Consider the following 42,999-nt stretch of genomic DNA (forward strand, 5'->3'; position numbering starts at 1 on the left):
AATAACATCAGGCACTATCCTGCAAACTGCGGGCATACATCCGCCCTTCGGCGGCCAGCGCCCGCAGGCTTGGATCCTGCTCGCGGTTGCGGGCAAAGACGATGGCGATCAGCTGTTGCATCTGGTACGGCTCGGCAAGCTTCAGGAGCTGCACGGAATTCTCATAGACCTTTTTCATCCTGCCCGGCATCAGCGTAAAGCCCACTCCCGCCTGCACCAGACTGAGCATGGAGAAAATGTCATTCACCCGGGTAACAATCTCCGGCTCGAACCCGGCGATATGAAACGCCTCCTGGAAGCCTGCATAGGTGGCGAACCCTTCCGCAAGAGAGACAAATTTCCGATCTTTATAGTCGCGCAGATCGGCCGGGCCGCGGGTATTGAGCGTCGCGGAGGCCGGTGCGGCAAGGAAGATGTCGTCATGGAACAGCGGGAGCACTTCCAGGCTGTTACGGTCGATATCGCTCTCGGAAATGGAGATAAGAATGGCGTCCAGAGAGCCTTCATCCAGCATGTGCAGCAGGGTTTCGTTGGAGCCCATCGTCAGATCCATTTCCAGATCCGGACGACGTAGCTTCATGCCCATGATCAGACGCGGCACGGTTTCCAGGGTGAGCGAGTAGAGCGTTCCGACTCGCAGCCGCCCCTGGCCGATCCCGGCAATTTTGCGCGACGCTTCCAGCCCGCGCTCCATCACCTGCATCACTTCCTGACAATATTCCAGTAAGGTCCAGGCGGAAGGGAGAGCAATCAGGTTGCGCCCCTTATGGGTAAAGAGCGGACAGCGCACGTTCTCTTCCAGCGTGTGCAGCGCACGGTGAACGCTGACGCCGCTCAGGCCCAGAGTTTCGGCGGTACGCGCGATATTCCCCTTCTCCATAAACGTCATGAAGATGCTGAGCTTGCGGAATGTAATCTCGCTCGTGTTATCGAAACTCATAGCCCTCCCGGTATCAGTCAGCCTGCAGCATCGCTTCCAGCTGTTCCTGCGCGTCCAGCCACGCCATCTCACACTCTTCAAGGCTGGATTTGGTCTTCGCCTGGGTTTGCAGGCAGTCCGTCAGTTCGGCTTTACGGCTCTGGTCATACAGACCGCTGTCGCCCAGCTTCTCTTCAACGGTAGCAAGCGTGGCGTTGAGCTTTTCCATCTCTTTTTCGAGACGGGCAATCTCTTTACGCAGCGGCTGCGTCTGGGTGCGCAGCTCCGCTTCACGGCGCTTCTGGTCTTTACGTGCCTGCGCGCTGTTGGCGTTCTCTTTCGCTGACTCTTCCGGCTGGTTTTCCTGCTTCTGCACGTCCGTCAGCCACTGCTGGTAGTCTTCCAGATCGCCGTCGAACGGTTCGACTTTGCCGTCGTGCACTAAGTAGAGATCGTCCGTGGTGGAGCGGATCAGGTGACGATCGTGCGAAACGACAACCAGCGCCCCTTCGAATTCAATCAGCGCTTCGGTCAGCGCCTGACGCATGTCGAGATCCAGGTGGTTGGTCGGTTCATCGAGCAGCAGCAGGTTCGGGCGCTGCCAGACGATCAGCGCCAGCACCAGACGGGCCTTTTCGCCGCCGGAGAAGCGCTCGGTGTTTTCGGTGACCTTATCGCCCTGGAAGCCGAAGCCGCCGAGGTAGTCGCGCAGCTTCTGCTCCATCTCCTGCGGCGCCAGACGCGCAAGGTGCTGAATCGGGGATTCATCCGCGCGTAAAAATTCCAGCTGATGCTGGGCGAAGTAACCCAGCTTGATGCCCTTCGCCAGGCCGATTTCACCCTTGACCGGATTAAGCTCGCCCGCCAGCAGTTTGATCAGCGTGGATTTACCGGCACCGTTGCGCCCGAGCAGACCAATACGTGAACCCGGCACCAGGTTGAGCTTGATGGAGTCGAGAATAATGCGGTCGGCATAACCCGCGCTGACCTTTTCCATTTTCAGCAGGGGATTTGGCAGGCTTTCCGGGGCCCGGAAGCTGAAGTGGAACGGGTTGTCGACGTGCGCCGGGGCGATCATCTCCATGCGCTCCAGCATCTTGATGCGGCTCTGGGCCTGCTTCGCCTTTGACGCCTTGGCCTTGAAGCGATCCACAAAGCTTTGCAGGTGCGCTACGCGCTGCTGCTGGCTTTCGTACATGGACTGCTGCTGGGCAAGACGCGTCGCGCGCTGGCGCTCGAAGGAGCTGTAGTTGCCCGTGTACTCGAACATCGTTTGCTGTTCGATATGAATGATTTTATCCACCACCGGGTCGAGGAAGTCGCGGTCGTGGGAGATCAGAATCAGAGTGCCCTGATAGCTCTTGAGCCACTTCTCCAGCCAAATAACCGCATCGAGATCGAGGTGGTTAGTCGGTTCATCGAGCAGCAGCAGGTCAGAGCGGCAAATCAGCGCCTGCGCCAGGTTGAGGCGCATACGCCAGCCGCCGGAGAAGTCGCTGACCGGGCGTTCCAGCTGCTCATTGCTGAAGCCCAGGCCGTGCAGCAGGCTGGAGGCGCGGGAGCGAATGGTCCACGCGTCGATGGCGTCCAGCTTGCCGTGAACGGTGGCGATGGCGTGGCCGTCGTTGCGCTCGTTTGCGGCATTGAGTTCCGCTTCGAGTTTTCGGTACTCACGATCGCCGTCGATAACATAGTCGAGTGCCGGTTCGCTCAGCGCGGGCGTCTCCTGGTTTACCCAGGCGAGCTGCCAGTTCCCCGGGAAGGTGAAGTTACCGCCATCCGCGCTAATCTCGTTTTTCAGCAGCGCCAGCAGCGTGGATTTACCACAGCCGTTTTTGCCGACCAGACCCACTTTCTGGCCCGGGTTGATGGTAGCAGTGGCGTTATCCAGCAGGACGCGCACGCCGCGACGAATTTGTAACGAGGAGAAAACAATCATAGAAGCGCCGTATGTTCCGACTATGTTAATTTGTCATTATGATAATGTAAGGTGTGGGCCATTTTCCGCACCGGGCCGCCATGGTAGCCCAAAACAGCGACGATACACAAAAACAGAAACAAGACCGGGAGGGGAATGATGTCTCAGACAGCAAAAGTGCTGCTGCTGTATGCCCATCCGGAATCTCAGGACTCGGTGGCAAACCGGGTGCTGCTTAAGCCGGCTACTCAGCTCAGCAACGTGACGGTGCACGATCTCTACGCGCACTATCCTGATTTCTTTATTGATATTCCTTACGAGCAGGAACTGCTGCGTCAGCATGACGTGATTGTGTTCCAGCATCCGCTTTATACCTACAGCTGTCCGGCGCTGCTCAAAGAGTGGCTGGACCGCGTGCTTAGCCGGGGCTTCTCCAGCGGGGTGGGGGGCAACCAGCTGGCGGGAAAGTACTGGCGTAGTGTGATTACGACCGGTGAACCCGAAAGCGCCTACCGCCACGACGGGCTGAACCGCTATCCGATGAGCGACATTCTGCGGCCTTTTGAGCTGACGGCGGCCATGTGCCGTATGCACTGGATGAGCCCGATTATTGTCTACTGGGCCCGTCGTCAGGATCCGAAAGAGCTGGCCAGCCACGCCAGAGCCTACGGTGAATGGCTGGCGTCACCGATTCCGGCAGGAGGGCGTTAATGGAAGGATCGAATTTGCTCCTCGCCGGGGTGCTGTTTTTATTTGCGGCCGTCGTCGCGGTGCCGCTTGCCGCCCGTATCGGCATCGGGGCGGTGCTGGGGTATCTGCTGGCGGGGATCGCGATTGGCCCCTGGGGACTGGGATTCATCAGCGATGTGGATGAAATTCTCCATTTCTCCGAACTGGGCGTGGTGTTCCTGATGTTCATCATTGGCCTTGAGCTCAACCCTTCTAAATTGTGGCAGCTCCGACGCTCAATCTTTGGCGTAGGTGCCGCTCAGGTGTTGCTCAGCGCCGCGATTCTGGGTGGCCTGTTAATGCTGACGAATTTCTCCTGGCAGGCGGCGGTGATCGGCGGAATAGGCCTTGCGATGTCGTCGACGGCGATGGCCCTGCAGCTGATGCGCGACAAGGGGATGAACCGTAACGAAGCCGGTCAGCTGGGTTTTTCGGTGCTGCTGTTCCAGGATTTGGCGGTCATCCCGGCGCTGGCGCTGGTGCCGCTGCTGGCGGGCTCCGGCGACGACCACTTTGACTGGGCGAAAATCGCCATGAAGGTGCTGGCCTTCGCGGGGATGCTGATTGGCGGACGTTTCCTGTTACGTCCCGTATTCCGCTTTATTGCCGCGTCCGGCGTGCGCGAGGTGTTTACCGCCGCGACGCTGCTGCTGGTGCTGGGGTCGGCATTGTTTATGGACGCGCTGGGGCTGTCGATGGCGCTCGGGACCTTTATCGCCGGGGTACTGCTGGCGGAAAGTGAATACCGCCACGAGCTGGAAATTGCCATCGATCCCTTCAAAGGGTTGCTGTTGGGGTTGTTCTTTATTTCGGTGGGGATGGCGCTCAACCTTGGCGTGCTCTATACCCATCTCCTGTGGGTTGTGGTGAGCGTCGCTATCCTGGTGGCGGTGAAAACGCTGGTACTGTACGTCATGGCGCGCATTTACGGCCTGCGCAGCTCGGAGCGCATGCAGTTTGCGAGCGTGTTGAGCCAGGGAGGCGAGTTCGCGTTTGTGCTGTTCTCTACCGCCTCGTCCCAGAAGCTGTTTAAAGACGATCAGATGGCGCTTTTGCTGGTAACGGTCACGCTGTCCATGATGACCACGCCGCTGCTGATGAAGATGGTGGATAGACTGCTGTCGCGCCGCCTGAACCCGGCAGACGACGAAGACGAAGCGCCGTGGGTGGAAGACGATAAGCCCCAGGTGATCGTGGTGGGCTTTGGCCGCTTTGGACAGGTAATCGGCCGTTTGCTGATGGCGAACAAAATGCGCATTACGGTGCTGGAGCGGGATATCAGCGCGGTCAACCTGATGCGCAAATATGGCTACAAGGTTTACTACGGCGACGCGACCCAGCTTGAGCTACTGCGCTCGGCGGGGGCAGAGGCGGCAGAGTCCATCGTCATTACCTGTAACGACCCGGAAGACACGATGAAGCTGGTGGATCTCTGCCAGCAGCATTTCCCCCATCTGCATATTCTGGCGCGTGCGCGGGGACGTGTTGAAGCTCACGAATTATTGCAGGCGGGTGTGAAACACTTTTCCCGTGAGACGTTCTCCAGCGCGCTGGAGCTGGGGCGCAAGGCGCTGATCTCGCTTGGCATGCATCCGCATCAGGCGCAGCGCGCCCAGATGCACTTCCGCCGGCTGGATATGCGGATGCTGCGCGAGCTGATGCCGGTCCATACCGATACGGCGCAGATCTCCCGCGTCCGGGAAGCGCGTCGCGAGCTGGAGGAGATCTTCCAGCGCGAGATGCAGCAGGAACGACGCCAGCTCGATGGCTGGGATGAATTTGAATAAAGGGTAACGAAAGATGGCTGTACGTAAACGCTTTATCGCGGGTGCAAAATGCCCGACCTGCCAGGCGCAAGATACCCTGGCGATGTGGCGGGAAAATAATATTGATGTTGTTGAGTGTGTTAAGTGCGGTCACCAGATGCGTGAGGCCGACAAAGAGGCCCGCGATCACGTTCGCAAAGAAGAGCAAGTTATCGGGATTTTTCATCCGGACTAGCGATATGCCCTGAGTTTTTTTAAGCTAAAGGGTACACAGGTGCAGATTTCCGCTACAATCTGCGCCAGCAATTTTCCCACGCTCAGGAGATATCATGAAAGTAGCAAAAGACCTGGTGGTCAGCCTGGCCTATCAGGTACGTACAGAAGACGGTGTGTTGGTTGATGAGTCTCCGGTGAGTGCGCCGCTTGACTACCTGCATGGTCACGGTTCCCTGATTTCCGGCCTGGAAAACGCGCTGGAAGGTCATGAAGTTGGCGACAAATTTGACGTTGCTGTAGGCGCGAACGACGCTTACGGTCAGTATGACGACAACCTGGTTCAGCGCGTTCCTAAAGACGTATTCATGGGCGTTGACGAACTGCAGGTTGGCATGCGCTTCCTGGCGGAAACCGACCAGGGCCCGGTTCCAGTTGAAATCACCGAAGTGGAAGATGACCACGTCGTGGTTGACGGCAACCACATGCTGGCTGGCCAGAACCTGAAGTTCAACGTAGAAGTTGTTGCGATCCGCGAAGCGACCGAAGAAGAGCTGGCTCATGGCCACGTTCACGGTGCGCACGGTCACGACCATGACCACGATCACGGCCACGACGGCTGCTGCGGTGGTCACGGCCACGACCATGGTCATGACCACGGCCACGGTAAAGGTGGTTGCGGTAACGGCGGCTGCGGCTGCCACTAATTCCGTCATGCGGAAAATAAAAAAGCGGGATTATCCCGCTTTTTTTACGCCTCAATAATGAGGAGGTGGCGTCTCTTCTGACTGAGAGGCGATGTTCGACGGCTGCGTAGCCTTCAGCTTTTCCGTCAGCAGGCGCATATGATCCCGCAGTTTCGCCATTTCGAGCTCATGTGCGGTCACGGTCTGGTTTAGCTCTTCGATGGTGATGTCCTGAAAAGCCAGGCGGCTTTCCAGCTCAGCCATTCTCGCTTCTATCGTTGTATCCTTCATCATTCACCTCGTTTATTTCAGATTCGCCATAATGGCCCAGCGGCGGCGCAGTTTAACTGAGTTTATCCTTAAGTACAGTTCGCATCCCTCTGGCAAGAAACTTATTTAAACAAAAATAGTCTGAAAAGTGGCGAGAATTGGACGTGTCTGTCTGTAGATTTCTTCTGCAACGTTTTATAGTACGTCACTCATTTACGTTTAACGCTGGGGTGAGAGTCCCCAGGCCCTGGAGATATGGATGAAATCACTGTTTAAAGTAACGCTGCTGGCGACGACGATGGCTGTTGCGCTGAACGCGCCGCTGTCATTCGCTGCTGATACTGCTGCGAAGCCTGCTGCCACTGCAGACAGCAAAGCAGCGTTCAAAAATGACGACCAGAAATCCGCCTACGCACTGGGCGCATCTCTGGGTCGTTACATGGAAAACTCTCTGAAAGAACAAGAGAAACTGGGCATCAAACTGGATAAAGCTCAGCTGATCGCAGGCGTTCAGGACGCATTTGCCGATAAGAGCAAGCTGTCTGACCAGGAAATTGAACAGACTCTGCAGGCGTTCGAAGCGCGTGTGAAGGGCGCCGCGCAGACTAAGATGGACGCGGACGCAAAAGACAACGAAGCGAAAGGCAAAGCCTACCGCGATGCTTTCGCTAAAGAGAAGGGTGTGAAAACCTCTTCGACTGGCCTGGTGTACAAAGTTGAGAAAGAAGGCACCGGCGATGCGCCTAAAGACAGCGACACGGTTGTCGTGAACTACAAAGGTACGCTGATCGACGGTAAAGAGTTCGATAACTCTTACACCCGTGGTGAGCCGCTCTCCTTCCGTCTGGATGGTGTGATCCCTGGCTGGACTGAAGGCCTGAAAAACATCAAGAAAGGCGGCAAGATCAAGATGGTCATCCCACCGGATCTGGCCTATGGCAAAACCGGCGTTCCGGGGATCCCTGCCAACTCTACGCTGGTCTTTGACGTAGAGCTGCTGGACATCAAACCGGCACCGAAAGCGGATGCCAAGGCAGACGCACCGGCTGACGATAAAGCCGCTGCTGCTAAGAAGTAATGCTGAAAAAAACCGCCGCCTTTAAGGCGGCGGTTTTTTATTGTGGGGCAGATATAATTAACACTGGAAAGCGTTAGGCACGCTGTATTAATTTAGTTGTCCGTGTAGATAATGAGCCTGCCCTGAAAACCTAACGACAGGCTCCTGAAAAGGAGTGTTTTTTTCATGTCCAGGTCGCTTTTAACCAACGAAACCAGTGAACTTGATTTGCTGGATCAACGTCCTTTTGACCAGACCGACTTCGATATTCTGAAATCCTATGAAGCGGTAGTGGACGGGTTAGCGATGCTCATTGGCTCCCACTGCGAAATCGTATTGCACTCCCTGCAAGATCTGAAGTGTTCCGCCATCCGCATTGCGAATGGTGAGCATACTGGCCGTAAAATTGGCTCGCCAATTACCGACCTTGCATTGCGTATGTTGCATGACATGACCGGCGCGGACAGCAGCGTCTCCAAATGCTATTTCACCCGCGCCAAAAGCGGCGTGCTGATGAAATCAGAAACCATCGCGATTCGAAACCGCGAGCATCGTGTAATTGGGCTGCTGTGCATCAACATGAACCTTGATGTGCCTTTCTCGCAGATCATGAGCACCTTTATTCCACCCGAAACGCCGGATGTTGGCTCTTCTGTTAACTTTGCCTCTTCCGTCGAAGATCTCGTCACGCAGACGCTTGAGTTCACCATTGAAGAGGTGAATGCCGACCGCAACGTCTCGAACAACGCCAAGAATCGCCAGATCGTGCTCAATCTCTATGAAAAAGGGATTTTTGATATTAAAGACGCCATCAACCAGGTGGCCGATCGTCTCAACATCTCCAAGCACACGGTCTATCTCTATATTCGCCAGTTCAAAAGCGGTGATTTCCTGGGACAAGACAAGTAATGCGTTTTGCGTTAATGGTGACAGGCCCGGCGTACGGGACTCAGCAGGCAAGCAGCGCGCTGCAGTTTGCGCATGCGCTGCTGGCAGCCGGACATGAGCTGGCGAGCGTCTTCTTCTATCGGGAAGGGGTGTATAACGCGAACCAGTTTACGTCGCCGGCGAGCGATGAGTTTGATGTGGTGCGCGGCTGGCAGGCATTAAACGAAAAGCAGGGCGTAGAACTGCACATCTGCGTGGCGGCGGCACTGCGCCGCGGCGTGACCGATGCAACCGAAGCCGCCCGTCTTGGTTTGTCGGGTTCTAACCTGCAGCCCGGTTTTTCGTTAAGCGGTTTGGGCGCGCTGGCACAGGCGGCGCTCACCTGCGACAGAGTGGTGCAATTCTGATGAAGCGCGTGGCATTTGTTTTTGCGTCTGCGCCGCACGGGAGCGCTTCTGGCCGCGAAGGGCTGGATGCGTTACTTGCGACGTCCGCGCTGACCGAAGATATCGGCGTCTTCTTTTTAGGGGACGGTGTGTTTCAGCTTCTGGCGGGTCAGCAGCCACAGGCCATTCTGGCGCGGGATTACATCGCTACGTTTAAAGTGCTGCCGCTGTATGACATTGAAACCCTTTATGTCTGCGCCGACTCGCTGACCGCTCGCGGTTTGGATGAGAAGACGCCTTTCGTGCTGGATGTGACCGTCGTGTCTTCTGCGGCATTGCGCGAACACCTTTCCCACTACGACACCGTTCTGACTTTCTGAGGCTGCCATGCTCCATACTCTGAGCCATTCACCATGGCAATGTGATATCGACGCGTTACTGAGTATGCTGCGCGACGGTGATGACCTGCTTCTGATTCAGGACGGCGTGCTTGCCGCACTTGAAGGCAGCCGCTTCGTTGAAATGCTCACGAATGCCCCCATAACAGTTTCTGCGCTGAAAGACGATCTGGATGCGCGGGGTCTTTCTGGTCAAATTTCAGCCAAAATTGACGTGGTTGGCTATACTGATTTCGTCAATCTTACTGTGACGCACGCCAGTCAAATGAACTGGTGATTTGAGATCGCTGTATATTTCTTGACACCTTTTCGACGTAGCCCTAAAATTTCGCGTCCTCATATTGTATGAGGTCGTTTTATTACGTGTTTACGAAGCAAAAGCTAAAACCAGGAGCTATTTAATGGCAACAGTTAACCAGCTGGTACGCAAACCACGTGCACGCAAAGTTGCGAAAAGCAACGTGCCTGCGCTGGAAGCCTGCCCGCAGAAACGTGGTGTATGTACTCGTGTATATACCACCACTCCTAAAAAACCAAACTCCGCACTGCGTAAAGTATGCCGTGTGCGTTTGACTAACGGTTTCGAAGTGACTTCCTACATCGGTGGTGAAGGTCACAACCTGCAGGAGCACTCCGTGATCCTGATCCGTGGCGGTCGTGTTAAAGACCTTCCGGGTGTTCGTTACCACACCGTTCGTGGTGCGCTGGACTGCTCAGGTGTTAAAGACCGTAAGCAGGCTCGCTCCAAGTACGGCGTGAAGCGTCCTAAGGCTTAATGGTTCTCCGTTAAGTAAGGCCAAACTGATTTATCTTAATGTCATACTAAACTCTTTGAGTTTTGGACAATCCTGAATTAACAACGGAGTATTCCCATGCCACGTCGTCGCGTCATTGGTCAGCGTAAAATTCTTCCAGATCCGAAATTCGGATCAGAACTGCTGGCAAAATTTGTAAATATCCTGATGGTAGATGGTAAAAAATCTACTGCAGAAGCAATCGTATACAGCGCGCTGGAGACCCTGGCTCAGCGTTCTGGTAAAAATGAACTGGAAGCTTTCGAAGTCGCTCTCGACAACGTTCGCCCAACTGTAGAAGTTAAGTCCCGCCGCGTTGGTGGTTCTACTTATCAGGTTCCAGTTGAAGTTCGTCCGGTTCGTCGTAATGCCCTGGCAATGCGTTGGATCGTTGAAGCTGCTCGTAAACGCGGTGATAAATCCATGGCTCTGCGTCTGGCGAACGAACTTTCTGATGCTGCAGACAACAAAGGTACTGCAGTTAAGAAACGTGAAGACGTTCACCGTATGGCAGAAGCCAACAAGGCGTTCGCACACTACCGTTGGTAATCCCTTCGGAGTCTTAGTCACCAGGCGGGCGCTTCAGAGAAGCCGCCCGCTCTGGGTAACTTAACTGAACGCCTAAAGATATAAACGAGGAATCAAATGGCTCGTACAACACCCATCGCACGCTACCGTAACATCGGTATCAGTGCGCACATCGACGCCGGTAAAACCACTACTACCGAACGTATTCTGTTCTACACCGGTGTAAACCACAAAATCGGTGAAGTTCATGACGGCGCAGCCACCATGGACTGGATGGAACAGGAGCAGGAGCGTGGTATCACTATCACCTCCGCAGCGACTACTGCATTCTGGTCAGGTATGGCTAAGCAGTACGAACCGCATCGCGTAAACATCATCGACACCCCAGGGCACGTTGACTTCACAATCGAAGTAGAACGTTCCATGCGTGTTCTTGACGGCGCGGTAATGGTTTATTGCGCAGTTGGTGGTGTTCAGCCACAGTCTGAAACCGTATGGCGTCAGGCGAACAAATATAAAGTTCCACGCATCGCGTTCGTTAACAAAATGGACCGTATGGGTGCTAACTTCCTGAAAGTTGTTGGTCAGATCAAAACCCGTCTGGGCGCGAACCCTGTTCCGCTGCAGCTGGCAATTGGTGCTGAAGAAGGCTTCACCGGCGTTATCGACCTGGTGAAAATGAAAGCCATCAACTGGAACGATGCAGACCAGGGCGTTACCTTCGAATACGAAGATATCCCAGCTGCAATGCAGGACCTGGCTGACGAATGGCACCAGAACCTGATCGAATCCGCTGCTGAAGCTTCTGAAGAGCTGATGGAGAAATACCTGGGTGGTGAAGAACTGACTGAAGAAGAGATCAAAAAAGCTCTGCGTCAGCGCGTTCTGAACAACGAAATCATCCTGGTAACCTGTGGTTCTGCGTTCAAGAACAAAGGTGTTCAGGCGATGCTGGATGCGGTAGTTGACTACCTGCCATCCCCAGTTGACGTTCCTGCGATCAACGGCATCCTGGACGACGGTAAAGATACCCCGGCTGAGCGTCACGCAAGCGACGAAGAGCCATTCTCTGCACTGGCGTTCAAAATTGCTACCGACCCATTCGTGGGTAACCTGACCTTCTTCCGCGTTTACTCTGGTGTGGTTAACTCCGGTGACACCATCCTGAACTCCGTGAAAGCGGCGCGTGAGCGTTTTGGCCGTATCGTACAGATGCACGCTAACAAACGTGAAGAAATCAAAGAAGTTCGTGCGGGCGACATCGCTGCAGCTATCGGTCTGAAAGACGTGACCACTGGTGACACCCTGTGTGACCCGGATCACCCGATCATTCTGGAGCGTATGGAATTCCCAGAGCCGGTAATCTCCATCGCAGTTGAACCAAAAACCAAAGCTGACCAGGAAAAAATGGGTCTGGCTCTGGGCCGTCTGGCGAAAGAAGACCCATCATTCCGCGTATGGACTGATGAAGAATCTAACCAGACCATCATCGCTGGTATGGGTGAACTGCACCTGGACATCATCGTTGACCGTATGAAGCGTGAATTCAACGTTGAAGCGAACGTGGGTAAACCTCAGGTTGCTTACCGCGAAGCGATTCGCGCGAAAGTTACCGATATTGAAGGTAAACACGCTAAGCAGTCTGGTGGTCGCGGTCAGTACGGTCACGTTGTGATCGACATGTACCCACTGGAGCCGGGCTCTAACCCGAAAGGTTACGAGTTCATCAACGACATCAAAGGTGGTGTAATTCCTGGCGAATACATCCCAGCCGTTGATAAAGGCATCCAGGAACAGCTGAAAGCGGGCCCTCTGGCTGGCTATCCGGTTGTTGACATGGGTATCCGTCTGCACTTCGGTTCTTACCACGACGTTGACTCCTCTGAACTGGCGTTTAAACTGGCTGCGTCTATTGCCTTTAAAGAAGGCTTTAAGAAAGCAAAACCAGTTCTGCTTGAGCCAATCATGAAGGTTGAAGTAGAAACTCCTGAAGAGAACACCGGTGACGTTATCGGTGACTTGAGCCGTCGTCGCGGTATGCTGCGTGGTCAGGAATCCGAAGTGACTGGCGTTAAGATCCACGCTGAAGTTCCGCTGTCTGAAATGTTCGGATATGCAACTCAGCTGCGTTCTCTGACCAAAGGTCGTGCATCATACACCATGGAATTCCTGAAGTATGATGATGCGCCTAACAACGTTGCTCAGGCCGTTATTGAAGCCCGTGGTAAGTAATCCACAGGATTAAAACCTAAGTCCCGTGCTCTCTCCAAAGGGGAGAGCACTATAGTAAGGAATATAGCCGTGTCTAAAGAAAAATTTGAACGTACAAAACCGCACGTCAACGTTGGTACTATCGGCCACGTTGACCATGGTAAAACTACCCTGACTGCTGCAATCACTACCGTTCTGGCTAAAACCTACGGTGGTTCTGCTCGTGCATTCGACCAGATCGATAACGCACCAGAAGAAAAAGCTCGTGGTATCACCATCAACACTTCCCACGTTGAATACGACACCCCGACTCGCCACTACGCACACGTAGACTGCCCAGGCCACGCCGACTATGTTAAAAACATGATCACCGGTGCTGCGCAGATGGACGGCGCGATCCTGGTTGTTGCTGCGACTGACGGCCCAATGCCTCAGACTCGTGAGCACATCCTGCTGGGTCGTCAGGTAGGCGTTCCTTACATCATCGTGTTCCTGAACAAATGCGACATGGTTGATGACGAAGAGCTGCTGGAACTGGTAGAGATGGAAGTTCGTGAACTGCTGTCTCAGTACGATTTCCCAGGCGACGATACCCCAATCGTTCGTGGTTCTGCTCTGAAAGCGCTGGAAGGCGACGCAGAGTGGGAAGCGAAAATCATCGAACTGGCTGGCTTCCTGGATTCTTACATCCCAGAACCAGAGCGTGCGATTGACAAGCCATTCCTGCTGCCAATCGAAGACGTATTCTCCATCTCCGGTCGTGGTACCGTTGTTACCGGTCGTGTAGAGCGCGGTATCATCAAAGTTGGTGAAGAAGTTGAAATCGTTGGTATCAAAGAGACTGCGAAGTCTACCTGTACTGGCGTTGAAATGTTCCGCAAACTGCTGGACGAAGGCCGTGCTGGTGAGAACGTTGGTGTTCTGCTGCGTGGTATCAAACGTGAAGAAATCGAACGTGGTCAGGTTCTGGCGAAGCCAGGCTCAATCAAGCCACACACCAAGTTCGAATCTGAAGTGTACATCCTGTCCAAAGACGAAGGCGGCCGTCATACTCCGTTCTTCAAAGGCTACCGTCCACAGTTCTACTTCCGTACTACTGACGTGACCGGTACCATCGAACTGCCAGAAGGCGTTGAGATGGTAATGCCAGGCGACAACATCAAGATGGTTGTGACGCTGATCCACCCAATCGCGATGGACGACGGTCTGCGTTTCGCAATCCGTGAAGGTGGCCGTACCGTTGGCGCGGGCGTGGTTGCTAAAGTTCTCGGCTAATTGCTGATAACATTTGACGCAATGCGCAATAAAAGGGCATCATTTGATGCCCTTTTTGCACGCTTTCACGTCAGAACCTGGCTCATCAGTGATTATTTTTGTCATAATCATTGCTGAGACAGGCTCTGCAGAGAGCGTATAATTCGAAAAGCGAATTAGCATTTCGATTTGGTTTGCCTCGCAATCGCGGGGTGAAAATGTTTGTAGAATACTTCTGACAGGTTGGTTTATGAGTGCGAATACCGAAGCTCAAGGGAGCGGGCGCGGCCTGGAAGCGATGAAATGGGTAGTAGTAGCCGTTCTGCTGATCGTAGCGATTGTCGGCAACTACCTTTATCGTGACATGATGCTGCCGCTACGCGCGCTTGCAGTGGTAATTCTGATTGCTGCAGCGGGTGGTGTCGCGCTGTTGACGACGAAAGGCAAAGCGACCGTCGCTTTTGCTCGCGAAGCGCGTACCGAAGTCCGTAAGGTAATTTGGCCGACTCGCCAGGAAACATTGCACACCACGCTGATCGTAGCGGCGGTTACCGCTGTAATGTCACTGATCCTGTGGGGACTGGATGGTATTCTGGTTCGCCTGGTATCCTTTATCACTGGCCTGAGGTTCTGAGATGTCTGAAGCCCCTAAAAAGCGCTGGTACGTCGTTCAGGCGTTTTCCGGTTTTGAAGGCCGCGTAGCAACGTCGCTGCGTGAGCATATCAAATTACACAACATGGAAGAGTTATTTGGCGAAGTTATGGTTCCGACCGAAGAAGTGGTCGAGATCCGTGGCGGCCAGCGTCGCAAAAGCGAGCGCAAATTCTTCCCGGGTTACGTGCTGGTTCAGATGGTGATGAACGACGCGAGCTGGCACCTGGTGCGCAGCGTACCGCGCGTGATGGGCTTTATCGGCGGCACGTCTGACCGTCCGGCGCCAATCAGCGACAAAGAAGTGGATGCGATTATGAACCGCCTGCAGCAGGTTGGTGATAAGCCGCGTCCGAAAACGCTGTTTGAACCGGGTGAAATGGTTCGTGTTAATGACGGTCCGTTTGCTGACTTTAACGGCGTCGTTGAAGAAGTGGACTACGAAAAGTCCCGCCTGAAAGTTTCTGTATCTATCTTCGGTCGTGCGACCCCGGTAGAACTGGACTTTGCGCAGGTCGAAAAAGCCTAAGCAGCGATCAAAAAAGCGACGATTTAATCGTTGCACAGGGCGCGAGATTGGAATACAATTTCGCGCCTTTTGTTTTTATGGGCCCGGCCCGTAAAACGAATTTTATTCACGGGGAGCCTCACTGAGGCGCTATTACCCAATCAGAGGATTTTAGAATGGCTAAGAAAGTACAAGCCTACGTCAAGCTGCAGGTTGCAGCTGGTATGGCGAACCCAAGTCCACCAGTTGGTCCAGCTCTGGGTCAGCAGGGTGTGAACATCATGGAATTCTGTAAAGCGTTCAACGCAAAAACGGAATCCCTGGAAAAAGGTCTGCCAATCCCAGTCGTAATCACTGTTTACGCTGACCGTTCTTTCACTTTCGTTACCAAAACCCCTCCTGCAGCAGTTCTGCTGAAGAAAGCGGCTGGTATCAAGTCTGGTTCCGGTAAACCGAACAAAGACAAAGTGGGTAAAATTTCCCGCGCTCAGCTGCAGGAAATCGCGCAGACCAAAGCTGCCGACATGACTGGTGCCGACATTGAAGCGATGACTCGCTCAATCGAAGGTACTGCACGTTCCATGGGCCTGGTAGTGGAGGACTAAGAAATGGCTAAACTGACCAAGCGCATGTCCGTGATCCGTGACAAAGTTGATGCGACCAAACAGTACGACATCAACGAAGCTATCGCTCTGCTGAAAGAACTGGCAACTGCTAAGTTCGTTGAAAGCGTTGACGTTGCCGTTAACCTGGGCATCGACGCGCGTAAATCCGATCAGAACGTTCGTGGCGCAACTGTACTGCCACACGGTACTGGCCGTTCCGTACGTGTAGCTGTATTTGCTCAGGGTGCAAACGCTGAAGCTGCTAAAGCTGCCGGCGCTGAACTGGTAGGTATGGAAGATCTGGCTGATCAGATCAAGAAAGGCGAAATGAACTTTGACGTTGTTATTGCTTCTCCAGATGCAATGCGCGTTGTTGGCCAGCTGGGCCAGGTTCTGGGTCCACGCGGCCTGATGCCAAACCCGAAAGTGGGTACTGTAACCCCTAACGTTGCTGAAGCGGTTAAGAACGCTAAAGCAGGTCAGGTTCGTTATCGTAACGACAAAAACGGCATCATCCACACCACCATCGGTAAAGTGGACTTTGACGCTGACAAACTGAAAGAAAACCTGGAAGCTCTGCTGGTTGCGCTGAAAAAAGCAAAACCAACTCAGGCGAAAGGCGTGTACATCAAGAAAGTTAGCATCTCCACCACCATGGGTGCAGGTGTTGCAGTTGACCAGGCTGGCCTGAGCGCTGCTGCAAACTAATGCCTTTACGTGGGCGGTGATTTTGTCTACAATCTTACCCCCACGTTTGCTAACGAAAGTTAGCGGCTAAAAGAATTGTTCGTTGGAGCCTGGCCTAATCCAGGCCTCCGTCGAAGACCGCAGGTGTTTCGCAAGAGACTTAATCCCCTGCGTAGACGGTGACAGAACGCTAAGATTATTTTTGGATACTCTGGCTTGTTTCTGCTCACCGTATTAAGACGCTCTTTCCGTTGGGGAGAGTGAAGTGAGTTCCGGAACATGAGTTCCGGCAAACATCCAGGAGCAAAGCTAATGGCTTTAAATCTTCAAGACAAACAAGCGATTGTTGCTGAAGTCAGCGAAGTAGCCAAAGGCGCGCTGTCTGCAGTAGTTGCGGATTCCCGTGGCGTTACTGTAGACAAAATGACTGAACTGCGTAAAGCAGGTCGTGAAGCTGGCGTATACATGCGTGTTGTTCGTAACACCCTGCTGCGCCGCGTAGTTGAAGGTACTCAGTTCGAGTGCCTGAAAGACACGTTTGTTGGTCCGACCCTGATTGCATACTCTATGGAACACCCGGGCGCTGCTGCTCGTCTGTTCAAAGAGTTCGCGAAAGCGAATGCAAAATTTGAGGTCAAAGCTGCAGCCTTTGAAGGTGAGTTGATCCCGGCATCGCAAATCGATCGCCTGGCAACCCTGCCGACCTACGAAGAAGCAATTGCACGCCTGATGGCAACCATGAAAGAAGCTGCGGCTGGCAAACTGGTTCGCACTCTGGCTGCTGTACGCGATGCGAAAGAAGCTGCTTAATCGCAGTTATCTTTATAAAGCATTTGCTTACGTATAAACTTATTCTGATTTTCAGGAACAATTTAAATGTCTATCACTAAAGATCAAATCATTGAAGCAGTAGCAGCTATGTCCGTAATGGACGTTGTAGAGCTGGTTTCTGCAATGGAAGAAAAATTCGGTGTTTCTGCTGCTGCTGCTGTAGCTGTAGCTGCGGGCCCGGCTGAAGCTGCTGAAGAAAAAACTGAATTCGACGTAATTCTGAAAGCTGCTGGCGCGAACAAAGTTGCTGTTATCAAAGCAGTACGTGGCGCAACTGGCCTGGGTTTGAAAGAAGCTAAAGACCTGGTAGAATCTGCTCCAGCTGCGCTGAAAGAAGGCGTGAGCAAAGACGACGCAGAAGCACTGAAAAAATCTCTGGAAGAAGCTGGCGCTGAAGTTGAAGTTAAATAAGCCAACTTTTCTGGTTGCAGCCTAAGTCATTAGGCTGATGGCTGGTGACTTTTTAGTCACCAGCCTTTTTGCGCTGTAAGGCATCAGTAGCATTTCACACTGTTTGACTGCTGATTGTCCTGACAATGCTTGTTTCTATCGACGACTTAATATACTGCGACAGGGTGCTCGCTCTGTGTAAATCGCAATGAAATGGTTTAAGCGTGATAGCAACAGGTATTGCGGAAAGTATTCAATTTTCCGGTCCACAAAATGGTGTTGCACAAACTGTCCCTTCGTCGGACAGATGGGTCGACTTGTCAGCGAGCTGAGGAACCCTATGGTTTACTCCTATACCGAGAAAAAACGTATTCGTAAGGATTTTGGTAAACGTCCACAAGTTCTGGACATTCCATATCTCCTTTCTATCCAGCTTGACTCGTTCCAGAAGTTTATCGAGCAAGATCCTGAAGGGCAGTACGGTCTGGAAGCAGCCTTCCGCTCCGTGTTCCCGATTCAGAGCTACAGCGGTAACTCCGAGCTGCAGTACGTCAGCTACCGCCTTGGCGAACCGGTGTTTGACGTTCAGGAATGTCAGATCCGTGGCGTGACCTATTCCGCACCGCTGCGCGTGAAACTGCGTCTGGTGATCTACGAGCGCGAAGCGCCGGAAGGCACCGTAAAAGACATTAAAGAACAAGAAGTCTACATGGGTGAAATTCCACTCATGACGGACAACGGTACTTTCGTTATTAACGGTACTGAGCGTGTTATCGTTTCCCAGCTGCATCGTAGCCCGGGCGTCTTCTTCGACAGCGATAAAGGTAAAACGCACTCTTCCGGTAAAGTACTGTATAACGCACGCATCATTCCTTACCGTGGTTCCTGGCTGGACTTCGAGTTCGATCCAAAAGACAACCTGTTTGTCCGTATCGACCGTCGTCGTAAACTGCCTGCAACCATCATTCTGCGTGCACTGAACTATACCACTGAGCAGATCCTGGACCTGTTCTTTGAGAAAGTGATCTTTGAAATCCGCGACAACAAGCTGCAGATGGAGCTGGTGCCGGAACGTCTGCGTGGTGAGACCGCGTCGTTCGACATCGAAGCCGACGGCAAAGTGTATGTGGAAAAAGGTCGCCGTATCACCGCGCGCCACATCCGCCAGCTGGAAAAAGATGATATCAAACACATCGAAGTTCCGGTTGAATACATTGCAGGAAAAGTAGCCGCGAAAGATTACGTTGATGAATCAACTGGCGAGCTGATCTGCCCGGCTAACATGGAGCTGAGCCTGGATCTGCTGGCTAAGCTGAGTCAGGCTGGCCACAAACGTATCGAAACGCTGTTCACCAACGATCTGGACCACGGTCCGTACATCTCTGAGACTGTACGCGTCGACCCAACCAACGATCGTCTGAGCGCGCTGGTTGAAATCTACCGCATGATGCGTCCTGGTGAGCCACCAACTCGCGAAGCGGCTGAAAGCCTGTTCGAGAACCTGTTCTTCTCCGAAGACCGCTACGATCTGTCCGCGGTTGGTCGTATGAAGTTCAACCGTTCTCTGCTGCGCGACGAAATCGAAGGTTCCGGTATCCTGAGCAAAGACGACATCATCGAAGTGATGAAGAAGCTCATCGATATCCGTAACGGCAAAGGCGAAGTGGACGACATCGACCACCTCGGCAACCGTCGTATCCGTTCCGTAGGCGAAATGGCGGAAAACCAGTTCCGCGTTGGCCTGGTACGTGTAGAGCGTGCGGTGAAAGAGCGTCTGTCTCTGGGCGATCTGGATACCCTGATGCCTCAGGATATGATCAACGCCAAGCCGATTTCTGCAGCAGTGAAAGAGTTCTTCGGTTCCAGCCAGCTGTCTCAGTTCATGGACCAGAACAACCCGCTGTCTGAGATTACGCACAAGCGTCGTATCTCTGCACTCGGCCCTGGCGGTCTGACCCGTGAGCGTGCAGGCTTCGAAGTTCGAGACGTACACCCGACGCACTACGGTCGCGTATGTCCAATCGAAACGCCTGAAGGTCCAAACATCGGTCTGATCAACTCCCTGTCCGTGTATGCACAGACAAACGAATACGGTTTCCTCGAGACCCCGTACCGTAAAGTGACCGACGGTGTTGTTACCGACGAAATTCATTACCTGTCTGCTATCGAAGAAGGCAACTACGTTATCGCTCAGGCGAACTCCAACCTGGATGACGAAGGCCACTTTGTAGAAGATCTGGTTACCTGCCGTAGCAAAGGCGAATCCAGCTTGTTCAGCCGCGACCAGGTTGACTACATGGACGTATCCACCCAGCAGGTGGTATCCGTCGGTGCGTCCCTGATCCCGTTCCTGGAACACGATGACGCCAACCGTGCATTGATGGGTGCGAACATGCAACGTCAGGCCGTTCCAACTCTGCGTGCTGATAAGCCGCTGGTTGGTACCGGTATGGAACGTGCTGTTGCCGTTGACTCCGGTGTTACTGCAGTTGCTAAGCGTGGCGGTACTGTTCAGTACGTGGATGCCTCCCGTATCGTTATCAAAGTTAACGAAGACGAGATGTACCCGGGCGAAGCAGGTATCGACATTTATAACCTGACCAAATACACCCGTTCTAACCAGAACACCTGTATCAACCAGATGCCTTGCGTATCTCTGGGTGAGCCAGTTGAGCGCGGCGACGTGCTGGCAGACGGTCCGTCCACCGACCTCGGTGAACTGGCGCTCGGTCAAAACATGCGCGTAGCGTTCATGCCGTGGAACGGTTACAACTTCGAAGACTCCATCCTCGTCTCCGAGCGTGTGGTTCAGGAAGATCGTTTCACCACCATCCACATTCAGGAACTGGCGTGCGTGTCCCGTGACACCAAGCTGGGGCCAGAAGAGATCACTGCTGACATCCCTAACGTGGGTGAAGCTGCGCTCTCCAAACTGGATGAATCCGGTATTGTTTACATCGGTGCGGAAGTGACCGGCGGCGACATTCTGGTGGGTAAGGTTACGCCGAAAGGTGAAACCCAGCTGACGCCAGAAGAGAAACTGCTGCGTGCCATCTTCGGTGAGAAAGCGTCTGACGTTAAAGACTCTTCTCTGCGCGTACCAAACGGTGTTTCCGGTACGGTTATCGACGTTCAGGTCTTCACTCGTGATGGCGTTGAGAAAGATAAGCGTGCGCTGGAAATCGAAGAGATGCAGCTCAAACAGGCTAAGAAAGACCTGTCTGAAGAACTGCAGATCCTCGAAGCGGGTCTGTTCAGCCGTATCTATGCGGTGCTGGTTGCCGGTGGCGTTGAAGCTGAGAAGCTCGACAAACTGCCACGCGATCGCTGGCTGGAACTGGGCCTGACCGACGAAGAGAAACAAAATCAGCTGGAACAGCTGGCTGAGCAGTATGACGAACTGAAACACGAGTTCGAGAAAAAACTCGAAGCGAAACGCCGCAAAATCACTCAGGGCGACGATCTGGCACCAGGCGTGCTGAAGATTGTTAAGGTCTATCTGGCTGTTAAACGTCAGATCCAGCCTGGTGATAAGATGGCAGGTCGTCACGGTAACAAGGGTGTTATCTCTAAGATCAACCCGATCGAAGATATGCCGCACGATGCTAACGGTACGCCGGTAGATATCGTACTGAACCCACTGGGCGTACCGTCTCGTATGAACATTGGTCAGATCCTGGAAACTCACCTGGGTATGGCTGCGAAAGGCATCGGCGACAAGATTAACGCCATGCTGAAACAGCAGCAGGAAGTCGCGAAACTGCGCGAATTCATCCAGCGTGCCTACGATCTGGGTACCGACGTGCGTCAGAAAGTCGACCTGAACACCTTCAGCGATGAAGAAGTGCTGCGTCTGGCAGAGAACCTGCGCAAAGGTATGCCAATTGCAACGCCGGTATTCGACGGTGCAAAAGAAGCTGAAATTAAAGAGCTGCTGCAACTGGGTGGTCTGCCAACGTCTGGTCAGATTACGCTGTTTGACGGCCGTACCGGTGAACAGTTCGAACGTCCGGTAACCGTAGGTTACATGTACATGCTGAAACTGAACCACCTGGTCGACGACAAGATGCACGCTCGTTCTACCGGTTCTTACAGCCTGGTTACTCAGCAGCCGCTGGGTGGTAAGGCACAGTTCGGTGGTCAGCGCTTCGGGGAGATGGAAGTGTGGGCGCTGGAAGCATACGGCGCGGCATACACCCTGCAGGAAATGCTCACCGTTAAGTCTGATGACGTGAACGGTCGTACTAAGATGTATAAAAACATCGTGGACGGCAACCATCAGATGGAACCAGGCATGCCAGAATCCTTCAACGTACTGTTGAAAGAGATTCGTTCGCTGGGTATCAACATCGAACTGGAAGACGAGTAATTCTCGCTCAAACAGGTCACTGGTGCCGGGTTAACCCCTGGCACCGGATTGTGCTAACTCCGACGGGAGCAAATCCGTGAAAGATTTATTAAAGTTTCTGAAAGCGCAGACTAAAACCGAAGAGTTTGATGCGATCAAAATTGCTCTGGCTTCGCCAGACATGATCCGTTCATGGTCTTTCGGTGAAGTTAAAAAGCCGGAAACCATCAACTACCGTACGTTCAAGCCTGAGCGTGACGGCCTTTTCTGTGCGCGTATTTTCGGGCCAGTAAAAGATTACGAGTGCCTGTGCGGTAAGTACAAGCGCCTGAAACACCGCGGTGTGATCTGTGAGAAGTGCGGCGTTGAAGTGACCCAGACCAAAGTGCGCCGTGAGCGCATGGGCCACATCGAGCTGGCGTCTCCGACTGCTCACATCTGGTTCCTGAAATCACTGCCGTCCCGTATCGGTCTGCTGCTGGATATGCCGCTGCGTGATATCGAACGTGTTCTGTACTTCGAATCTTATGTGGTTATCGAAGGCGGGATGACGAACCTGGAACGTCATCAGATCCTGACTGAAGAGCAGTATCTGGACGCGCTGGAAGAGTTCGGTGACGAATTCGACGCGAAGATGGGTGCGGAAGCTATTCAGGCTCTGCTGAAGAGCATGGATCTGGAGCAAGAGTGCGAGCAGCTGCGTGAAGAGCTGAACGAAACCAACTCCGAAACCAAGCGTAAAAAGCTGACCAAGCGTATCAAACTGCTGGAAGCGTTCGTTCAGTCTGGTAACAAGCCAGAGTGGATGATCCTGACCGTTCTGCCGGTTCTGCCGCCAGATCTGCGTCCACTGGTTCCGCTGGATGGTGGTCGTTTCGCAACGTCCGATCTGAACGATCTGTATCGTCGCGTGATCAACCGTAACAACCGTCTGAAACGTCTGCTGGATCTGGCTGCGCCGGACATCATCGTACGCAACGAAAAACGTATGCTGCAGGAAGCGGTAGATGCCCTGCTGGATAACGGTCGTCGCGGTCGTGCGATCACCGGTTCTAACAAACGTCCTCTGAAATCTTTGGCCGACATGATCAAAGGTAAACAGGGTCGTTTCCGTCAGAACCTGCTCGGTAAGCGTGTTGACTACTCCGGTCGTTCTGTAATCACCGTAGGTCCATACCTGCGTCTGCATCAGTGCGGTCTGCCGAAGAAAATGGCACTGGAGCTGTTCAAACCGTTCATCTACGGCAAGCTGGAACTGCGTGGCCTGGCCACCACCATCAAAGCCGCTAAGAAAATGGTTGAGCGTGAAGAAGCTGTCGTTTGGGATATCCTGGACGAAGTTATCCGCGAACACCCGGTACTGCTGAACCGTGCACCAACCCTGCACCGTCTGGGTATCCAGGCATTTGAGCCAGTCCTGATCGAAGGTAAAGCGATCCAGCTGCACCCGCTGGTTTGTGCGGCCTATAACGCCGACTTCGATGGTGACCAGATGGCTGTTCACGTACCGCTGACGCTGGAAGCCCAGCTCGAAGCGCGTGCGCTGATGATGTCTACCAACAACATCCTGTCTCCAGCGAACGGTGAGCCAATCATTGTTCCTTCTCAGGACGTTGTACTGGGTCTGTACTACATGACCCGTGACTGTGTTAACGCCAAAGGCGAAGGCATGGTGCTGACTGGCCCGAAAGAAGCTGAGCGTATTTATCGCGCTGGCCTGGCCTCTCTGCATGCGCGCGTTAAAGTGCGTATCACCGAATACGAAAAAGATGCAAACGGCGAATTCGTTGCGAAAACCAGCCTGAAAGACACGACCGTTGGCCGTGCCATTCTGTGGATGATCGTTCCGAAAGGTCTGCCTTTCTCCATCGTCAACCAGGCGCTGGGCAAGAAAGCGATCTCCAAAATGCTGAACACCTGTTACCGCATTCTGGGCCTGAAGCCGACCGTTATCTTCGCTGACCAGACTATGTACACCGGCTTTGCTTATGCAGCGCGTTCAGGTGCATCTGTTGGTATCGATGACATGGTCATCCCAGAGAAGAAACACGAGATCATCTCTGAAGCGGAAGCTGAAGTTGCTGAGATCCAGGAGCAGTTCCAGTCTGGTCTGGTTACCGCGGGCGAACGCTATAACAAAGTTATCGATATCTGGGCAGCGGCGAACGATCGTGTATCCAAAGCGATGATGGACAACCTGCAGACCGAAACCGTGATTAACCGTGACGGCGTAGAAGAGCAGCAGGTTTCCTTCAACAGCATCTACATGATGGCCGACTCCGGTGCGCGTGGTTCTGCAGCACAGATTCGTCAGCTGGCAGGTATGCGTGGTCTGATGGCGAAGCCAGATGGCTCCATCATCGAAACGCCAATCACCGCGAACTTCCGTGAAGGTCTGAACGTACTCCAGTACTTCATCTCCACGCACGGTGCGCGTAAAGGTCTGGCGGATACCGCACTGAAAACCGCGAACTCCGGTTATCTGACGCGTCGTCTGGTAGACGTTGCGCAGGATCTGGTTGTGACCGAAGACGATTGTGGCACCCTCGAAGGTATCACCATGACCCCGGTTATCGAGGGTGGTGATGTTAAAGAGCCACTGCGCGATCGCGTACTGGGTCGTGTGACCGCGGAAGACATCCTGAAGCCGGGCACCGCAGACATTCTGGTTCCACGCAACACCCTGCTGCACGAACAGTGGTGTGACCTGCTGGAAGCGAACTCTGTTGACTCCGTGAAGGTGCGTTCCGTTGTATCCTGTGACACCGACTTTGGTGTATGTGCGCACTGCTACGGTCGTGACCTGGCGCGTGGCCACATCATCAACAAAGGTGAAGCCATCGGCGTTATCGCGGCACAGTCCATCGGTGAGCCGGGTACACAGCTGACGATGCGTACGTTCCACATCGGTGGTGCGGCATCTCGTGCGGCTGCTGAATCCAGCATCCAGGTGAAAAACAAAGGTAGCATCAAGCTCAGCAACGCGAAATCGGTTGTGAACTCCAGCGGTAAACTGGTTATCACTTCACGTAACACCGAGCTGAAGCTGATCGACGAATTCGGTCGTACCAAAGAGAGCTATAAAGTGCCTTACGGTGCGGTTATGGCGAAAGGTGATGGCGAGCAGGTTGCCGGCGGTGAAACCGTTGCAAACTGGGATCCACACACCATGCCGGTTATCACCGAAGTAAGTGGTTTCATCCGCTTCACTGACATGATCGACGGCCAGACCATTACTCGTCAGACTGACGAGCTGACCGGTCTGTCTTCTCTGGTGGTTCTGGATTCTGCTGAACGTACTACCGGCGGTAAAGATCTGCGTCCTGCACTGAAAATCGTTGATGCTCAGGGTAATGACGTTCTGATCCCAGGTACCGATATGCCTGCGCAGTACTTCCTGCCGGGTAAAGCGATTGTACAGCTGGAAGATGGCGTACAGATCAGCTCTGGTGACACCCTGGCGCGTATTCCTCAGGAATCCGGCGGTACCAAGGACATCACCGGTGGTCTGCCACGCGTTGCGGACCTGTTCGAAGCACGTCGTCCGAAAGAGCCGGCAATCCTGGCTGAAATCAGCGGTATCATCTCCTTCGGTAAAGAGACCAAAGGTAAGCGCCGTCTGGTTATCACTCCAGTAGATGGCAGCGAACCGTACGAAGAGATGATTCCTAAGTGGCGTCAGCTCAACGTGTTCGAAGGTGAACGCGTAGAACGTGGTGACGTGGTTTCCGACGGTCCAGAAGCGCCGCACGACATCCTGCGTCTGCGTGGTGTGCATGCTGTTACTCGTTACATCGTTAACGAAGTACAGGACGTATACCGCCTGCAGGGCGTTAAGATTAACGATAAACACATCGAAGTTATCGTTCGTCAGATGCTGCGTAAAGCAACCATCGAAAACGCGGGCAGCTCCGAGTTCCTCGAAGGCGAGCAGGTGGAATACTCACGCGTCAAGATCGCTAACCGCGAACTGGAAGCGAACGGCAAAATCGGTGCGACCTTCTCGCGCGATCTGCTGGGTATCACCAAAGCGTCTCTGGCAACCGAGTCCTTCATCTCTGCAGCATCGTTCCAGGAAACGACTCGTGTCCTGACCGAAGCCGCTGTTGCAGGTAAACGTGATGAACTGCGCGGTCTGAAAGAGAACGTTATCGTGGGTCGTCTGATCCCGGCTGGTACCGGTTATGCGTACCATCAGGATCGTATGCGTCGTCGTGCTGCAGGCGAACTGCCAGCTGCACCGCAGGTTACTGCTGAAGATGCATCCGCGAGCCTGGCAGAACTGCTGAACGCAGGTCTGGGTGGCTCCGACAACGAGTAATCGTTGAGTCGCTAATAAAAAACCCGCTTCGGCGGGTTTTTTTATATCTGCAAAATTTCAGTTTACTAATGGGATCCGTCGATACAGCTCAATCATATCGCCCGCCAGGTCCTGTATGACCATGGCGTTCATCAGGTGATCCTGCGAGTGGACGGTGATCAGGTTAACCGGAAGCTTCCCGGTCCCTTCATCAAGACCGATAAGCTGCGTCTGTATGGTGTGCGCATGCTTCACATATTCCCGCGACTCTTCCATCGCTTTTTCGGCTTCGTCAAACTCACCTTTACGCGCCATCTGCAATGCCGTCAGGGCCGCACTGCGCGCCGCGCCTGCGTTAACAAGCAGTTCCATAATCGTGGTTTCTAAGTCTTCCATTATGACTCCAGAAGTTTGAGCGCTTTATCCAGTACGGCATCACCTTTCATCATGCCGTAATCCATCATGTCGATCACCGCGACCTTTTTGCCCAGCGGGTCGGCCTGCGCCTGTAATTTAGCCTGCTCGTATTTAACCTGTGGCCCCAGCAATACGATGTCGGCCGTTGCGATGTTGTCTTTAAACTCCGCAACCGGAACGGCTTTAATGGTGACTTCAACCCCTTTTTTCTGCGCGGCGTCTTTCATACGTTGAACCAGCATGCTGGTTGACATTCCCGCTGCACAGCATAAAACGATGTTCTTCATAATCAGCCTCGATCTACATGTGTTTATTGATAATTATCCCGTGCAGACCGCTTCAACAACCGCTTTACCGCGATTGTGTGTCAGGCATCACAAAGAAACAGGCGTTTTTCTGAAACCGGTTACAATTTTACATTGGCGGGCACCCGGCCCGTCGAAACGGGCAGGGTGAAAGCGAGAGGATTAGCTGATGGATGTGCGAACGATTCGATTTTTTCCCTGCTGTTTGGCGCTGTAGAGAGCGTTATCAACGCTTCCGACAAATTGTTCCAGCGGTTCAAAATGCCACTCTCCAAGACCGCCGCTGAACGTAACCCGCAGGTTTTCTTCCCGCCAGACGCGTTTTTCAACGGCGGTACGCCACGCTTCCAGTAATGAGAGCGCGGAAGACATCTGCTCCGCCTGGAAGATTACGGCGAACTCTTCTCCGCCATAACGGTAAACCGAGACGTGATGTGGCTGCATAATCTGGATCCCTTCACGAGCCACGTTGCGCAGAACGATATCACCGGTCAGGTGACCCAGCGTGTCGTTAATTGACTTAAAGTTATCAATATCCACCAGCGCCATCGCGAAGGGCTGCTGGGCATTCAGCAGCTCTGCGATATCGCTGTCGAACGCGCGGCGGTTTTTACAGCCCGTCAGCGCATCGTGGGTGGCCTGGCGCACATACGCCATTTCGCGCTCTTTATTGGACTGAATCGTGTGGCTCAACATCGCTTCCAGGCGCGGTGCCTCGTTAACGTCGCCAGTTTTGATGGCATTGATAATGTGCATCAGCACGCTACGCGAGGCGTGGCGGAGGTATAAGCCGAAAAGGATGATGATGATGGCCGCCAGCGCAAACCCCCAGCCAACGATCGTCGTTTCGTGGCGGGTGATATCGGTGAGCGTCGCACCGGATACCCGGTAGATGACAAACCAGTCCGGGTTGGTAAACGAGTAGTAGTAATACCAGGCGTTGCTTTTCTTGTCGTAAAGATGGCCTTCGCCGCTGGTCATTTTGTCCATCAGCGCTTCGCTCACATACTGCTTGAAGAGCGCGCCGGTATCCGGATGCAGCACCACAGCACCGTCGCGTTCGACGACGAAGAATTCCCCCTGAACGGGCGCCACCATCTGGCGCAAGGTATAGCCCATCGACGTCAAATCGAGATGAAAGGCGATCGTTCCCTTCAGTCTGCCTTCCGGCGAGATCAACGGCTTATAAAGGGTTACCGTCGGATGGCCGGTAAAGTAGTCCATGTAGGGACGGGGATAGTGGCTGAAGATGCTGGCTTCCGCCTGAGCGACAAACCACGGCCGCGTTCGGGGATCGAAGGTTTTACTCTTCTCCGTGGGGAGCACCTCCGGCGCGCGCAGATAATGCCCCTGCGTATCGGCAAGCGAAATGGAGGAGACGGTCGGCATCAGGTTCTGCAAATGCATGACCATCTGCAGCCCCTGCGTCGGGTTAAGGTTTAGCGTCTCGTTTAGCCTGTCGTCGCGCGCAAAGTACATCGCGGAACGGCCCAGAATATAGTCGTTTTCACGCAGGATGGATTCGGTGTAGTTCACCGCCAGGTTGTGCGTGAAGTTGCTATTGATCTTATGATAATCCTCAAGAAAATCCTTTCGTTGCGAAAGCGTCACCGCGATCGCGATCACCGCAAAACTGCAGAGGATCCCCGCAAAGCTGAGCATAATGGGCCGGGTAAAAGAGAGCTTTTTGCTGTGAAGTGCCATGAGCTGTACATCGTTCCTGATGGTGAATACTTTTCGTCTGCCGATATCCTCTCAGCATAGTCGCTGCCCTGCGGTTAGCGGTGAATTATACGGCACGCGATTTTTGACAGGATGATTTATCTTAAGAACCATTAAGAAAATACTTATTAAAATGGCATGAGCCGTTTGAGCAATGAACCAGAGGCAGGGCGAAACGAGGAAGAAGCTTTTCGCCCTGGTCAGCATCCGTTGCTGACCGTGTGACAATAAAAAACCGGACGATCGCCGACAATCTTCCGGTTTTGCCTTTTCGTCGCGGCTCGACAATTTTTTAACGTGTTGCAGTGCGTTTCAACGTCACTGCGAGGCTCTTCCCAGCCAGCTGTCCCAGTCTTTCCAGACAGGCTGAAGACCCTGCGCCGTCAGGGCGGCGGCGACCGCTTCCGGGCGTCGTCCGTCATGGGGTGCAAATTGTTCCAGTTCCGGATGGTCGTCGGCGTAGCCGCCAGGCTGCGTTTTGGAAAACGCGCTGACGTTGTTAATCGCAAGCGGGATGACGCGATCGCGAAATGCCGGAGACTCGCGCGTTGAGAGCGATAATTCCACTTCCGGAGCGAGCAGGCGAAACGCGCAAATGGTCTGCACCAGCTGGCGTTCATCCATCAGCGAAGCCGGTTCAATTCCTCCCGCGCAGGGACGCAGGCGCGGGAAGGAGATGGAGTATCGGCTCTGCCAGTAGTGCTGCTGCAACCACAGCAGATGTTCCGCCACCATGTAACAATCCACCCGCCAGCTGTCGGAAAGCCCGATCAGCGCACCCAGACCGATTTTGTCGATACCGGCGCGACCCAGCCTGTCCGGCGTTTCCAGGCGGAAGAAGAAATCCTGTTTCTTGCCTTTCAGGTGGTGTCGGGCGTACGTCGCCTCGTGATAGGTTTCCTGATAGACCATGACCCCGTCCAGCCCGAGCGTTTTGAGCTCCGCGTACTCCTCCTGCGACAGAGGCTGCACTTCCATTTGCAACGACGCAAACTGACGACGAATGGCGGGAAGGTGCCGACGGAAATAGTCCATTCCCACTTTCCCCTGATGTTCGCCCGTGACCAGCAAAAGATGTTCAAAACCCATTTCACGGATGGCCGCACACTCACGGGCAATCTCAGCCTCATCGAGCGTTTTACGCTTGATGCGGTTGCTCATGGAGAAACCGCAGTAGGTGCAGTCATTGGCGCACAGGTTGGAGAGATAGAGCGGCACGTAGAAGCTCACCGTGTTGCCAAACCGCTGGCGGGTAAGCCGCTGCGCTCGCTGGGCCATCGGTTCGAGGTAGGCGCTGGCCGCCGGGGAGAGCAGGGCCATCAGATCCTCGCGGGTCAGATGACGGGCCTGCAGCGCGCGCTCCACGTCAGCCGCCGTTTTGCTGTTGATACGCAGGGCAATGTCGTCCCAGTTAAGCTGGCGCCAGCGCTCGGTAAACGTGCTCATGAGATCGCCTCCAGAAAACCGGTCAGCGGGCTGGTGGCCTGCGCCTGGAAACTGCGCGAGCCGGGGCCGGATCCCCTTGCCAGCAGGCCGGCCTCCACGGCCAGGCGGAATGCACGCGCCATCATGACCGGATCGTCGGCAACCGCGATAGCCGTATTCACCAGCACCGCGTCGGCGCCCATCTCCAGCGCCTGCGCGGCATGGCTGGGCACGCCAATGCCCGCATCCACCACCACCGGTACGGTGGCCTGTTCAATAATGATTTCCAGCATCGCGCGGGTCTCCAGCCCCTGGTTGGAGCCAATGGGGGCCCCCAGCGGCATGACGGCAGCGCAGCCGACCTCTTCCAGCCGTTTGCACAGGACAGGGTCGGCCCCGCAGTAAGGCAGGACGGTAAACCCTTGCTGCACCAGCTTTTCAGCCGCTTTCAGCGTTTCAATCGGATCGGGCAGCAGCCAGCGGGCATCCGGATGGATTTCCAGCTTCAACCAGCGGGTGCCGAGCGCCTCCCGTGCCAGCTGTGCGGCAAAAATCGCCTCTTCTGCCGTTTTGGCGCCGGAGGTGTTGGGCAACAGCGTGACGCCCGCTTCCAGCAACGGAGCCAGAATGGCATCGCTGTGATGGCGCAGATCCACGCGCTTAAGCGCCAGCGTCACCAGCTGGCTGCCGCTTTCGCGAATGGCCTCCACCATCAGCTGCGGCGAGGCGAATTTTCCGGTTCCGGTAAACAGATGCGAATCAAAGACTTTATCGGCAATACGTAACATCTCAGCCCCCTGCGATAACCTGAAACAGCAGGATCTGGTCGCCTTCATTGACCTGCTGATGTTCCCACTGCTCGCGCGGCAGGATCTGTTGATTGAGCGCCAGCGCCGTTCCCGGCTTGAGCTGACGCAGCTTGTCGAGCAGTGCGGCAACGGTAAGCCCGTCGTCGCAGCTCATCGGCTCATCGTTAAACAGAATGCGCATCGCGGCCTCCGCACACCGGGCAGTGGCTGGCGCGATGCAGCGCCAGATGACGCCAGCCGCTGGAGCGGGCATCAAACAGCCGCAGCGTATTGCGTTCCGTCTCCATGCCGCTGAGCAGCTTGATGGCCTCCAGCGCCTGCATCGTGCCCATCACGCCGACCACCGGACCCAGAATGCCCGCCGTACGGCAGTTGCGCGTCGGCTCGGCATCGTCCGGCCACAGGCAGCGATAGCAGCCCTGCGTCCACGGTGGCGTCAGAACCATCATTTGCCCGCCGAACCCCACCGCGCTGGCGGTGATAAGCGGCGTATGATTTGCCACGCAGGCGGCGTTGATCGCCTGGCGCGTCGCCATGTTGTCGGTACAGTCCAGCACCACGTCGGCAAGGGCGACTTCACGGTGCAGGCTTTCACCGCCAAGCCGCTCCTGTAGGGCAATCAGTTCGATATCCGGGTTAAGCTGATGCAGCCGCTGCCGGGTGATCTGCGCTTTCGGCTGGTTGATATCCTCGGTGGTAAAGAGGATTTGTCGCTGCAGGTTGCTGAGGTGGACCTCGTCGTCGTCGGCCAGCACCAGCGTGCCGATACCCGCGCCTGCCAGATAGAGCGCGGCGGGTGCGCCTAATCCCCCCAGGCCAACAATCAGCACCCGGCTGGCGAGCAGTTTTTGCTGCCCGTCGATGGCGATATCTTCCAGCAGAATCTGGCGGCTGTAGCGCATAAAGTCGCGATCATTCATCGCCTGCTCCTGCCAGCTGTAACAGCTGTTCGGTGGCGGCCTGCCAGTCTGCGGCCTGGGTGATGGCGCTGACGACGGCGATGCTGCCCGCGCCGGTCTCCAGCACCGCCGGGGCGCGTTCCAGGCTGATTCCGCCGATGGCGACGGTGGGGTAGTCGGCAAGGCGTTTAACGTGACCCGCCAGTTGCGTCAGACCCTGCGGAGCGGAGGGCATCTGCTTGGTTTGCGTCGGGAAGACGTGACCGAGCGCGATGTAAGAGGGACGGGCCGCCAGGGCCACGTCGATCTCCATGTCATCGTGTGTTGACACACCAAGACGCAACCCGGCGTCACGGATTGCGCTCAGATCCGTTGTTTCCAGGTCCTCCTGACCCAGATGCACGCCGTACGCCCGGTGCTTAACGGCCAGCCGCCAGTAGTCATTGATAAACAGGCGGGCGTTATACCTACGCCCCAGCGCAATGGCGGCAACCACATCGGCTTCCACCTCCTCATCGCGTTTATCCTTGATGCGCAGCTGGAGGGTGCGAACGCCTGCCTCCAGCAGGCGCGCTATCCACGCCACGCTGTCCACCACCGGATAGAGCCCTAAACGGTAGGGAACGGGTGGGAAATCGGGCTGGTACATTACGCCTCCTCTTTTTTGAGGTAGATTTCGCCGCCTTTGGCGCGGAAGGCTTCGGACATGTCCGCCATACCCACTTCAATGGTTTGCGTGGCGGCGTAGTCGCGCACCTCCTGGCTGATTTTCATCGAGCAGAACTTCGGCCCACACATGGAGCAGAAGTGCGCGACTTTGCCCGATTCCTGCGGCAGGGTTTCGTCGTGGTAGGCGCGGGCGGTGAACGGATCCAGCGCCAGGTTGAACTGGTCTTCCCAGCGGAATTCAAAGCGCGCCTTCGACATGGCGTTATCACGGATTTGCGCGCCCGGATGGCCTTTCGCCAGATCCGCCGCGTGGGCGGCAATCTTGTAGGTGATCAGCCCCTGTTTCACGTCCTCTTTGTTAGGCAGGCCGAGGTGCTCTTTCGGCGTCACGTAGCAGAGCATGGCGCAGCCGAACCAGCCGATCATCGCCGCCCCAATGCCTGACGTGAAGTGGTCATAGCCCGGCGCGATGTCGGTGGTCAGCGGCCCCAGCGTGTAGAACGGCGCTTCGTGGCAGTGCTCCAGCTCTTCGGTCATGTTGCGGCGGATCATCTGCATCGGCACGTGGCCCGGGCCTTCAATCATCACCTGCACGTCATACTCCCAGGCGATTTTGGTCAGTTCGCCCAGCGTGTGCAGCTCGGCAAACTGCGCTTCGTCGTTGGCGTCGCGGATGGAGCCCGGGCGCAGGCCGTCGCCCAGCGACAGAGAGACATCGTAAGCGGCGCAGATTTCGCAGATCTCGCGGAAGTGTTCGTAGAGGAAGTTCTCCTGGTGATGGGAGAGGCACCACTTCGCCATGATCGAACCGCCGCGCGAGACGATGCCGGTCAGACGCTTCGCGGTCATCGGCACGTAGCGCAGCAGCACGCCCGCGTGAATGGTGAAGTAGTCCACGCCCTGTTCCGCCTGCTCCAGCAGCGTGTCGCGGAACGCTTCCCAGGTGAGGTTTTCGGCAATGCCGTTGACCTTCTCCAGCGCCTGATAAATCGGGACGGTGCCAATCGGAACCGGGCTGTTACGCAGGATCCATTCGCGGGTTTCGTGAATATAGCGGCCGGTGGAGAGATCCATTACCGTGTCCGCGCCCCAGCGCGTTGACCAGACAAGCTTTTCAACCTCTTCTTCGATGGAGGAGGTGACGGCCGAATTACCGATGTTAGCGTTGACCTTCACCAGGAAGTTGCGGCCGATAATCATCGGCTCGGATTCCGGGTGGTTAATGTTGGCGGGGATGATCGCGCGGCCTGCGGCCACTTCGTCACGCACAAACTCCGGCGTGATGTTCGCCGGCAGGCGTGCGCCAAAGCCTTCGCCCGGGTGCTGGTAGCGCAGCACTTCGCTGCGGATACGCTCGCGGCCCATGTTCTCGCGGATGGCGATGAACTCCATCTCCGGCGTGACGATCCCCTGGCGGGCGTAGTGCAGCTGCGTCACGCATTTGCCCGCTCTGGCGCGTTTTGGCGTCAGCAGGCCGGTAAAGCGCAGCGCGTCCAGACCGTCGTCGGCCAGGCGTTCTTTGGTGTATGCAGAACTGCGTACGCTCAGTTCTTCGCAGTCGTTACGCGCCTCTATCCACGGCTGGCGCAGCTTTGCCAGACCCTGCTGGACGTTAATAGCCACATCAGGATCGCCGTACGGGCCGGAGGTGTCATACACCGGCACGGCTTCGTTGTCTTCATACTGCGGATTCTCTTTGCTGCCGCCGATAAGCGTCGGGCTGAGCTGGATTTCGCGCATCGGGACGCGGATATCGGCCTGCGAGCCGGAAATGTAGATGCGTTTCGAGTTCGGGAAAGCGGTGCCTTCCAGGGTGTCGATGAAGTGTTGGGCCTGTGCACGCTGTTCGCGGCGGGTCAGTTTTGCAGTAGACATAGCTCATTCCAAAAGTGAAGGACATGGCTTGTCAGACGACGGATGAAGCAAGAGAGGATCGCCCGGGGGGCGATACAACAGCAGTGTGACTCTTGTTCCCTTCGCAGGTATTAGCCTGATCAGGTTCCGCGGATCCCGAATTAACGGTCTCAGCCCGGCTTTCGCTCTGGGCACTCCGACAAGAAAAATCCCCCTCGTGAGAGGGGCGAATGGTTGTAAATTACTCGTTAACGATTAAGAACTCAAGCCGGGCGCGCGATGTTATCTTCGGGGCTGGCGTCCAGGACGAGGCTAATCAGCTTATCTTCCAGCGTGAATCGCTCTTCCAGCGCTTCGCCAAGGTCGGAAAGCGCCTGCTGGAACTCAAGATAGTTATCGTGATCGATGGCGTTCTCAAGCGTGGAATCGTAGTAATCCATGATCTGCTGGGTGTTGGCTTCCAGCAGCGGACAAAGTTTGCTGGCCGCTAAATACGGCGTTGTCCCTTCCATTTCGCGGATAATGCGTTCATAAATATTGAAATGGCCGTCGGACAGGTAGTCGACCAGGCTCTGACAAAAATCATCCAGCGCTTTTTCATTCAGCCGCATAAACGATTCTTTGCCAGGCTTAAGACCGACCAGATTGTAATAAGCCACGAGTAGATGCTTGCGCACATGTAGCCAGCGATCCACCAGTTTGTTACTTCCTCTAACGCGCTCAGTCAGGCTTTCTAGCTGGTTTAACATGGTCGACTCCGCAAAGTGTAGGATTGAATCTGCTCATCCAGAATGTAACCACAGTGCTAACAACATGTCAGTGAAGCGAAGGTAGTGCAATAGATATGGATCGTATTATTGAAAAATCAGATCTGGGTTGGTGGATCGTCAGTCACGAACAAAAATTATGGTTGCCCGGTGGAGAGCTGCCCTATGGTGCGGCGGAAACGTTCGATCTCGTGGGCCAGCCTGCGCTGAAGATCGGCGAGTGGCAGGGTGAACCCGTGTGGTTGATCCAACAATCGCGTCGTCTGGATATGGGATCCGTTCGCCAGGTGTTGGATCTGGACGTAGGCCTGTTCCAGCTGGCGGGGCGGGGCGTGCAGCTGGCGGAGTTTTACCGTTCGCACAAATACTGCGGCTATTGCGGCCATACCATGCACCCGAGTAAAACCGAGTGGGCGATGCTCTGCAGCCACTGCCGCGAACGTTATTACCCACAAATTGCGCCGTGCATTATCGTCGCTATCCGTCGGGATGACTCTATTTTGCTTGCACAGCATACCCGCCATCGCAACGGCATTCATACCGTGCTGGCCGGGTTCGTCGAAGTGGGCGAAACGCTGGAGCAGGCAGTGGCGCGCGAGGTGATGGAAGAGAGCGGAATCAAAGTGAAGAACCTGCGCTACGTCACCTCCCAGCCGTGGCCGTTCCCGCAGTCGCTGATGACGGCCTTTATGGCCGACTATGACAGCGGCGAGATCGTTATCGATCAGAAAGAGCTGCTGGATGCGAACTGGTATCGCTATGACGATCTACCGCTGCTCCCCCCACCGGGTACCGTGGCGCGCCGGCTGATAGAAGATACCGTAGCGATGTGTCGGGCCGAGTATGAGTAGTGTTACACTGAGGCCATGACGCTTAAGGAACTGCAAAAATGACCGAACTGAAGAACGATCGTTATCTGCGTGCGCTGCTGCGCCAGCCCGTTGATGTCACCCCGGTGTGGATGATGCGCCAGGCGGGACGCTATCTGCCAGAGTACAAAGCCACGCGCGCGCAGGCGGGCGATTTTATGTCGCTGTGCAAAAACGCCGAGCTGGCCTGTGAAGTGACGCTCCAGCCGCTGCGCCGCTTCCCGCTGGATGCGGCGATCCTCTTCTCGGATATTCTGACCATTCCGGATGCGATGGGCCTTGGCCTGTACTTCGAAACCGGTGAAGGCCCGCGTTTTACCTCTCCGATCAGAAGCAAAGCGGACGTGGACAAGCTGCCGATCCCCGATCCGGAAGGCGAGCTGGGCTACGTGATGAACGCCGTGCGCACCATTCGCCGCGAGCTGAAAGGTGAAGTGCCGCTGATTGGCTTCTCCGGCAGCCCGTGGACGCTGGCGACCTATATGGTGGAAGGGGGCAGCAGCAAAGCCTTCACCCTGATTAAAAAGATGATGTACGCCGAGCCGCTGGCTCTGCATGCGCTGCTCGACAAGCTCGCGAAGAGCGTCACGCTCTACCTCAACGCGCAGATTAAAGCCGGTGCGCAGTCGGTGATGATTTTCGATACCTGGGGCGGCGTGCTGACCGGGCGTGATTATCAACAGTTCTCCCTGTATTACATGCATAAAATCGTTGACGGCCTGCTGCGCGAAAACGAAGGCCGCCGCGTGCCGGTGACGCTGTTCACCAAAGGTGGCGGTCAGTGGCTGGAAGCCATGGCGGCAACCGGCTGCGACGCACTGGGTCTCGACTGGACCACCGATATCGCTGATGCCCGCCGCCGCGTGGGCGACAAAGTGGCGCTTCAGGGCAATATGGACCCGTCCATGCTCTATGCGCCGCCTGCCCGTATTGAAGAAGAAGTGTCGACTATACTGTCTGGTTTCGGCCAGGGGGAAGGCCACGTCTTTAACCTCGGCCACGGTATTCATCAGGATGTGCCGCCAGAGCACGCAGGCGTATTTGTGGAGGCGGTGCATCGGCTTTCTGCCCAGTATCACAAGTAAGGAGTCGTTATGGATCTCGCGTCGCTACGCGCTCAACAAATCGAACTGGCCTCATCGGTGATCCGCGAGGATCGTCTGGATAAGGATCCTCCGCAGTACATTGGCGGAGCCGACGTCGGGTTTGAGCAGGGTGGGGACGTGACGCGAGCGGCGATGGTGGTCCTGAAATACCCTTCGCTCGAACTGGTGGAGTACAAGGTCGCGCGTATTGCCACCACCATGCCGTACATTCCGGGCTTTCTCTCCTTCCGCGAATATCCCGCGCTGCTGGCTGCGTGGGAGCAGCTTTCGCAAAAACCTGACCTGCTTTTTGTCGATGGGCACGGTATCTCACACCCGCGCCGTTTAGGCGTTGCCAGCCACTTTGGGCTGCTGGTGGATGTGCCGACCATCGGTGTCGCCAAGAAACGCCTGTGCGGCGCGTTTGAGCCACTCTCCGCCGAGCCGGGTGCGCTGGCACCGCTTATCCATAAAGGCGAGCAGCTGGCGTGGGTCTGGCGCAGCAAGGCACGCTGTAATCCGCTGTTCATCGCCACCGGCCATCGGGTGAGTATGGACAGCGCCCTGGCGTGGGTACAGCGCTGCATGAAGGGCTACCGCTTACCGGAGCCAACGCGCTGGGCTGACGCGGTGGCCTCTTCGCGTCCGGCTTTTGTTCGTTGGCAGGAAATTCAGCGATGATTCAGGTAAACTGCGCCTAATTTTCGATTCGAGAGATCATCATGCTACAAAACCCGATTCACCTGCGCCTTGAAAAGCTGGAAAGCTGGCAGCACGTCACCTTCATGGCTTGCCTGTGCGAGCGCATGTATCCCAACTATGCCGCGTTCTGCAAGCAGACCGGCTTTGGTGATGGCCATATCTACCGCCGCATTCTGGATCTGATCTGGGAAACGCTGACGGTGAAAGACGCGAAGGTGAATTTCGACTCTCAGCTCGAAAAGCTGGAAGAGGCGATCCCGGTGGCGGATGATTTTGACCTGTACGGCGTCTACCCGGCAATTGATGCCTGTGTGGCGTTAAGCGAATTGCTCCACTCCCGCCTGAGCGGTGAGACGCTGGAGCACGCTATCGAAGTCAGTAAGGCCTCTATCACCACCGTGGCGATGCTGGAAATGACCCAGGAAGGTCGCGAGATGACCGACGAAGAGCTGCGCGCAAACCCGGCCGTTGAGCAAGAATGGGATATCCAGTGGGAGATTTTCCGCCTGCTGGCAGAGTGTGAAGAACGCGACATTGAGCTGATCAAAGGGCTGCGCGCGGACTTACGTGAGGCCGGTGAGAGTAATATTGGTATAATTTTTAACCAATGAGATAAGAAAACTTGAGATAACGCCCGTTTTGTCGCTCCTCGACTCTTCCCTTTCGACCCTTGTCTGGTCTACATTTGGGGGGCGAAAAAAAGTGGCTATCGGTGCGTGTATGCAGGAGAGTGCTTTTTTGGCATTTTCGTCGCACTCGATGCTTAGCAAGCGATAAACACATTGAAAGGATAACTTATGAACAAGACTCAACTGATTGATGTAATTGCGGACAAGGCTGATCTGTCTAAAGTGCAGGCTAAAGCTGCTCTGGAATCTACCCTGGCTGCTATTACTGAGTCTCTGAAAGAAGGCGATGCTGTACAACTGGTTGGTTTCGGTACCTTCAAAGTGAACCACCGCGCTGAGCGTACTGGCCGCAACCCGCAGACCGGTAAAGAAATCAAAATCGCCGCAGCTAACGTGCCGGCATTTGTTTCTGGTAAAGCACTGAAAGACGCTGTTAAGTAAGACGCGTGGCAGTGAACAGTTTTAGCGAAGGGGCGGCAACGCCCCTTTTGTCTTTCTGGCGCGGAACGCTCGCGCTGGCAGGCGTGCTGCTGCTGTCAGCCTGTAGTCACGACACCACCCTGCCGCCGTTTACCGCCAGCGGCTACGCTGACAACCAGGGCGCGGTCAGGATCTGGCGTAAAGATTCCGGCAATGAAGTTCATCTGTTGTCTGCCTTCAGCCCGTGGCATAGCGGCAATACGTCGACGGCAGAATATCGCTGGCAGGGAGATGACCTCTCGCTGATTGAGCTGAACGTCTACAGCAAGACCCCCGAACACGTGAAAGTGCGTTTTGACGACCATGGCGAGCTGAGCTTTATGCAGCGTGAAGTCAGCGGTCAAAAACAGCAGCTTTCCAGCGACCAAATCGCCCTCTACCGTTACCGTGCCGAACAAATCCGCCAGACCAGCGATGCGCTTCGTCTGGGACGCGTCGTGCTGCGCCAGGGGCGCTGGCATAACGACGGGACGGTGACGACCTGCGAAGGGCAAACGGTGAAGCCTGAGCTTGAATCCTGGGCAACCGAACACATTCAACGCCGTCAGCGTCATTCATCAATGGACGTGAGCGTGGCGTGGCTGGAAGCGCCGGAAGGCTCTCAATTGCTATTGGTGGCGAACGAAGATTTCTGCACCTGGCAGCCGACAGAGAAGAGTTTTTGAGTTCTGTGGATTAAGCCGGATGGCGCTAACGCTTATCCGGCCTACGAACGATTCCCTCTCCCTGTGGGAGAGGGTGAGGGCGAGGAGGAATTACTCACCCTGCTCACGCGCAATCGCGCGATAGCCGATATCCTGACGGCTAAAGCTACCGTTCCAGTGAATATCCGCCATCAGCGCATAGGCGCGCTTCTGTGCTTCTGCCACGGTATGGCCCAGCGCGGTCGCACACAGCACGCGTCCGCCGTTGGTCAGAACGCGATCGTCCTCAGCCAGCTTCGTACCGGCGTGGAACACTTTCGCACCGTCAATCTCTTCCAGCGGCAGACCGTGGATCTCATCACCGGTGCTGTAGTTGCCCGGATAACCGCCCGCAGCAATCACCACGCCGAGAGACGCACGCTCGTCCCACTCGGAGGTTTTCTCGTCCAGCTTGCCATCGCAGGCAGCCAGGCACAGCTCCACCAGATCGGATTTCATGCGCAGCATGATGGGCTGGGTTTCTGGATCGCCAAAGCGGCAGTTGAATTCGATGACCTTAGGGTTACCCTGCTTGTCGATCATCAAGCCTGCATAAAGGAAACCGGTGTAGGTATTGCCTTCTGCCGCCATTCCCTTCACGGTAGGCCAGATGATGCGATCCATGGTGCGCTGGTGGACGTCGTCAGTCACGACCGGCGCAGGGGAGTAAGCGCCCATCCCGCCGGTATTAGGCCCCATGTCGCCATTGCCCACACGCTTGTGATCCTGGCTGGTGGCCATCGGCAGAACGTGCTCGCCGTCGACCATGACGATAAAGCTCGCCTCTTCACCGTCGAGGAACTCTTCAATCACGATGCGGTGGCCCGCATCGCCAAAGGCGTTACCTGCCAGCATATCCTGAACCGCGGCTTCGGCTTCTTCGAGCGTCATCGCGACGATCACGCCTTTACCCGCGGCCAGACCGTCGGCCTTGATAACAATCGGCGCGCCCTTCTCACGTAACCAGGCCAGAGCAGGCTCCACTTCAGTGAAATTCTGATATTCCGCCGTCGGGATGTTATGACGCGCGAGGAAATCTTTGGTGAAGGCCTTGGAGCCTTCCAGCTGCGCGGCGCCTTCCGTTGGGCCAAAGATTTTCAGGCCCGCTGCGCGGAACGCATCCACGACACCTATCACCAGCGGCGCTTCCGGACCGACGATGGTCAGGTCGATTTTCTCCTGCTGAGCAAAGCTCAACAGCGCCGGAATGTCGGTCACGCCGATAGCCACGTTCTGCAGCGCGGGCTCCAGCGCGGTACCGGCGTTGCCCGGTGCCACGAAGACCGTTTTAACCAGCGGAGACTGGGCCGCTTTCCACGCCAGCGCGTGCTCGCGTCCGCCGTTACCAATCACTAATACTTTCATTTTCTGCTCCGGGAATTAATGGCGGAAGTGACGCATGTCGGTGAAGATCATCGCAATGCCGTGTTCGTCGGCAGCAGCAATCACTTCGTCGTCGCGGATTGAGCCGCCTGGCTGGATCACGCAGGTGATGCCGACAGCGGCTGCGGCGTCGATACCGTCACGGAACGGGAAGAAGGCGTCAGAGGCCATGGCGGAGCCTTTGACTTCCAGGCCTTCATCGCCTGCTTTAATACCCGCGATTTTCGCCGAGTAAACGCGGCTCATCTGGCCTGCGCCTATCCCGATAGTCATGTTCTCTTTGGCATAGACGATGGCGTTGGATTTCACGAACTTCGCCACCTTCCAGCAGAACAGCGCGTCACGCAGCTCCTGTTCGGTCGGCTGACGTTTGGTCACCACGCGCAGGTCGGCTTCTGTCACCATCCCCAGATCGCGGTCCTGAACCAGCAGGCCGCCGTTCACGCGCTTGAAGTCCAGGCCCGGCACGCGTTCCGCCCACTGACCACAAACCAGTACACGCACGTTCTGTTTTGCCGCGGTGATTTTCAGCGCTTCTTCGGAGGCCGATGGCGCGATGATCACTTCAACAAACTGGCGGGAGATGATGGCCTGAGCGGTTTCGGCATCCAGCTCGCGGTTGAAGGCGATAATGCCGCCGAACGCGGAGGTCGGGTCAGTTTTGTATGCGCGATCGTAAGCTTCAAGAATCGACGTGCTTACCGCCACGCCACATGGGTTCGCGTGCTTCACAATAACGCAGGCCGGCTCGCTGAATTCTTTCACGCATTCCAGCGCGGCGTCGGTGTCAGCAATGTTGTTATAGGAGAGCGCTTTGCCCTGAACCTGCTGTGCGGTAGCGACAGAAGCTTCTTTTACCTCTTCTTCTATATAGAAGGCCGCCTGCTGGTGGCTGTTCTCGCCGTAGCGCATATCCTGCTTCTTAATGAAGTTCAGGTTCAGGGTGCGCGGGAAGCGGCCTGAAGGATCTTTGCTTTCACCGTGGTAAGCCGGCACCAGGCTACCGAAGTAGTTGGCGATCATGCTGTCGTACGCGGCGGTGTGCTCGAAGGCTTTGATGGCGAGGTCGAAACGCGTTTCCAGGGTCAGCGACCCATCGTTGGCGTCCATTTCATTAATAATGGCGGTGTAATCGCTGCTCTTTACCACGATGGCGACATCTTTATGGTTCTTGGCCGCGGAGCGCACCATGGTCGGGCCGCCGATATCAATATTCTCTACGGCATCTTCCAGAGAGCAGCCTTCGCGCGCCACGGTCTGGGCGAACGGGTAGAGGTTAACGACAACCATGTCGATCGGCGCGATGTCGTGCTGTTCCATAATGGCGTCGTCCTGACCGCGACGGCCAAGAATACCGCCGTGGACTTTCGGGTGCAGGGTTTTGACGCGTCCATCCATCATTTCCGGGAAACCGGTGTAATCGGACACTTCGGTTACCGGCAGACCTTTATCTGCTAACAGGCGAGCGGTTCCACCTGTGGAAAGCAGCTCTACACCGCGTGCAGAAAGTGCCTGAGCGAATTCGACGATACCGGCTTTATCAGAAACACTGAGCAGAGCGCGGCGGACTGGACGACGTTGTTGCATGGTAAATCCCCTGGATTTCACGATTACAGAGAGCGTTAGATGAATTTTCCTGTGAAAAACTCATCTAACACACCTGACGAGGCATCCTAGTAAAGCGCGAGCATTTTAACGAAAACGTTTGCGCAACGCTCGCACATTTTCACTTTTTCGTATCATTGTGGATAAGTCTGTGCGTAAAAAGGTATAAGGCGGGGTTTTGCTGTGGAATTCAGCAGTCAGTCATTTTTCTGTCATTTAGCGGTTGCGGCCTGCGGAGAACTCCCTATAATGCGCCTCCATCGACACGGCGGATGTGAATCACTTCACACAACAAGCGGTTCGGTTGAAGAGAAAAAATCCTGAAATAACGGGTTGACTCTGAAAGAGGAAAGCGTAT

42 protein-coding genes and 1 riboswitch are annotated in these 42,999 nt (G+C 55.2%); of the genes, 27 read left to right on the forward strand and 15 right to left on the reverse strand.

Features of this window, described 5'->3' with window-relative positions; all coding sequences use genetic code 11:
- Nucleotides 1-7 precede the first annotated feature (7 nt).
- Together ACVCAM_RS21155 and ACVCAM_RS21160 are read right to left on the reverse strand one after the other, a co-directional pair.
- The gene (locus ACVCAM_RS21155; RefSeq protein ID WP_021242218.1) at nt 8-940 is read right to left on the reverse strand and encodes a LysR family transcriptional regulator; all 933 of its coding nucleotides are present in this window, start codon (nt 938-940) and stop codon (nt 8-10) included.
- Nucleotides 941-953: 13 nt separating this feature from the next.
- Nucleotides 954-2,858: an ABC transporter ATP-binding protein gene (locus tag ACVCAM_RS21160; RefSeq protein WP_025910353.1), complete on the reverse strand. Its 1,905-nt coding sequence runs from the start codon at nt 2,856-2,858 to the stop codon at nt 954-956.
- 138 nt (nt 2,859-2,996) lie between these two features.
- Here ACVCAM_RS21160 and kefG point away from each other — a divergent pair, with 138 nt between their 5' ends.
- The 4 genes from kefG to slyD all read left to right on the forward strand — a co-directional run bounded on the left by kefG (nt 2,997) and on the right by slyD (nt 6,252).
- Nucleotides 2,997-3,548: a glutathione-regulated potassium-efflux system ancillary protein KefG gene (kefG, locus tag ACVCAM_RS21165; RefSeq protein ID WP_014885493.1), complete on the forward strand. Its 552-nt coding sequence runs from the start codon at nt 2,997-2,999 to the stop codon at nt 3,546-3,548.
- A complete protein-coding gene (kefB, locus tag ACVCAM_RS21170; RefSeq protein ID WP_008503012.1) occupies nt 3,548-5,353 on the forward strand; it encodes a glutathione-regulated potassium-efflux system protein KefB in 1,806 nt (601 codons plus the stop codon). The genes kefG and kefB overlap by 1 nt, the downstream gene beginning before the upstream one ends.
- A 13-nt stretch (nt 5,354-5,366) precedes the next feature.
- Complete coding sequence (locus tag ACVCAM_RS21175) at nt 5,367-5,567, forward strand: YheV family putative zinc ribbon protein (RefSeq protein WP_010436300.1); 201 nt, start codon at nt 5,367-5,369, stop codon at nt 5,565-5,567.
- A gap of 94 nt (nt 5,568-5,661) precedes the next feature.
- On the forward strand, nt 5,662-6,252 hold the full coding sequence (gene slyD, locus ACVCAM_RS21180) for a peptidylprolyl isomerase (protein WP_008503010.1): 591 nt from the start codon (nt 5,662-5,664) through the stop codon (nt 6,250-6,252).
- 51 nt (nt 6,253-6,303) lie between these two features.
- Here the strand turns inward: slyD and ACVCAM_RS21185 are convergent, their stop codons facing one another.
- Complete coding sequence (locus tag ACVCAM_RS21185) at nt 6,304-6,522, reverse strand: protein SlyX (protein WP_008503009.1); 219 nt, start codon at nt 6,520-6,522, stop codon at nt 6,304-6,306.
- Nucleotides 6,523-6,760: 238 nt separating this feature from the next.
- On the opposite strand from ACVCAM_RS21185, the gene fkpA reads away from it, so the two are divergent.
- From fkpA to rpoC, 17 genes are all read left to right on the forward strand, one after another.
- A complete protein-coding gene (fkpA, locus tag ACVCAM_RS21190) occupies nt 6,761-7,579 on the forward strand; it encodes an FKBP-type peptidyl-prolyl cis-trans isomerase (protein WP_008503008.1) in 819 nt (272 codons plus the stop codon).
- A gap of 165 nt (nt 7,580-7,744) precedes the next feature.
- Nucleotides 7,745-8,467, forward strand: coding sequence for a helix-turn-helix transcriptional regulator (locus ACVCAM_RS21195; protein ID WP_003861697.1), 723 nt, complete (start codon nt 7,745-7,747; stop codon nt 8,465-8,467).
- The gene (gene tusD, locus ACVCAM_RS21200) at nt 8,467-8,853 is read left to right on the forward strand and encodes a sulfurtransferase complex subunit TusD (protein ID WP_023294706.1); all 387 of its coding nucleotides are present in this window, start codon (nt 8,467-8,469) and stop codon (nt 8,851-8,853) included. Before ACVCAM_RS21195 ends, tusD begins: the two co-directional genes overlap by 1 nt.
- Nucleotides 8,853-9,212, forward strand: a complete 360-nt coding sequence (gene tusC / locus ACVCAM_RS21205; protein WP_367071383.1) for a sulfurtransferase complex subunit TusC — start codon at nt 8,853-8,855, stop codon at nt 9,210-9,212. Before tusD ends, tusC begins: the two co-directional genes overlap by 1 nt.
- Before the next feature lie 7 nt (nt 9,213-9,219).
- Nucleotides 9,220-9,507, forward strand: a complete 288-nt coding sequence (gene tusB, locus ACVCAM_RS21210) for a sulfurtransferase complex subunit TusB (protein ID WP_008503005.1) — start codon at nt 9,220-9,222, stop codon at nt 9,505-9,507.
- Between the two features lie 124 nt (nt 9,508-9,631).
- Nucleotides 9,632-10,006 (forward strand): 30S ribosomal protein S12, encoded by a 375-nt coding sequence (gene rpsL / locus ACVCAM_RS21215; protein WP_000246815.1) that lies wholly within the window; start codon nt 9,632-9,634, stop codon nt 10,004-10,006.
- 96 nt (nt 10,007-10,102) lie between these two features.
- Nucleotides 10,103-10,573 (forward strand): 30S ribosomal protein S7, encoded by a 471-nt coding sequence (gene rpsG / locus ACVCAM_RS21220; RefSeq protein WP_004106370.1) that lies wholly within the window; start codon nt 10,103-10,105, stop codon nt 10,571-10,573.
- Nucleotides 10,574-10,669: 96 nt separating this feature from the next.
- Nucleotides 10,670-12,784: an elongation factor G gene (gene fusA / locus ACVCAM_RS21225; protein ID WP_021242224.1), complete on the forward strand. Its 2,115-nt coding sequence runs from the start codon at nt 10,670-10,672 to the stop codon at nt 12,782-12,784.
- A gap of 69 nt (nt 12,785-12,853) precedes the next feature.
- The gene (gene tuf, locus ACVCAM_RS21230) at nt 12,854-14,038 is read left to right on the forward strand and encodes an elongation factor Tu (RefSeq protein ID WP_014830236.1); all 1,185 of its coding nucleotides are present in this window, start codon (nt 12,854-12,856) and stop codon (nt 14,036-14,038) included.
- A 229-nt stretch (nt 14,039-14,267) separates the two neighbouring features.
- Nucleotides 14,268-14,651: a preprotein translocase subunit SecE gene (gene secE / locus ACVCAM_RS21235; protein ID WP_003862342.1), complete on the forward strand. Its 384-nt coding sequence runs from the start codon at nt 14,268-14,270 to the stop codon at nt 14,649-14,651.
- A 1-nt stretch (nt 14,652) separates the two neighbouring features.
- Nucleotides 14,653-15,198, forward strand: coding sequence for a transcription termination/antitermination protein NusG (nusG, locus tag ACVCAM_RS21240; protein WP_003862341.1), 546 nt, complete (start codon nt 14,653-14,655; stop codon nt 15,196-15,198).
- A gap of 155 nt (nt 15,199-15,353) precedes the next feature.
- Nucleotides 15,354-15,782 carry a 50S ribosomal protein L11 gene (rplK, locus tag ACVCAM_RS21245; RefSeq protein WP_008503452.1) on the forward strand — a complete coding sequence of 143 codons (429 nt, stop codon included), beginning with the start codon at nt 15,354-15,356 and terminating at the stop codon, nt 15,780-15,782.
- Nucleotides 15,783-15,785: 3 nt separating this feature from the next.
- Entirely contained in the window at nt 15,786-16,490 is a 705-nt protein-coding gene (gene rplA, locus ACVCAM_RS21250; protein WP_006810530.1) for a 50S ribosomal protein L1, read from the forward strand.
- A 291-nt stretch (nt 16,491-16,781) separates the two neighbouring features.
- A complete protein-coding gene (gene rplJ / locus ACVCAM_RS21255) occupies nt 16,782-17,279 on the forward strand; it encodes a 50S ribosomal protein L10 (protein ID WP_003862338.1) in 498 nt (165 codons plus the stop codon).
- 66 nt (nt 17,280-17,345) lie between these two features.
- Nucleotides 17,346-17,711 carry a 50S ribosomal protein L7/L12 gene (rplL, locus tag ACVCAM_RS21260; protein ID WP_002445276.1) on the forward strand — a complete coding sequence of 122 codons (366 nt, stop codon included), beginning with the start codon at nt 17,346-17,348 and terminating at the stop codon, nt 17,709-17,711.
- 319 nt (nt 17,712-18,030) lie between these two features.
- Nucleotides 18,031-22,059 (forward strand): DNA-directed RNA polymerase subunit beta, encoded by a 4,029-nt coding sequence (gene rpoB / locus ACVCAM_RS21265; RefSeq protein WP_008503453.1) that lies wholly within the window; start codon nt 18,031-18,033, stop codon nt 22,057-22,059.
- Between the two features lie 76 nt (nt 22,060-22,135).
- Complete coding sequence (gene rpoC, locus ACVCAM_RS21270) at nt 22,136-26,359, forward strand: DNA-directed RNA polymerase subunit beta' (protein WP_008503454.1); 4,224 nt, start codon at nt 22,136-22,138, stop codon at nt 26,357-26,359.
- A gap of 57 nt (nt 26,360-26,416) precedes the next feature.
- Here rpoC and ACVCAM_RS21275 read toward each other — a convergent pair whose 3' ends face one another.
- From ACVCAM_RS21275 to ACVCAM_RS21320, 10 genes are all read right to left on the reverse strand, one after another.
- Nucleotides 26,417-26,734 carry a PTS lactose/cellobiose transporter subunit IIA gene (locus ACVCAM_RS21275; protein ID WP_008503455.1) on the reverse strand — a complete coding sequence of 106 codons (318 nt, stop codon included), beginning with the start codon at nt 26,732-26,734 and terminating at the stop codon, nt 26,417-26,419.
- Nucleotides 26,734-27,042, reverse strand: a complete 309-nt coding sequence (locus ACVCAM_RS21280) for a PTS sugar transporter subunit IIB (RefSeq protein ID WP_008503456.1) — start codon at nt 27,040-27,042, stop codon at nt 26,734-26,736. Before ACVCAM_RS21280 ends, ACVCAM_RS21275 begins: the two co-directional genes overlap by 1 nt.
- A gap of 180 nt (nt 27,043-27,222) precedes the next feature.
- Complete coding sequence (locus ACVCAM_RS21285) at nt 27,223-28,764, reverse strand: sensor domain-containing diguanylate cyclase (RefSeq protein ID WP_407222955.1); 1,542 nt, start codon at nt 28,762-28,764, stop codon at nt 27,223-27,225.
- A 336-nt stretch (nt 28,765-29,100) separates the two neighbouring features.
- Entirely contained in the window at nt 29,101-30,228 is a 1,128-nt protein-coding gene (gene thiH, locus ACVCAM_RS21290; protein ID WP_059364633.1) for a 2-iminoacetate synthase ThiH, read from the reverse strand.
- Entirely contained in the window at nt 30,225-30,995 is a 771-nt protein-coding gene (thiG, locus tag ACVCAM_RS21295) for a thiazole synthase (protein ID WP_021242958.1), read from the reverse strand. Before thiG ends, thiH begins: the two co-directional genes overlap by 4 nt.
- A gap of 1 nt (nt 30,996) precedes the next feature.
- Complete coding sequence (thiS, locus tag ACVCAM_RS21300) at nt 30,997-31,197, reverse strand: sulfur carrier protein ThiS (protein ID WP_021242959.1); 201 nt, start codon at nt 31,195-31,197, stop codon at nt 30,997-30,999.
- Nucleotides 31,181-31,936: a HesA/MoeB/ThiF family protein gene (locus tag ACVCAM_RS21305; RefSeq protein WP_008503461.1), complete on the reverse strand. Its 756-nt coding sequence runs from the start codon at nt 31,934-31,936 to the stop codon at nt 31,181-31,183. Before ACVCAM_RS21305 ends, thiS begins: the two co-directional genes overlap by 17 nt.
- A complete protein-coding gene (thiE, locus tag ACVCAM_RS21310) occupies nt 31,929-32,564 on the reverse strand; it encodes a thiamine phosphate synthase (RefSeq protein ID WP_032675759.1) in 636 nt (211 codons plus the stop codon). Before thiE ends, ACVCAM_RS21305 begins: the two co-directional genes overlap by 8 nt.
- The gene (gene thiC / locus ACVCAM_RS21315) at nt 32,564-34,459 is read right to left on the reverse strand and encodes a phosphomethylpyrimidine synthase ThiC (RefSeq protein WP_407222956.1); all 1,896 of its coding nucleotides are present in this window, start codon (nt 34,457-34,459) and stop codon (nt 32,564-32,566) included. Before thiC ends, thiE begins: the two co-directional genes overlap by 1 nt.
- Nucleotides 34,460-34,538: 79 nt before the next feature.
- A riboswitch (TPP riboswitch) is annotated at nt 34,539-34,647 on the reverse strand.
- A 54-nt stretch (nt 34,648-34,701) separates the two neighbouring features.
- Nucleotides 34,702-35,187 (reverse strand): Rsd/AlgQ family anti-sigma factor, encoded by a 486-nt coding sequence (locus ACVCAM_RS21320; protein ID WP_008503464.1) that lies wholly within the window; start codon nt 35,185-35,187, stop codon nt 34,702-34,704.
- Between the two features lie 95 nt (nt 35,188-35,282).
- Between ACVCAM_RS21320 and nudC the strand changes: the two genes are divergently transcribed.
- The 6 genes from nudC to ACVCAM_RS21350 all read left to right on the forward strand — a co-directional run bounded on the left by nudC (nt 35,283) and on the right by ACVCAM_RS21350 (nt 39,635).
- On the forward strand, nt 35,283-36,056 hold the full coding sequence (gene nudC / locus ACVCAM_RS21325; RefSeq protein WP_023294851.1) for an NAD(+) diphosphatase: 774 nt from the start codon (nt 35,283-35,285) through the stop codon (nt 36,054-36,056).
- 38 nt (nt 36,057-36,094) lie between these two features.
- The gene (gene hemE, locus ACVCAM_RS21330) at nt 36,095-37,159 is read left to right on the forward strand and encodes a uroporphyrinogen decarboxylase (RefSeq protein WP_008503466.1); all 1,065 of its coding nucleotides are present in this window, start codon (nt 36,095-36,097) and stop codon (nt 37,157-37,159) included.
- 9 nt (nt 37,160-37,168) lie between these two features.
- Nucleotides 37,169-37,840, forward strand: a complete 672-nt coding sequence (gene nfi / locus ACVCAM_RS21335; RefSeq protein WP_021242964.1) for a deoxyribonuclease V — start codon at nt 37,169-37,171, stop codon at nt 37,838-37,840.
- Nucleotides 37,841-37,881: 41 nt separating this feature from the next.
- Nucleotides 37,882-38,472, forward strand: coding sequence for a YjaG family protein (locus ACVCAM_RS21340; RefSeq protein ID WP_008503468.1), 591 nt, complete (start codon nt 37,882-37,884; stop codon nt 38,470-38,472).
- A 186-nt stretch (nt 38,473-38,658) separates the two neighbouring features.
- On the forward strand, nt 38,659-38,931 hold the full coding sequence (gene hupA / locus ACVCAM_RS21345; protein WP_002445246.1) for a nucleoid-associated protein HU-alpha: 273 nt from the start codon (nt 38,659-38,661) through the stop codon (nt 38,929-38,931).
- A gap of 11 nt (nt 38,932-38,942) precedes the next feature.
- A complete protein-coding gene (locus tag ACVCAM_RS21350; protein ID WP_008503469.1) occupies nt 38,943-39,635 on the forward strand; it encodes a DUF1481 domain-containing protein in 693 nt (230 codons plus the stop codon).
- A 90-nt stretch (nt 39,636-39,725) separates the two neighbouring features.
- Here ACVCAM_RS21350 and purD read toward each other — a convergent pair whose 3' ends face one another.
- Nucleotides 39,726-41,018 carry a phosphoribosylamine--glycine ligase gene (gene purD / locus ACVCAM_RS21355; protein ID WP_032675762.1) on the reverse strand — a complete coding sequence of 431 codons (1,293 nt, stop codon included), beginning with the start codon at nt 41,016-41,018 and terminating at the stop codon, nt 39,726-39,728.
- A gap of 15 nt (nt 41,019-41,033) precedes the next feature.
- Nucleotides 41,034-42,623 (reverse strand): bifunctional phosphoribosylaminoimidazolecarboxamide formyltransferase/IMP cyclohydrolase, encoded by a 1,590-nt coding sequence (gene purH / locus ACVCAM_RS21360; RefSeq protein WP_023326473.1) that lies wholly within the window; start codon nt 42,621-42,623, stop codon nt 41,034-41,036.
- Nucleotides 42,624-42,999 lie beyond the last annotated feature (376 nt).

The sequence above is a fragment of the Enterobacter sp. CFEC122 genome (assembly GCF_052983755.1).

What these genes read in the sequence shown, in the direction of transcription:
- ACVCAM_RS21185 (WP_008503009.1), bottom strand. Translation starts at nt 6,522, where the DNA reads ATGAAGGATACAACGATAGAAGCGAGAATGGCTGAGCTGGAAAGCCGC.
- rplA (WP_006810530.1), top strand. Translation starts at nt 15,786, where the DNA reads ATGGCTAAACTGACCAAGCGCATGTCCGTGATCCGTGACAAAGTTGAT.
- tusB (WP_008503005.1), top strand. Translation starts at nt 9,220, where the DNA reads ATGCTCCATACTCTGAGCCATTCACCATGGCAATGTGATATCGACGCG.
- thiH (WP_059364633.1), bottom strand. Translation starts at nt 30,228, where the DNA reads ATGAGCACGTTTACCGAGCGCTGGCGCCAGCTTAACTGGGACGACATT.
- thiC (WP_407222956.1), bottom strand. Translation starts at nt 34,459, where the DNA reads ATGTCTACTGCAAAACTGACCCGCCGCGAACAGCGTGCACAGGCCCAA.
- rplJ (WP_003862338.1), top strand. Translation starts at nt 16,782, where the DNA reads ATGGCTTTAAATCTTCAAGACAAACAAGCGATTGTTGCTGAAGTCAGC.
- kefB (WP_008503012.1), top strand. Translation starts at nt 3,548, where the DNA reads ATGGAAGGATCGAATTTGCTCCTCGCCGGGGTGCTGTTTTTATTTGCG.
- nudC (WP_023294851.1), top strand. Translation starts at nt 35,283, where the DNA reads ATGGATCGTATTATTGAAAAATCAGATCTGGGTTGGTGGATCGTCAGT.
- thiE (WP_032675759.1), bottom strand. Translation starts at nt 32,564, where the DNA reads ATGTACCAGCCCGATTTCCCACCCGTTCCCTACCGTTTAGGGCTCTAT.
- hemE (WP_008503466.1), top strand. Translation starts at nt 36,095, where the DNA reads ATGACCGAACTGAAGAACGATCGTTATCTGCGTGCGCTGCTGCGCCAG.
- purH (WP_023326473.1), bottom strand. Translation starts at nt 42,623, where the DNA reads ATGCAACAACGTCGTCCAGTCCGCCGCGCTCTGCTCAGTGTTTCTGAT.
- purD (WP_032675762.1), bottom strand. Translation starts at nt 41,018, where the DNA reads ATGAAAGTATTAGTGATTGGTAACGGCGGACGCGAGCACGCGCTGGCG.
- ACVCAM_RS21320 (WP_008503464.1), bottom strand. Translation starts at nt 35,187, where the DNA reads ATGTTAAACCAGCTAGAAAGCCTGACTGAGCGCGTTAGAGGAAGTAAC.
- nfi (WP_021242964.1), top strand. Translation starts at nt 37,169, where the DNA reads ATGGATCTCGCGTCGCTACGCGCTCAACAAATCGAACTGGCCTCATCG.
- rplL (WP_002445276.1), top strand. Translation starts at nt 17,346, where the DNA reads ATGTCTATCACTAAAGATCAAATCATTGAAGCAGTAGCAGCTATGTCC.
- tusD (WP_023294706.1), top strand. Translation starts at nt 8,467, where the DNA reads ATGCGTTTTGCGTTAATGGTGACAGGCCCGGCGTACGGGACTCAGCAG.
- ACVCAM_RS21160 (WP_025910353.1), bottom strand. Translation starts at nt 2,858, where the DNA reads ATGATTGTTTTCTCCTCGTTACAAATTCGTCGCGGCGTGCGCGTCCTG.
- rpsL (WP_000246815.1), top strand. Translation starts at nt 9,632, where the DNA reads ATGGCAACAGTTAACCAGCTGGTACGCAAACCACGTGCACGCAAAGTT.
- slyD (WP_008503010.1), top strand. Translation starts at nt 5,662, where the DNA reads ATGAAAGTAGCAAAAGACCTGGTGGTCAGCCTGGCCTATCAGGTACGT.
- secE (WP_003862342.1), top strand. Translation starts at nt 14,268, where the DNA reads ATGAGTGCGAATACCGAAGCTCAAGGGAGCGGGCGCGGCCTGGAAGCG.
- tusC (WP_367071383.1), top strand. Translation starts at nt 8,853, where the DNA reads ATGAAGCGCGTGGCATTTGTTTTTGCGTCTGCGCCGCACGGGAGCGCT.
- ACVCAM_RS21275 (WP_008503455.1), bottom strand. Translation starts at nt 26,734, where the DNA reads ATGGAAGACTTAGAAACCACGATTATGGAACTGCTTGTTAACGCAGGC.
- ACVCAM_RS21175 (WP_010436300.1), top strand. Translation starts at nt 5,367, where the DNA reads ATGGCTGTACGTAAACGCTTTATCGCGGGTGCAAAATGCCCGACCTGC.
- ACVCAM_RS21340 (WP_008503468.1), top strand. Translation starts at nt 37,882, where the DNA reads ATGCTACAAAACCCGATTCACCTGCGCCTTGAAAAGCTGGAAAGCTGG.
- nusG (WP_003862341.1), top strand. Translation starts at nt 14,653, where the DNA reads ATGTCTGAAGCCCCTAAAAAGCGCTGGTACGTCGTTCAGGCGTTTTCC.
- thiS (WP_021242959.1), bottom strand. Translation starts at nt 31,197, where the DNA reads ATGCGCATTCTGTTTAACGATGAGCCGATGAGCTGCGACGACGGGCTT.
- fusA (WP_021242224.1), top strand. Translation starts at nt 10,670, where the DNA reads ATGGCTCGTACAACACCCATCGCACGCTACCGTAACATCGGTATCAGT.
- ACVCAM_RS21285 (WP_407222955.1), bottom strand. Translation starts at nt 28,764, where the DNA reads ATGGCACTTCACAGCAAAAAGCTCTCTTTTACCCGGCCCATTATGCTC.
- ACVCAM_RS21195 (WP_003861697.1), top strand. Translation starts at nt 7,745, where the DNA reads ATGTCCAGGTCGCTTTTAACCAACGAAACCAGTGAACTTGATTTGCTG.
- rpsG (WP_004106370.1), top strand. Translation starts at nt 10,103, where the DNA reads ATGCCACGTCGTCGCGTCATTGGTCAGCGTAAAATTCTTCCAGATCCG.
- ACVCAM_RS21305 (WP_008503461.1), bottom strand. Translation starts at nt 31,936, where the DNA reads ATGAATGATCGCGACTTTATGCGCTACAGCCGCCAGATTCTGCTGGAA.
- ACVCAM_RS21155 (WP_021242218.1), bottom strand. Translation starts at nt 940, where the DNA reads ATGAGTTTCGATAACACGAGCGAGATTACATTCCGCAAGCTCAGCATC.
- rplK (WP_008503452.1), top strand. Translation starts at nt 15,354, where the DNA reads ATGGCTAAGAAAGTACAAGCCTACGTCAAGCTGCAGGTTGCAGCTGGT.
- kefG (WP_014885493.1), top strand. Translation starts at nt 2,997, where the DNA reads ATGTCTCAGACAGCAAAAGTGCTGCTGCTGTATGCCCATCCGGAATCT.
- rpoB (WP_008503453.1), top strand. Translation starts at nt 18,031, where the DNA reads ATGGTTTACTCCTATACCGAGAAAAAACGTATTCGTAAGGATTTTGGT.
- hupA (WP_002445246.1), top strand. Translation starts at nt 38,659, where the DNA reads ATGAACAAGACTCAACTGATTGATGTAATTGCGGACAAGGCTGATCTG.
- fkpA (WP_008503008.1), top strand. Translation starts at nt 6,761, where the DNA reads ATGAAATCACTGTTTAAAGTAACGCTGCTGGCGACGACGATGGCTGTT.
- ACVCAM_RS21280 (WP_008503456.1), bottom strand. Translation starts at nt 27,042, where the DNA reads ATGAAGAACATCGTTTTATGCTGTGCAGCGGGAATGTCAACCAGCATG.
- thiG (WP_021242958.1), bottom strand. Translation starts at nt 30,995, where the DNA reads ATGTTACGTATTGCCGATAAAGTCTTTGATTCGCATCTGTTTACCGGA.